The organism is Aequorivita sp. 609 (assembly GCF_014212065.1).
Taxonomy (GTDB): Bacteria; Bacteroidota; Bacteroidia; order Flavobacteriales; family Flavobacteriaceae; genus Aequorivita; species Aequorivita sinensis.
Genome location: NZ_JACJVM010000003.1, coordinates 102,672 through 160,342, shown reverse-complemented (window position 1 = coordinate 160,342; position 57,671 = coordinate 102,672). Strand labels below are relative to the sequence as shown.

Sequence of the window (57,671 nt, the reverse complement as noted above, 5' to 3'; positions counted from 1 at the left end):
AATAAAGCTTTGGTTGTGGTAGATTCATTTCCGTGCATTTGCGACCAAACCAAAACAACTTTTTTTCCAGTTCCAATTTTCACAAGGGGGATATCTTGACCATTTTCTGACTGACCAACAACTGTAATATTGTAATCATTTTTATAAAATTCCAATAATGGATTAATGTGATTTAATGTAATATATCTACCACTTAAAGCACTTTCAAAATTGCGGGTATACCAATCTTTTAATTTCATAATAATTTTTGAAGTTTACAAAGTTAAACATTGCATTGTTTACAAAAGTAAACAAGAGAGTTAGTTACCATCTGCTACATTAGTAAACAAATTCCAGTCTTCTGCCCTCAATTACAGCCCACTGAAAATCAATTTTTTATATATTGAATTTAAAATATTTATAATCAAATAGTTATAGCCTTTTAATTAAACCTTTAATTTAATTAAAAATAAGGTTTATATACACATATTAGTTTAGTTTAAAATAATAGTTTACATTTGTAATAGTTATTTTGATGCGATATTTGTTACAATGGTAAACAGTAAAGATTTTGTAAAACGACTTGAAAAAATTCTGGAATATTACGGTATTTCAGCAACGGCTTTTGCTGAAAAAATGGATTTTAATCGCTCTACAATTTCCCATTTATTATCGGGTAGAAATAAGCCAAGTTTAGATTTTGTCATGAAATTATTGAAGGAATTTCCAGAAATTGAAATGAATTGGTTGCTCTATGGAAAAGGAAGCTTCCCTTCTACTTTAGAAAATTCTAAAGAGAAAGAAGAACAAAAACTTAAACCTTCAAATACGAGTGAGAAAAGTTTAGACCTATTTTCGACAACCACTTCGAATGATGAAAAGAAGAGTGTTTCATCAATAAAAAGTGTTGAGCAAAATCTTGACTCGGGAAAAGAGATTGATAAAATTGTGATATTTTATCGCGATGGAACTTTTAAAGCCTACCAAAACTAATTCATCTCAGTAATTTTTCGGAAATTCGCATAAAAAATTAAAAATGCGTTTTTATCTACTTTTATTACCGCTGTTTTTATTCAGTAGTTGTTATGAAAAAGAGCGTAACTGCTCAAATTTTAAAACAGGAACCTTTGAATTCGAAGCACTTTCAGGAACTGAGGTCTTTAAAACTACCATCACACGTAACGATTCTATAGAAATAGATTATTATGAAGGGAAAGCTGATACCTCCTCTATACGTTGGATAAACGATTGTGAATACGTACTACAAAAAATAAACCCTAAGAATCAAGCTGAAAAGAAAGCGATTCAAATTAAGATTTTAACTACAGATAAGGACACCTACACTTTTGAGTTTAGAGAAGTAGGTAAAACGAGTTCTAGTAAGGCTACGGCACGAAAAGTTAGTCCTTAGCTCCCTTATTCTTAATGTAGCTGTTTTGCTCTTCTAGTAACTTTTCAATATTGGAAAGGAGTTGAATATTTTTAGGAGTTTCTACGGTTTTATCTTTAGGGTTTTCAGATTTCGTTTTAAAACGATTGATAAACTTTATTATCACAAAAATGGTAAAAGAGATTATTAGAAAGTCTATTAGAACCTCCATTAATTCTCCATAACCAATTGCAACTTCATCAGAAGCTTCAGAAGCTTCACGCAATACGTATTCCTTATCTGAAAGCTTTACTCCTTCCGTAAGTAAGGATAACGGAGGCATTACAACCTTTTTAACTATAGTGCTAACTACATTGTTAAAAGCAGTTCCTATAACGATACCAACCGCCATATCAATCATATTACCTTTGATGGCGAAGTTTTTAAATTCTTTTAAAAAACTCATTTTATGTTGTTTTTGGAAAGTGAAATAATAGAAATTTTTTTAAATAGTAGAAAAAGTACGCCGTTGTAATTTAAACACGCCCTGCTATCCTATCCTTAGCTAATTGGAGTACTGTATGAAATTGATCTTCTATATTGATATCAGAGTTATCAATTTCGATGGCATCTGAAGCTTTTTTAAGCGGGGAATCCTTACGAGTAGTATCAATGTTGTCTCTTTCTTCAATGTTCCTTAAAACATCCTTAAATTTAACAGAGTCGCCACGATCTGTAAGTTCTTTATATCTTCTTTCAGCTCTTTTTTCAGCTGAAGCATTCATAAATATCTTTAGTTCGGCATTTGGGAAAACTACGGTACCAATATCTCTACCATCCATTACTACTCCTTTCAACAAACCCATTTCTTGTTGTTGTGCCACTAATTTAGTGCGTACTTCTGGAATTGTTGCAATAGGACTTACAAACTCTGAAACTTCTAAATTTCGAATATCATTTTCCACATCTTTCCCATTTAAAAAAATATGTGCCTTACTCCAATCTGGTTTTTTTTTAAACTCTAATTGAATTGAAGGAAGTAATTTTTTAAGTTTTTCAATATCAAAATTTTCTTTTGATATTATTCCATTTTGCATTGCGAATAAGGTAACTGCTCGATACATCGCACCGCTATCAACATATATGTAGCCTAAGTAATCTGCAAGTTGTTTCGCAACTGTACTTTTACCTGTAGAAGAATAACCGTCAATAGCAATAGTAATTTTTTTCATTATTGAAGATCTAAATTTAATCCAAAGAAACTAGATGTAGCTGCAGCGCTATATTTGGAATATGAATAACTTAAGCGAAATTTATTAAGTTTAATACCAAAACCCGCACTTACTCCTGCAAATGCACGTTTATCTACAATACGAAGCTCTTCACCTCTTCTGAAATTATATCCCAACCTAATGTTAAACCCACTTTCTGGAAAAAGCTCGATTCCCACTATAGTATGTCTAAATGCATTGTCTAGGAAATTAATGTTTTCTTTTTGAACATTACCTTCAAGGTCGGTTTGTTCCCTAGCAGGGTTAGAAAAGGCTACATTCCATTGCTGCATATTTTCTAAAGTAAGATGCCATCGAATGGGAATATGCTCTAGCGTTTGAGATATTCCGAATATTAGCTCAAAAGGTAATGGTTCGTATTCTTCATGATAAGGGGTGATTTGTGTCCCCAAGTTTCTTGCAACTCCAGTAATTTGAAGGTCCCAATCTTCATAAACGTACATAAGTCCAATATCTACAGCAGCTCCAAATGACGAGTATTGCTCTAGTTTTGAAGATATAAGCTTTACATTTAATCCTACGTGAAAGTCGGTATAAGGAATATTTCTTGCGTGACCCAAAGAAAGAGCTACTTCACCACCACTAAAACTATTTGTTGGGGTTCCTGCTTCATCATATCCATCAAATTTCCCGTAATTTACATAGCTAACACCTGCGTGTAATACCTGAGTACGTCTGTCCCAAAGGTAGGCGTAGCTTGCTGTCCCATAATTTACATCACCAATATAGTTTGTGTAGTTTAGCGATAATTGATTGTCCATCTCTACATTAATAGTTGCAGGATTAAACAATGCTTGTGATGGGTCGTAATCGTAATTTGTAACAACTTTACCTCCTAGAGCGGCCATTCTTGGACTATTAACTAGATTCAGGAATTGATAAGTCGCCTTACCTCCCACCTGAGCTTCTAATAGCTGAGAAATTAATACAAAAATTACCAAGAAAACCTTTTGGGTCATAAGTGTGAGTTACCGTAACTAAAGTCTAAACGAATGCAAGTGTAATTTATTTTTGCAAAGAAAAGAAAACAAAGATGATTAATGCACATTTGCATAAAAACAAAAATACATTAATCATCTTTTATTAGGTTACCTTAAAGTGTTTTAGCGTTCTTTACTTTTTCATCTGTAAGTGCCAACTCTAAAACATCGCTCATATCTTTCACATAATGAAAGGTTAAGCCTTTTAAATATTCATCTTTTATTTCTTCAATATCTCGCCTATTGTCTTCACAAAGTAGAATTTCTTTAATTCTAGCGCGTTTGGCAGCAAGGATTTTTTCTTTAATTCCTCCAACAGGTAATACTTTACCTCGAAGCGTAATTTCTCCTGTCATTGCAATAGATTTCTTCACCTTTCTTTGTGTAAATAACGACACTAAAGAAGTAAGCATTGTAATTCCCGCACTTGGGCCATCTTTAGGAGTTGCTCCTTCTGGCACGTGAATATGAACATTGTATTTGTCAAAAATCTCTGGATCTATTCCTAGTTTTTCTGCATTAGACTTAATGTATTCTAATGCAATTGTAGCAGACTCCTTCATTACTTTCCCAAGGTTACCAGTCATATTTAATGCTCCTTTACCTTTTGAAAGTGCCGATTCTATAAATAATATATCACCACCTACACGAGTCCAAGCTAATCCGGTTACTACTCCTGCAACTTCGTTGTTTTCGTATTTGTCACGTTCCATTTTTGGAGCACCTAATACTTCAACAATTATTTCATTGCTTACTTTTACATCGTATTCTTCCTCCATTGCTATTTTCATAGCTGCATAACGCACCATTTTAGCAATTTGTTTCTCAAGACCACGAACCCCACTTTCACGAGTATAGCCTTCCACAATTTTTTCAAGTTGTGGTTTTGCGATTTTTAAAGAATCACTGGTTAATCCATGTTCTTTTAATTGCTTTGGCAATAAGTGTCTTTTAGCAATTTCAACTTTTTCTTCAACAGTATAACCAGTTACATTTATAATCTCCATCCTATCCAATAAAGCTGGCTGAATGGTGCTTAAACTGTTAGACGTAGCGATAAACATAACTTTTGAAAGGTCGTAGCCTAACTCTAAGAAGTTATCGTAAAACGCATTGTTTTGCTCCGGATCAAGCACTTCAAGCATAGCTGATGAAGGATCTCCTTGATTACTTGCAGAAATCTTATCTATTTCGTCCAAAACAAAGACTGGGTTACTTGTTTCTGCCTTTTTTATACTTTGAATAATTCTTCCAGGCATAGCGCCTATGTAAGTTTTTCTATGACCTCGAATTTCTGCCTCATCACGTAGTCCTCCCAAACTCATTCTTACATATTTTCTACCTAGAGCTTCTGCTACCGATTTTCCTAAGGATGTTTTACCAACACCTGGAGGTCCGTAAAGGCAAAGAATTGGCGACTTCATATCGTTTCGAAGTTTCAAAACAGCGAGGTATTCAATAATACGTTTTTTAACATCGTCAAGACCATAGTGATCGCGATCGAGGATTTTTCTAGCTCTTTTTAAATCGAATTTATCTTTACTGTATATATTCCATGGAAGTTCAAGCAATAAGTCTAAGTAGTTACGCTGAATACTGAATTCGGCAACCTGCGGATTCATTCGTTGTAATTTAGAAAGTTCTTTTTGGAAGTGCTTGTTTACTTCTTCACTCCATTTTTTGTCTTTAGAACGTTCGCGAATTTCTTCGATTTCCTGCTCCATAGAAGAACCTCCCAATTCCTCTTGGATGGTTTTCATTTGTTGCTGAAGAAAATACTCGCGTTGTTGCTGATTAATATCACTCTGAACCTTGCTTTGGATATCATTTCGCAACGACAACTTTTGAATTTCCATATTCATATATCGAAGCGTTTCCAAAGCGCGTTCTTTTAGATTGTTAATTTCTAAAAGCGCTTGTTTCTGTTCTACTTCAATATTTAAATTTGATGAAACAAAGTTTATAAGAAAGCTTGGGCTTTCTATGTTTTTAATTGCAAAAGAAGCTTCAGTTGGAATGTTAGGACTTTGCTTAATGATTTGCAAAGCCATTTCTTTAATGCTGTCGATAATAGCACTAAACTCATCGCTATCCTTCTCTGGTCTTGCTTCTGCTACTTCTCTAATTGTAGCCGTCATATAAGGTTCTGTAGTTATAACTTCAGCAACTTCAAAGCGTTTTTTACCTTGAATTATTACTGTAGTATTACCATCAGGCATTTTAAGAACACGAAGTATTTGAGCAACTGTACCAACGGTATTGATATCAGCCACACCTGGTTCTTCCTCATTTTCATCTTTTTGAGAAACTACACCTATTACCTTGTTTCCTTTGTTTGTTTCATTAATTAACTTAATAGATTTATCTCTTCCAGCAGTAATTGGAATTACAACTCCTGGAAACAACACTGTGTTTCTTAAAGGTAGAATAGGAAGTATTTCAGGAAGTTCCTCCTTGTGCATTGCGTCTTCGTCTTCAGCAGACATTAACGGAATGAACTCAGAATCTTCATGTAAATCTTGAAATGACAACTTGTCTATTGATGTGAATTTTGATTTAGCCATATATTGTATTAGGACATTGTGTCACTTTTAAAAGCAAACACAATTCTTATTATTGATTTTTTTTAACTTTTTTGCGCAAGAACCCTGAAAATCAAACTATCTCCAGTCTTCCACCTATAGTAATTCAAGAGTTGTGCCAGTCTATGATATAAGATTAGAAGTTCAAGCACAAAAATCACCAATAAAAAAGTCGTTTTTAAATATTATAAAAACGACTTTTAAAAAATATTATGTAGAAATTACTCTAATTCGAGATAGAAAGAACCCTCAGTAATATTGTAGATTGTAGGATCTACTTCATTTAAGTCCTTGGCTTTAAATGTAAAAATTCCCTGAATTGTATTTTCTTGATAGTTATAATTAGTAATTGTAAGCGTACCTGGATTTGATATAAAATCTATTGATGTACCTACTTCAGGAGTATAAGTCCCAACAATTTCATTTCCTTCAATTACTTCTGTACCCATTGCATAAGTACCCTCTGAAATAGTCGCAGGGAAGGTTAAAACCATACGTTGGCTTTCTATATTTGTAGTAATGGTTATTGTAGGATATTGGTTAACAACATCAGTAGTTACCTCAATATCTAAAGGATTATACGATGCATCTCCTATTTTTGCCTTAAATAAGTTATTACCCCCAGGCACTCCTTCAAAATGAGCAGTTAATCTACCTTCAGTAACTAGCACTTCATCACCAACTTGTCCTAATGGGTCATTTGCTCTAAAGGAGAAGTTAGCCTTTAAAATACCTAACTCTAAATCAAACTCTGTGATTGTTAGTGTTCCCGGGTTTGAAGTTAAAAACTCTGAACCACCACCAGCATTGTAAAGCCCAATTAAGTCTGTACCGTTTGATATATTCACCATATTGTGAGTTCCTATTCCTAAGGACTTTGGTATGTCTATTCGTATAGAAGTTCCTTCATCGTTAAATGCTTCAATCTTAAGCATTCTAGTATTTGCAACAATAGGTTCTGTAACAGAAATGCTATCAGCTATAAACCCAACTTCGTCAACTTTTGCGAAGAATTCATCTAATGGATTTCCGCCGTTTCCACCATTTCCACTTCCGCCGTCAACATAAGGAATGGCATTAAAGGTTCCTTTAGTAATATCAATGCTTTCTAAAACAGGATCTCCATTGCCATCTAAAACTGTTTCGCCATTACTATCCACTTTTACTCTAAACCCAACAAATTTAAAAGTTCCAGATATAGTTAACTCTTGAGTATTTATTTCAGTGATTTCAATTTCTCCAGAACCACCATTTGCTAATGATGAATTAAATGGCCTTTCATTTATAGAAGTATCATAGTAAGACCCTAGATTTTGATTTGCACTTAAATCAAAAACTCCTACAGCAGCATTAAATACCGTAAGTTTAATTTTTTCGCCAGTAACTTTTGTTCCAGTAATTACCAATTCATTTTCTGATGACAATGAAGCGTCTGTAGTGGCTGCTATAAATTGATTGCCATCCACTAAAGCTTTAAATTGGCCTATTTCAGCGTTTGTGTCATCATCTTGTGGAAAATCTCCAGTTAGAGGCTCGTCTTCACAGGCAATAAATTGAAAAGTAAGTAATGCCAAAAGTACAACTTTAAAAAAATTAATTTTCTTCATCCGGTAGGTTGTTTGGAATATAATAGAGACAAACTTAAACAAAAATTGTTTAAAAGTTTTTATTTCTTGGAACTCTTAAGAGTAAAATTACTCCTGTAACAAAAAATAAAACTAAAAATAAAATTGAGTTACGCATACTCCCAGTTATTTGGTCTATAAAACCATATATCATCATTCCTATTACGATACCAACTTTTTCAGCAACATCATAAAAACTAAAGTATGAAGTTGTATCCTTTGTTTCAGGTAAAAACTTTGAATATGTAGAGCGAGATAACGACTGAATTCCTCCCATTACCAAACCTACAACTCCGGCCGTAACATAAAACTGTGTCGGAGATTCTATAAAAAAGGCTACAACACAAATAAAAACCCAGATTATATTAATCGAAATTAACACAAAGATATTTCCATATTTTTCTGAAGCACGTGAGGTTAATGTAGCTCCACCTACTGCTACCAATTGAATTATAAGAATACTTACAATCAACCCCATTGTTTTATTATCATCGCCACCCCAAGCTATTTCCTGTTCTCCAAAATACGTGGCAACCAACATTACTGTTTGAACCGCCATACTATAAACAAAGAAGGCCGCTAAATATCTTTTAAGTTGAATATTTTCTGATAGGGAATTGTAAACACCTTTTAATTCTTTAAATCCATTTAAAAATATTTGGGCACTAACCTTTTTTCCACTTTTGTTACCTTTAGGAAGAAAATAAAAGGAATATTGACTGAAAACAATCCACCAAATCCCCACAGTTACAAAGGACCATTTCATAGCTTTCATACTTGCTTCACCGCCCTCTCCAAATCCAAAAAGCTCAGGTTTCATTACCATTGCCAAATTAAAAAGCAATAAAATAACACTTCCTACATATCCCATTGAATATCCTCTAGCACTAATTCTGTCCTGTTGTTCAGGAAATGCAACGTCTGGCAAATACGAATTGTAGAAAACTAAACTTCCCCAAAAGCCAATTAGTCCGAAGAAATAAAACAGCAGGCTAATGTAAATATTTTCAATACTAAAAAAATAAAGTCCCATGCAAGAAACAGACCCGAGATAACAGAAAAATTTCATAAAGCTCTTCTTATTACCTACATAATCGGCAATTCCTGAAAGTATGGGTGAAATTAAAGCGACAATTAAAAATGCTGCTGCAGTGGTGTAACTAATTAAAGGAGTGCTTCTGATAGCACCTCCTAAAACATTTACAGTCTCTACATTAGCAGATTTAAATAATGCTTGGTAGTATATAGGAAAAATTGCCGAGGCAATTACCAAACTATAAACCGAATTAGCCCAATCATAAAATGCCCAAGCATTCAAAAGTTTTTTACTTCCTTTAGGTAAATATGGCATAAAAAATATTCGGTTAAATTTATAAGTCGCTAAACTAATAAAAAAATCCCGCTACAAACGGGATTTTAATTAAGTTGAAATATTTTAAATACTAATTTTTAAAAGTTGTAACTCCAAATTTTCTGGCTTCTGCTTTTGCACTTGCAGCCCAACCTTTAATATTTTGAATTCTTGTAGTACTAGCAGGGTGAGTGCTTAAAAACTCTGGTGGTGCTCCTTGTGATTGAGCTTGCATACGCTCCCATAGTTGTGCAGCTGCCATAGGCTCGTATCCAGCAATTGCCATTAATATCAACCCAATATGATCTGCTTCTGTTTCGTGACTTCTACTAAAAGGAAGCATTACACCCAAATTACTTCCAAGACCATAAGCGGTATTAAAGATTTGTTGATTTTCAGGGTTATTAGCCAAGGCAACATTTCCTGCTACTGCTCCTAATTGTTGTAATTGTGCAGCACTCATACGCTGTTGTCCGTGGTTTGCCAAGGCATGAGCAACCTCGTGCCCCATTACTGCAGCAAGTCCAGCTTCGGTTTTAGTTACAGGAAGAATACCTGTATAAACTACAATTTTACCACCAGGCATACACCAAGCATTTACGTCTTTACTTTCAATAAGATTGTATTCCCAACGATAATCTGTTAGGTAACCTGCATAGCCATTTGCATTGAGATAACGCTCTGCTGCCGCAGCCATTTTTTGACCAACACTTTTAACCATATTAGCATCTGCCGTACCTTTAACAACTTTATTTTCAGATAAAAACTGATCGTATTGCTGAAAAGCCATTGGTAAAATTTGCGAATTTGGAACCAAAGCCAATGTTTGCTTTCCTGTAAATGGATTGGTGCTACAAGCAACAACCACTACTCCTAATAAGAGTGTTATAAGTGATTTTCTAAGTATCATAAATATAAGTGTTATGTTAAAGAGTTAAATTTAGATATATAAAATTGATTAATATTATAAAAAAATTCTAAAATTCAAATATTGTTCCACAAATGAAAATTTTATTGTTTCTTTAATATATGAAGACGTTTTAAGCCCTTATATTTATAGACTTTATAAAGTTGGAATGACTTTTGTAAACTTTGATATGAAATCTTAAAATATAGCATTATGAAAAATTTACTTCTCTTTTTAGCACTGTCTTCAACCATTTTATTTACTTCTTGTGAAGGCGATCCAGGACCTCCAGGACAAGACGGACAAGACTTTTTAGCTCAAGTTTTTGAAACAACCGTGGATTTCCAATATGAAAATGGAAATAACATATTTAGTTCACCATATATAGGTTTTCCTTTTACAGTTTATGAAAGTGATGTAGTTCTGGTTTATAGATATGAAGGTCAAGCTGGAATTGGTGGCGGTACTATGGCTGATGTTTGGAGCCCTTTACCACAAAACATATTTTATAACAATGGTGATATCATTCAGTATATTTTTACCAATACATTTGTAGATGTTCAAATGATTATTGAGGGTAATTTCGACCTTTCTACATTAAACGATGGGTCTGTATTAGATAATCAAACATTTCGAATTGCTGTTGTACCTGCAGAGTTTGCTAAAACAAATCCATCGATGGAGGATTTATTAGAACTTATGCAAATAGATGATTCTGAAGTTGAAAAAATCGAATTTTAAGATGAAGTTATTAAGTTCAATAATAATATTGACTTCATTACTTATTAGTTGTAATTCTCCTGCTCAAAAAAGTAAGGAGGAGCAACAAATTCCGTTTGAGGTAACAAAAACCGATGCCGAATGGAAAGCTCAACTTTCACCCCTAGCCTATAGTGTTTTGCGACAAGAAGCTACTGAACGTGCATTTTCTAGCGACTTGAACAACAACGATGAAGAAGGTGTTTATGTTTGTGCAGGTTGCGGAACAGCAGTTTTTAAAAGTGAACATAAATTTGATAGTGGTACAGGTTGGCCAAGTTTTGATAGAGAAATAAAAGGTAATGTTGCTTTTTCTACCGACAAAAAACTAGGCTATACACGAGTTGAAGAACATTGTGCTACCTGCGGTGGTCATTTAGGTCATGTGTTTAATGATGGTCCAAAAGAAACCACTGGTAAAAGACATTGAATTAACGGCGTTGCATTAAAATTTATTCCAAAAGATGAGTAATTCAAAAAAATATCCAATTAGTAAATCTGAAGCCGAATGGCGAAAAGAATTAGGTGACAAACGCTATCACATTCTACGCGAAAAAGGGACCGAATTTCCTCGAACTGGGGAATACAATCTGACATTTGAAGACGGAACCTATGTGTGTGGAGCTTGTAACACCCCACTTTTTGAAAGCAACAATAAGTTTGAAAGTAATTGTGGTTGGCCTTCTTTCGACGATTCTATTGAAGGGTCAACAGAATACGTAAAAGATACTACACTCGGAATGATTCGTACGGAAATACTCTGTGCTAGTTGTGGCAGCCATTTAGGACATATTTTTAATGATGGCCCTACTGCAACAGGTCAACGATATTGCGTTAATTCACTTTCATTAGACTTTAAAAAGAAATAAATACAAATAGCTATAAAGTAAAAGCTCCAAGTTTCAAAACAATAAATTTTGAAATTTGGAGCTTTAATATTTTATAATTTAATGAGTGAGAAACTTACTGCTTCATAAATGCTTCCCACGTAATTTTAAGTCCTTCAGAAACTGAATATAAAGGCTTGTAATTCATTAGATTATTTGCTTTTTCAATATTAGCAAGAGAATCTCTTACATCCCCTCTTCTTGGTGGTCCATAAGTTGCTTCAATTTCTTTTTCTGAAATACTTTTCAGCTTATCCCATAATTGATTTAAGCTTGTTCTTTCACCAAATGCAATATTAAAAACCTCGTTTACAGCTTTATCTTCAGCGAAAAATGCTCTAACATTTGCTTGAACAGCATTTTGAACAAATGTAAAGTCACGAGTCTGTTCACCATCGCCGTGCATAGTTGGAGATTTCCCATCTTTTAATGCCTGCATAAACAATGGAATTACCGCTGCATAAGCGCCTGTTGGACTTTGTTTTGGTCCAAAGACATTAAAATATCTCAACCCTATTGTTGGTGTGCCATAGGTTTTATAAAAAACGTCTGCGTATAATTCATTTACCAATTTAGTAACTGCATACGGAGAAAGTGGTTTTCCTATGTTATCTTCAATCTTGGGTAATGATTTACTATCACCATAAGTTGAACTAGAGGCTGCGTAAACTAATCTCTTTACTGTCTTACTTTCGTTCTGAGCAACCAACATATTAAGAAACCCTGAAACATTTACTTCATTGGAAGTAACAGGATCATTGATAGAACGAGGTACAGACCCTAGAGCAGCTTGATGAGAAACGTAATCTATCCCATCCATAGCATCTTTACAGGTTTGTAAATCACGGATATCTCCTTCAAGAAATTCAAAACGAGAGTCATCATTAAACTCTGCAAGATTATCTAAGGAACCTGTAGAAAGGTTGTCTAATACACGTACTTTTTTTGCGTTATTCTCTAACAAATAAGCTACAAGGTTCGAACCTATAAATCCTGCACCACCAGTAACTAAAAAGGAAAAAGAAGATAAGTCGTTATTGTGATATATGTTTTCTTTCATTATAAAGTGCCGTCAACGGTGTTTTTAGGATATAAAGACTTTACGTCAAATACCACACATGGTTCAGACATGTGATTTTTAATTTCAAAACTTCTAAACTCATTATGTGGAACAGCTACAACAACTGCGTTATAATCTTTTTGTAATTTAGAAGCATCAGTTATCATTGAAATTCCAAATTCCTTTTCAACTTCACTTGGATTAGCCCAAGGATCGTAAACATCAATATTTAAGTTATATTTTTCTAATTCAGTAATTACGTCTATAACTTTAGTATTTCTTATATCGGGACAGTTTTCTTTAAACGTTATACCCATAACCAAGATATTTCCGTTTTTAACTTTACATTCTTTACGAATCATAAGCTTTACAACTTCTTGGGCCACATATTGTCCCATTCCGTCATTCATACGACGTCCAGCTAGAATAATTTCAGGGTTATACCCTTCTTCTTGAGCCTTTTGTGCTAGATAATATGGATCTACACCTATACAATGCCCACCAACTAAACCTGGACTATATTTTAAGAAATTCCATTTTGTTCCTGCAGCTTCCAAAACATCGTTTGTATTAATATCTAATAGACGGAATATTTTAGACAACTCATTCACGAATGCTATATTGATATCACGTTGAGAGTTTTCAATAACTTTTGCAGCTTCCGCTACCTTAATAGACGATGCTAGATGTGTTCCAGCCGTGATTACAGAAGCGTATAACTCATCGATATATTTTGCTGATTCTGGTGTAGAACCTGATGTAACTTTCATAATTTTAGTTACAGTATGTTCTTTATCTCCCGGATTAATACGTTCTGGAGAATAACCAGCGTAAAAGTCCTTATTGAACTTCAATCCTGAATGTTCTTCCAAAATAGGAACACAAATATCTTCTGTAACCCCTGGATATACAGTAGACTCGTATATAACCACATCATCTTTTTTCAATATTTTCCCTACTGTTTCACTTGCGCGCTCTAGAGGAATTAAAACAGGTTGATTGTATTTATTTGTTGGAGTTGGTACGGTTACAATATATACAGTTGCACTTTCCATGTCAGCTGGATTATCTGTAACTGTTAACCCAATGCCGTCATTTTTGGATAAAACGTTTTTTAATGCTTCCGAAGAAAGTTCTAATGTAAGGTCTTCTCCGTTTTGTAATTGCGAAATGCGTTCTGCATTAATATCGAAACCTATTACTTTATATTTTTCAGCAAAGGCAGCAGCAAGTGGTAAACCTACATATCCAAGGCCAATAACAGCAATTGTGGGATTTTGAATCATTTACAATGTTTTAGTTATGATAAATTTTTAAGACTGCAAAATTAAAGGAAAAATTTAGATTAAGAGTTACTACCTCTTTAAAGTCTTCTTAATTCTTTCAGAAATTGAAGGCTTTTTGTCGTTTTCATGATATCCATCTACACCATAGCCATATGTATATCCGTAACCATACCCATATCCTTTTCCTGCTTTCTCAACATAGTCATTAAGTACAATACTTATATGTTTAATTTCACCAGACTTATACTTTTCATTTACAAATGTGAGCATGTTTTTATGAGTATAATTAAATCTTACAACATACAAAGTAGCATCCGCATATCTAATAAGCTCTAGGGAATCAGATACTAATCCTAAAGGTGGGGAGTCGATGATAATGTAGTCATACCTTTCTTTTAAAATTTCTATAAGACTCTCTAAAGGCGAATCGATTAACAACTCCGACGGGTTTGGTGGAATTGGACCTGAGGTTATAATATCTAGGTTTTCCAATTCTGTGTTTTGAATTATTTCATCAATTTCAGACTCACCTATAAGATAGTTAACCGCTCCTTTCTCATTATGTAAGTTAAAATCCCCATATATCTTAGGCTTTCTAAGGTCTAGCCCGAGTAAAACAGTTTTTTTGCCGCTTAGTGCAAAAACAGTAGCCATATTTATAGAGCAAAACGTTTTTCCTTCACCACTAATAGAACTTGTTATTAATACTGTTTTTGACCCTTTAATTCCTTGTTTTCTATAGATAAACTGTAAACTCGATCGCAAAGCTCTAAAAGCTTCAGCAATTGAGGATTTTGGTTTTGAAATTACCGCTAAATTCGATTTTATTGGATTGTTTCCAATAACTCCTAATACAGGAATTGGAGTTAATCGTTTTAATTCATCAATGCCATTTACTTTTGTATCTAGGAAAAAACGTGCAAATACTATCAAAAATGGAAATAGCAAGCCCAACAATGCTGCCATCATATAGTTGAGTTGTGTGTTTGGGCCAATTTTCCCACCACCAGTATCCTTGGCCGAATCGATTACCATAACATCACTAACGTTTGCCGCTTTTACCAGTCCTGCTTCACTTCTTTTTGCTAGAAAGAGATTGTAAGTACCTTGACTTAAGTTATAGCGTCTTTCAATTTTAAGTAAATCTTGTTGTTCTTTAGGCAACTTCCGGATTTTGCCTTCATTGCGACCTATTTCACCATTAATATATCTTAACTCCTCCTTTTTTAAACTTTTTGATGAACGAATATTTTCGAGTAAAACTGATTTTACTGCATCAATTTTTCGATCTATATCACTGAATATAGGTGCTCCTTCTTTAAATGAATATTGAAGTTTATTTCGTTCTTCCGCTAAATTTACAATTCTGCTTACACCACTTACAATACTCGCTTCAGAAATTCCTGCAACTGAAGGCGCCGGCACATCTCTATAGTCGGAACGACTAATAAGGTAACTTTCTAAAGTTTCGTAATAATTTAGCTCTCGATTAACTGATTCTTTACGCAAATCTAACTCACTTAATTTAGCAGTAATATCAGACCCTTCAGCTTCAAGATTAAAAATGGCATTTTTATTTTTAAATCTATTTAACTCATCTTCAACATTAGATAATTCTTCCGATTTTTGAGCTAGACTACTGTCAATAAACTTTATAGTTTTCGTTGCAAAAAGGTTCTTTCGTTCTAACATGTTTTCACTTAACACGCTCACAGATGTATTTAAATAATCTACTAAACGCATTTTGTTGTGACCTGTTAGCCTCATTTTCAACACCGAAGAACCTTTGCTTTCTGGTTCTACGCGAATGCCAAGATATCTTCTTACTACAGCATCAAAATCACCAAACGAAATATAGTATTTAACACCAGGGTTCACCCCTACTTCAGGGTTTGGCATAAATGTTCCATTAAAAAACGGAAGTTTAATATGAGTGCCTATTTTAAAGTTTTTCGAGAAACTACCTGGTGTAACTGCTATATTTTGTTTCTCCTTAGTAGTGTAGTCTTGCACTGTAATACTACCACTTTCAGGAAAAGTAGTGCTAAACTCAAAATTTACCGAGTCTTTAAAAATTATTTGAATTTGATGACCTAGCATTTGTGGGCCTACCGTGTCCACACTTACATAAAATGGCGTTTGTTGATAAGCATCTATCTGCTCGTATTTTCCATCTTTAAGATAGTTGGTATAATATTGTAATCGCTCAACTACTTTTTCATTATGAGATCTTGATTTTAAAGTAATTATAGCCGTATTTACCTTATCTGTAGTCCCTCCCCAATTAAAAGTAAGGCTTGTATTAGATGTGAAAAATGGATTCTGATCGTCTTTGATAGAAATTACATTATCTATTAAATAAATTGGCTGTTTCCGGATATTTACAAAATAGGCTATTGTGAATCCAATTGCTAACGAAATTAAAAACAAAGGCCAGTGACGCAATAGTCGTATTAAAAATCCTTTGAAATCAAAAGTAGCGTGAGATTCGTTTATTTCAAATTCGTCGTTCATAACTTATAATCTGGTAAAAAGTAAAATAGTAGTTATCAACGCCGAGGTAATGGATACAATTGTTGTAAATGACTGTAACCCCGTTGTACCTGTTCCAATAGACTTTTGTGGCAGTGGATTAACCAAAATTAAATCGTTGGGTTTAATAAAATAATAATCCGAGCTCATTGCATCAATAGAAGTTAAATCGATATGATGTACTTTTTGTCCTGCGGGATACTGCCTTATTATTACAACATCACTTTTATCGCCAGTCATTAAAATATCACCACTATTTGCGATTGCTTCCATAATACTTACTTGGTCGCGATAAATGATATTTGAACCAGGTCTTCCTATTTCTCCATTAATGGTATAACGAATACCAGCTAATTTTACAGTTACAAAAACATTGGCTTCTGCTTTAAAGTAATCTTTTAACAGTCTATCCTCGAGCTTTTCACGCACTTCTTCGATTGTATAACCTAATACATTTATTTCTCCAAGACTTGGAATTCGAATGTTACCATGGTCGTTTACTACAAAACCATCATAGTACAATTTTTCCTCACCAGTTGCATTGGGATTAGCATCACTTATGGGATTAAATATACCCACTGTTTCTTGATCTAAAGCTTTTACGCGAATACTTAATAGATCATTAATCTGCAGCCTGTAAGGTTCTGGTCTTTTACGTAAAATTGAAAGGGTGTCTGTTTTCGACTGATTTTCCTGTAAATAGGTAAGTTGCTTTGTAGAAATACATGAACTAGTACAGATAACCAAAAATAAAAACAATAATATATATGTAAACTTCATAAAGAGCTTAGAGTGTTGATGAACAAATATAAACTAACACAATTAATAATGAAACATTATTACATTTATAACTAAAATAGGTGTTAATATCGAAACTGAAAGTTAATTACAACAGTATCTCATCAAAACAACCTTAAAAATAAAAAAGAATACTTAATATTCTTTTATTATCTTAGTTTGGCGTTTTATAGACTTGCAAATAATGAAACCCTATCTGCTATTTCATTACATTTGTGAAAAATTAAAATTGTGAATTATCTTTCAGTAGAAAATATATCTAAATCCTTTGGGATGCGGGTATTGTTTGAAAATATTTCCTTCGGAATTAACGAGGGACAAAAAATAGGTTTCGTAGCCAAAAATGGAACAGGAAAAACTTCCCTCCTAAATATTATCGCTGGAAATGACAAAGCCGATACCGGAAATGTTGTTTTTAGAAAAGGACTAAAAATTTCTTATCTCCCTCAAGAACCAGATTTAAATCCTGAGCTTACTGTAGAGCAAACTATTTTTTCTTCAGATAACCCTATTCTTAAAATAATAGAGCGATACGAACACGCAATAGAAAACCCTAACGATTCAGAAGCCTATCAAAAAGCTTTTGACGATATGGAAGCACATCAAGCTTGGGATTTCGAAACACGTTACAAACAAATCCTCTTTAAATTAAAGCTTGAAGATTTACACGCTAAAGTTGGCAAGCTTAGTGGCGGACAGAAAAAACGATTAGCACTGGCAAACGCTCTGCTTACCACACCTGACTTGCTAATAATGGATGAACCTACAAACCATTTGGATCTCGAAATGATTGAATGGTTAGAGAATCTATTTGCAAAGGAAAACTTCACCCTATTTATGGTTACGCACGATAGATATTTCTTGGAGCGCGTATGTAATGAAATAGTAGAACTTGATGAAGGAGTACTTTATAACTACAAAGGAAATTATAGCTACTATCTCGAAAAGCGTGATGCTAGAATAGAAAATGAAGCTACCGAAACTGGAAAAGCAAAACAACTATTCAAAAAAGAATTAGATTGGATGCGTCGTCAACCAAAAGCGCGAACAACTAAAAGCAAAAGTCGAATTGATGACTTTCACGATATAAAGGAACGTGCAAGCAAGCGAAGAAACGACCACCAAGTTCAACTTGAGCTAAATATGGAACGAATGGGAACTAAGGTTGTTGAGTTTCACAGTGTTTCAAAATCTTTTGGTGAAAAGAAAATTTTAGACAAGTTTGAATATAATTTTAACCGTGGTGAACGTGTAGGGATTATTGGAAAAAATGGAACTGGAAAATCTTCGTTCTTAAATATCCTTACAGGTGCCTTAAAACCAGATTCGGGGAAAGTTGTAATAGGAGAAACCGTTAAGTTTGGATATTACACCCAAGCAGGTATCAATATAAAAGAGGGTCAGAAGGTTATAGATGTTATTCGCGAATTCGGGGAGTATATTCCACTTAAAAAAGGAAGACAGATTTCAGCTTCGCAGTTATTAGAACGTTTTCTTTTCGATCCTAAGAAACAATACGATTATGTAGAAAAGCTTAGTGGCGGTGAAAGAAAACGTCTGTATTTATGTACGGTACTAATCAAAAACCCAAACTTTTTAATTCTGGATGAGCCCACAAACGATTTAGACATAGTTACTTTAAATGTTTTAGAAAGTTTTCTGTTAGATTTCCCTGGGTGTTTATTAGTGGTTTCCCACGATAGATACTTTATGGATAAGATTGTAGATCACCTTTTTGTGTTCCGTGGAAACGCAGAAGTCGAAGATTTCCCTGGAAATTATTCCGATTTTAGGACTTATGAAGACAGCAATATTCAAGAGAAGCGTGAGGCTAGTGAAGCAGCTACAAAAGTAAAAAAAGATTGGAAACAATCTTCAAGTCCTGCTAAACTAACGTATAACGAGCAAAAGGAATACAATAAACTTGAAAAGGAAATAGCGAATTTAGAGAACAGACGAGAAACGCTTCAAAATAAATTTGCAACAGAAAATTGGGATGGTGAAGAAATAGATAAGCAGTCTATTAAACTTCAGGAAATTATAGATGAAATAGATAAAAAAACTGAACGTTGGTTCGAGCTTTCCGCTAAACTTGAAAGTTAAAATAAATAATTAGGTGGTTGCTATGAAGAAATAGGTAACCAAATTTACTCTACTTCTTCATAGTCAACATACTCCCCTACTTTATTAGCGGTTCGAGAGTTTCGTGAGGGCATTTTATCGATACTTATATCTCCTTCACGTTGTTGATGAGAAGCTGCAGTTGAATTTGTATTAAAAAACTCTTCAAACTTTTGATTAGCTTTTTTAGAAATGTAACGCATTAAATAAGGAGTAGCGAGCCTAAATAAAAATTTAAGTCCGAAATATATCAATAGAACGATTAAAATCGTTTTAAGAAATGAAATCATAATAATCTAAATTGTCTCCAAAAATAAGGATTGGGGTGCAAAAAGACGAATATAGATTATTAAATAAATGGTAAAATCTTCTATCTTTGAATTTAAACCTGACTCACTATGCAAATAAAGCTTTTATTTACATTATTTATCACGATAATTATTAGTCAATATTCATTTGGCCAGTACACCGAAATGATAAATACCAATCGTCCAGGTGTATCACAAGGTGCTTTTGCTGTGGGTAAAAATGTACTTCAGTTTGAAGCAGGTATGAGCCTTGGAAAAGAAAAACACTCTCTTCTAAATACCGAAACTAATGGATTAAATATTGATTATTCTATCAGATATGGGTTTTGGAAAGAACGATTAGAAGTGAGCTTTATAGGAGATTTTCAGTCAAATAATATCACTTATACCAATTTTACACCCGAAGAAAAAAGAAGTGTCGCAAATTTTAAGAGTAATACGTTAGGCTTAAAATACCTTATTTACGACCCTTATCGTAAAAAAGTACTAGAAGGTCCAAATCTTTATAGCTGGAAAAAGAATAATAGATTTCAAGTAGAAGATTTAATTCCTGCTGTGGCACTCTATGTAGGTGCAAACTTTGATTATATAGATGAAGATGTTGTTAATCCTTTTGTACCCCCACGCGATAACACTATAAGCCCTAAGTTTGTATTATCCACCCAAAATAACTGGATTGGAGGTTGGGTATTTGTAACAAACTTAATTGTAGATCGTGTTACTACAGATTATCCTACCTACGGATATATCGTTACCCTTACACACGCTACCAACCGATATTTCTCTATCTTTCTAGAAAACCAAGGATTTAAAAGTGATTTCTACTCAGATCAACTAATACGTGGCGGAGCAGCAGTTTTAGTTAATAAAGATTTTCACGTAGACCTTTCGCTTACTTATAGCTTAAAAGACACTCCTTCTATGTTTTATGGTCGTGTTGGTGCAGCATATAGATTTGATATGCATAAACAAGATGAGTATTTGGAAGATGAAGCCAAAGACAAATTGAAATCTAAAAAGGATAAAAAGAAAGAGAAAAAAGAAAAGCGTTTAGACGACTTCACTCCTGATAATAACGGCTAAAAAATAGCATTAATCAATATGATTACTACTCAATTAATTTCCTCAAAAAGTGATCTTAAAAAATTTGTCACTTTTCCATTTAAACTATATAAAGACTGTAAGCATTGGGTTCCTCCTCTTATTAAAGATGAAATGGAAACGCTAGATAAGGCTAAAAATCCTGTTTTTAAAAATGCAGAATCTTGGTATTACCTTGCTTATAAGAACAACAAAGTTGTTGGACGTATAGCCGTAATTTTAAACCATCTTGAAGTTAACGAACAAGGAAAAAAGAAAATCCGATTCGGTTGGCTTGATATGGTAGACGATATTGAAGTTACCAAAGCGCTATTGGAAAGAGTTTATGAAAAAGGCAGAGAGCACAACTTAGAATACACCGAGGGGCCAGTTGGTTTCAGCAATATGGAAAAAGCTGGAATACTAACAATGGGGTTTGATGAAATGAACACCATGATTACTTGGTATCACTACCCCTATTATGCCGAACATTTTGAAAAACTAGGCTTTGAAAAACAAGCGACTTGGGTAGAATATAGGTTAAGAATCCCAGAAACAATTTTTGAAAAAGTTGCTAAGTTTTCGAAAATTGTACGTGATCGATATAAGCTTTCGGTAATTCGTTTTAAGGATAAAAAAGAAATTTTACCTTATGTAGATGAGATGTTTGGATTATTGAATAAAACCTATAATACGCTTCAAACATTTGTACCCATTCAACAATATCAAATAGATTATTACAAAAAAAAGTATTTCAACTTTATTCATCCAGATTACATTTGTTGTATTAAGGATGAAACTGGAAAACTAATTGCCTTTTCAATAGTAATGCCTTCATTTTCTAAAGCCTTGAAAAAAGCCAATGGAAAGCTTTTTCCATTTGGTTGGACTCATATATTGAAAGCTCAGAAAAAGAATGATACCGCTGCATTTTACTTAATTGGAATTGATCCAGAATACCAAGGTAAGGGGGTTACAGCCATTATTTTCGAAGAAATGCAAAATTTATTTAATTCAAAAGGAATTCATACCGTTGAAACAAATCCTGAATTAAAAGAAAATACTGCTGTACAATTACTTTGGAAAGACTATTCACCAGAGCAGCATAAGGAACGAAGTACTTTTAAGAAAAACCTATAACCTTCTTCTAAAAAATTAAGTCAGTAAATAATCGATGATTCAATTATTTTCTGACTTTTTTATTTTTACAAAGGGAGTTTTAGACCTTGTGAATGACGTTACTAAAACTCTTCTTTTTTATGCTTATTAAATATTTTACTAGTAAATCGTGGTAATGTAACAGTTGTCTTTGCCGTATTTATAAAATAAACTCCGGTTAATAACACTGCAGCTGCGATTAAAGACTGCGAGGTTATTTCTTCATCTAAAAAATACCATCCTAAAAATAAAGCTATAAGAGGATTCACATAGGTAGATGTAGCAACTTTATCTGGGGAAACAGATTTTAATAAATAATTGAAAGATGTAAAAGCTACAATACTTCCAAAAATTATTAATAATACCATACTCCATTGTACTTGCATACTCCATTCGTTTGGTGCGAGCCAAGCTTCTCCAAAAGCCAAACTGGCTATTGCAAGTGTAATTCCACCCGTAAACATCTGATACCCTGTATTTACAAAGAAGTTTTTAGGAAACTCTGCTTTTCCCACAAATAAGCTACCAAATGCCCAACTAAGCATACAGGCAAAAATCATTATCATTCCAACTATTGAACCTTCTTGAGTTACTATCTGTTGTTGAGTAACCAATAGTGTTATCCCTAGTATACCAAGCCCCACCCCAATAAGAGACATGAGTTTAATCTTTTTTCCTTGTAAAATTCTCATTAAAAAAAGGACAACCAAGGGCTGAGCAGAAATTTCCAATGCAGCAAAACCACTATCTACGTATTTTAATGCCCAAACAATTACTCCATTTCCAAAGGAAAGAAAAAGAAATCCAACGATAATGGTATTTAATAGTTGTTTACGCGTTATAGCAAGACTTTTACCCATTGCCTTAGCAATTATGAAGATAAGTACACCTGCAGTTGTAAAGCGAATGGAAGCTAAAAAAAACGGAGATAGCTCAGTAACAGCTACTTTATTAAGCATATACGTAGAACCCCAAATAACATATATGGAGAAAAACGCTAAAATTATTAAAATCGGATTACGGGATTCTGAGTTCAAGTTAATCGAGGATTCGTAATTAGTATTCTGTTATCAGTTAAAATTAATTATGGGTGAGTTGGATTTTTCCTTTTAGAATTTACTCAAAACTTACTATTTCGATAAATAGTTATAGCTTATTTACGTTTATTCCTCTTGTTATAATTTTTATCACCTCTAGTTTTAGGTTTTTTATATTTCTGCTTAATTATTCGTTTGTACGAACCTCCTAAGTTTTCTTTTCTGTTTTTCTCCTTTTTTTCGTGAAATGCAGGTCCAACCTCTTCTATATTATTGGGGTTGTTTATTTCTAAAACCTTAGGTTGCTCCTCGTAGGTTAACTGCTTTGATATTTCAACTTCTTCAGGAAAATTTAATTCAGTAATCTTCAAATCCATCAAATTCTCAATGGCTTGTTTCGCTTCATTTTCATCTTCCGTATAAAGCAATATTGACGTTCCCTTCTGCTCCGCTCGACCAGTTCTTCCTATACGGTGCATATAGTTTTCTGGATACAATGGTGTGTCGAAATTTATAACGTGTGAAACCTTATCTAAATCAAGCCCACGCGCCATAACATCTGTAGTCACAAGAATACGCGTCTTTTCGTCATTAAAGTTTTCTATAGAACGCAGCCTGTAATTCTGTGTTTTATTTGAATGGATTACGGCTACTTCACTTCCAAAAAATTCATCTAAAATATCGAAAAGTAAATCGGCACTCTTCTTATTAGGAACAAAAACAAGTACTTTCTTAAAATCTTTTTCATCCTGAAGGATGTGCTTTAGCAAATTCGCTTTGGTGTAAAAGTTCTTAACTTTATATGCGTATTGTGAAATATTATCTAAAGGAGTTCCACTTACCGAAACCGAAACAGTAGTTGGCGCAATAAAGAAATCGTGAATAAATACATTCACATCATCTGTCATTGTTGCAGAAAACATAATATTTTGACGCTTGTTTGGAAGCAGTTCCAAAATATTGGTAAGCTGAAAACGGAAACCTAAATCAAGCATAACATCTACTTCATCTATCACCATTTTTTTAACCGATTTAAGCTGTAATGCTCGGCTAATCACTAAATCGTACAATCGTCCTGGAGTAGCAACTATTATATCTGCACCTTCGGCAACAGCTTCTTTTTGTCTGTTTATGTTTGTACCGCCATAAACTCCAATCACACGTACAGAAGAGTATTTACCAAACTTTTCAATTTCTTCAACAACCTGTATTACTAGTTCACGCGTGGGAACCATTACTAAAACACGTGGATGTATATCCTTCGAGAATTTCAATTCTTGAAGAATAGGCAGCATATACGCAAAAGTCTTTCCAGTACCTGTTTGAGCAATACCCACCATGTCTGTACCAGACAAAATAACCGAATACGATTGTGCCTGAATAGGTGTAGGTTTTTCAAAGCCTAAATCGTCTATTGCGAATTGTAGTTGTTTATTTAGGTTAAAGTCGTTAAAAGATTCCATTTTAATAGTTTGGCGCAAAGGTAGTGCTTAAGAGCGTCCTATAACCACAGTTATTTTATTTATTATTCATTTTTTTACAAACTAAGTAAATTTTCTTTTCCTTATTTTTGAAAAGTTGAATTCTAAAATTACTTAATAATCGGAACTTCAAAAAATCACAGCACTAAAGAGAATCTTCAAGTTGTATATGAAGACAATCACCTAATAGTTATAAACAAACGTCCTGGCGATATCGTTCAAGGAGATAAAACCGGAGATATGCCTCTTTCCGAAGTGGTAAAAGAATATATCGCAGAAAAGTATAATAAACCTGGAGCGGTATATTTGGGTGTTGTTCATCGATTAGACAGACCTACAAGCGGAATTGTTTTATTTGCTAAAACATCAAAAGCACTAACCCGCTTAAATAAACTGTTTGCCAAAAGAGAAACTCAAAAAATATACTGGGCACTTGTGAAAAACGCTCCACCAAAAACGGAAGATACTTTAATTCATTTTTTGAAGCGAAATCCTAAACAAAACAAGTCTTATGCTCACATAAAAGAAGTTCCAGAAAGTAAAAAAGCTATTCTTCATTATAAATTAATTCAGAAGCTAGACAATTATTACTTATTAGAAATTGAGTTAGAAACTGGTAGACATCATCAAATTCGTTCACAACTTTCTTCTATTGGTTGCCCGATAAAAGGGGATTTAAAATACGGTTTCGACAGAAGTAATCCCGATGGAAGCATTCATCTACACGCAAGAAAACTAACTTTAGTTCATCCCGTACAAAAAGAAGAATTCACATTTGAAGCCCCTACTCCCACTGATGTGCTTTGGGATGTTTGTAAATAGTTTAGAGCTCCAAAATATTTGAACTCAGAATTATTCTTACTATTTATGAAGCGTATTTAAAGCAAGAATAGCAAAGCTTCCTAACCAATGTCCACCTTCGTAACTATCCCCCACCAAATTAGGATAAGAATAGGCTAAGTGCTCATTAGCTACATTTTTAAGGTGTTTGTATTTTGGATAATCCCGAGCTAAGGCATAGAAAACCCACGCTCTACTGAAGTTTAAGCCGTCTAGATGAACTAATTTTCCATCAGTTCTATCACTTACTTCTCCTACTTTTAATTGATAATTTTCATTAGCCAATTCTGGCAAAAATGCATCTATCCAATTCAAAAACTCATCTTTAGAAAGTACGCGTTGCATAATATCTATCTCTTCTAAGCAAGGAGACAAAAAATCAAAGCCGCTAGGCTCCCAAGTAATAGGACAATCTATATCATTTAAATAAAAGTCTTTAGCTCGTTTTTCTATAAGTTGTTTCAACTCATCATCCCCTATTGTTTTAGCATAATCGTAAGCAAAGGTTAACCCAAAAGCGGTATTCGAGTGTTCTCCTACTCTAATTGGGTAATTTAATTTCGGCAGAAACTCTTTATACCTAGTAATAATAATATCAGCTAGTGGTTTTAAGTTTTCTTCAAGTTGTCGAGCCGTAGGATCATCCCAGTTATGTAATTCTTCCGCAAGTTTTAATAACCAAGCCCAGCCATAGGTTCTTTCGAAGGAACTGTTGATAGGCTTTTTAAAATACTCAACCTCTGTAGCTACATTTTCTGCAGTAATCTTCTCTTGTAGAATATTCTTTACCTCTTCGGCTTTGTCCATATCTGGAAATTGCTTTAAAAGTGTAACCATCGACCAATAACCATGTACAGCACTATGCCAATCAAAGCAGCCATAAAAAATTGGATGTACCTTAATAGGTTCTACTAAATCTGCTTCACTTTCTAAAACTTCACCAGGCTTATAAGGATATTCTGTAGCAACACAATGTAAAGGAAGTTCAATTAATTTGTTCGCTTCAGCTAGTGTAAATGATGGATCTTCAAATTTTTCCATTGATATAACTTCTGTTTTAGAAATTTCAGAATTTTTATTTGAGGGGTTATTACAACTAATTACTATTGAAGCTGAAAAAATATATAGCAAGTGATTTTTCATAAATAAGAAAGTTTAGTGCAAGATAAATAGATTATACCTAGCATATAAACATTTCCATCAATTAGCTGAAAATTACTTTAAAATAAAATCACCTAATCAATTGATTTAATCCCTATTACTACGTACTACTAAAACCTTATGTTCAAGAAACGAACCAACAATCAAAATCTAGACTTTAGTAAAATTAAATAAAAAAAATAGCATAATCACTCAGTCATCTTTTACCCAAACCAACCATCTCTATCCAAACTTCTATACTGAATTGCCTCAGAAATATGGTTGCCGTTTATTCTTTCAGAAGCTTCTAAATCGGCAATAGTTCTTGCTACTTTTAAAATTCGATCGTAAGCTCGAGCGGATAGATTTAATTTTTCCATTGCTGTTTTTAACAGCCCTAAAGAATCTTCATCTAGTTTACAAAACTGACGTATTTGCTTTACTCCCATTTGCGCATTGTAGTGGATATTATCGAAATCAGAAAAGCGTTGAGACTGAATTTTCCTGGCATTAGTAACTCTCTCTCGAATAACCACACTTGCTTCACCACGGCGTTCTTCGCTAAGTTTTTCAAATGGAACTGGAGTAACCTCAATATGTATATCGATTCTATCTAATAACGGACCTGAAATCTTACTCAAATAACGCTGCATTTCGGCTGGTGAGGACATCACAGGGGCATCAGGATCATTAAAATACCCGCCTGGACTAGGATTCATACTAGCTACCAACATAAAGCTTGAGGGGTAGGTAACTGTAAATTTTGCTCGAGAGATAGTCACTTCTCGATCTTCTAAAGGTTGCCGCATTACTTCGAGAACTCCACGTTTAAACTCAGGAAGTTCATCTAAAAATAACACTCCATTATGAGCAAGACTTATTTCTCCAGGTTGTGGATATTGCCCACCTCCTACAAGGGCTACATCCGAAATAGTATGATGAGGACTGCGAAAAGGTCTAGAAGTCATAATCCCACCTTTTTCCATAGTTCGCCCAGCTACACTGTGTATTTTAGTGGTTTCGAGACTTTCTTGAAGTGTCATAGGAGGCAATACACTTGGCAATCGTTTGGCTAGCATAGTTTTTCCAGAACCTGGTGGGCCTATTAAAATAATGTTATGTCCTCCAGCAGCAGCGATTTCCATACAGCGTTTAATAGATTCTTGACCTTTTACATCAGCAAAGTCGTATTCTGGGTGTTCTAGATGATTATAGAACTCAGCTTCCATATCCACTATAGTTTTTTCTAATGGAATATCTTCATTGAAATAATCGATTACTTCTTTAATGTTATCGATTCCATAGACGTTCAAACCTTCAACAATAGCTGCTTCTTTTGCGTTTTGATTTGGTAAAATAATCCCTTTAAAACCTTCTTCTTTTGCTTTAATAGCTATTGGTAGTGCTCCTCGAATTGGTTGTAAATTGCCATCCAAGGACAACTCTCCCATTATTATAAAATCTGAAAGTGCATTCCGTTCTTGTATCTGTTCTGTAGCGATAAGTATTCCCATAGCCAAAGTTAGGTCGTAAGCCGAACCTTCTTTTCTTAAATCTGCTGGCGACATATTGAGAATTAACTTCTTTCCTGGAATTTTATATCCATTATTTTGAAGCGCTGCTGCAATTCTATAATTACTTTCACGAATAGCGTTGTCTGGTAGTCCAACTAAATGGTAACCAACTCCTTTATCTACATTAACTTCAACAGTTATTGTAGTAGCTTCTACACCAAAAACGGCACTTCCGTAAACTTTTGTGAGCATATGCTTAAGGTTTTAAAATAGATTTTTAAGTAAGATAATAAAAATCTTTAAAACCCTCACAATTAAAAACTTACAACCATAAAAAGTGTGTGAGTTTGGAAATAGAATCCTTTATTTTTTTTTAAATTAAGAGTCTAATAATTTTTTAATCAAATTTTGAGTGGATGGATTTTTAACTTCAGTAGCATTTTTATTCTCTATAGAACTTAGAGTTCCCTTAGCAACAGTTTTGCCTAATTCAACGCCCCATTGATCGTAACTGAAGATATTCCAAATAATCCCCTGAACAAAAAGCTTGTGCTCATACATCGCAATAAGTTTTCCCAGACTGTTTGGAGTAAGTTTCTTGATTAAAATTGAATTTGTAGGTTTATTTCCTTCGAAAAATTTAAAAGGCTTTTCAACCTCTTTATTATATGTACCCTCCCACAATGCCTCAGTTTGAGCAAGATAATTAGCCATTAAAATATTGTGGTTTTTAAAATTACCAAGTAAAGGCTTTGAAAATCCAATAAAATCGGTAGGAATAAGTTTGGTACCTTGGTGTAAAAGTTGGAAGTATGCGTGTTGTGAGTTACTACCTACATTCCCCCAAACTATTGTTCCAGTTTGGTAGTTAATCTTGTCCCCGTTTCTGTCAATATTCTTCCCATTGCTTTCCATTATAGCCTGTTGAAGGTAAGGAACAAGTTTATTTAGATATTGAGAATATGCTACAACTGCTTCACTTTCTACTTTAAAAAAGTTATTGTACCATATTGACAATAAAGCAAGTACTACAGGAATGTTTTTGTCGAATTCTTCATTTTTAAAATGGTCATCCATTTCTGAAGCCCCCTTTAAAATAGCCTCAAAATTATGATAACCAACAGCGCAACAAATAGAAAGTCCTACGGAACTCCATAGAGAAAAACGACCTCCTACCCAATCCCACATTGGAAAAATATTATCTTCTGAAATTCCAAAATCTATTGCACCTTTTATATTAGCAGAAACCGCTACAAAGTGACTTTGAATATTTTCTTCAACGGCACTTCTTAAAAACCAATCTCGGACAACTGTAGCGTTTACGATAGTTTCTTGAGTTGTGAAACTTTTAGAAACAACTATAAATAATGTGGTTTCAGGATTTAGTTTTTTTAAGACTTCCTCTACATCATCCCCATCGATATTCGCAATAAAGTGAATATTTAAGTGATTTCTATAAAATTGAAGTGCTTCAATAACCATTTCCGGGCCCAAATGACTGCCTCCAATTCCAATATTTACAACATCTGTTATCGGTTTTCCTGAAAATCCTTTATGCTTTCCACTTATTATTTCTTCTGAAAAATCCTTCATTTTTTGAAGTGTACTAGCCACTTCAGGTTTAAGATTATTTAAATCTCTAAGCGCTGTGTGAAGAACTGCTCTACCTTCTGTTTGGTTTATAGGTTTTCCGGAAAATTGTTGGATTATAGCTTCTTTTAAACCTACCTCTTCTGCTAGGTTAAGTAAAAGTGAAATTGTTTTGTCTGTAACCCTATTTTTAGAGTAGTCTACATAAAAGTCCTTCCATTCTATTTTAAAACGGCCTGCACGAGTAGTTTCTTTAAAAAAAACATCCTGCATTTGCTTATTTTTTATTTCTTGAATATGGGTTTCAAGGGCTTTCCAAGCATTTGTTTTTGTAGGATTTATCGCAGGTAAGGGCATTTTATAGGTGATTGGTGTTTTTACTTAATTCTATTTTTATAATACGCTATTAATCCATCGATTGGTCGTTGTACGATATTTCCCAATTCAAGATTGTATTCGTCAAAACATTCTTTAATTATTTGTTCTGAAAAATGTGCTATTGAACCAACAAAATGTATTGGCACTTCTCTTGCATTTTCAAAACTTAGAATACGACATTCTATAAAATTTGAAATTCCTTCTTTTATAAGAGCGTAAAAATATGAGTTTATTTTGTCCTTACCTAAATCATTTCCCTCTATGTTATTGTTTTGAGAAGAAGAACTAAAAATGAATTGGGCAAATGAAGCCAAATATGTGTTCGGATTTGCTTTTTTATATAAATTCATCTTGATGTCGTCCGCATTCAAATTGAAGTTTTTTTCAAATTCTGATGCAATTTCGACAGGCATTCTATTGTAATAGTAGTCTCTAATCAATCTTTTCCCAAAATAATTACCACTAGCTTCATCCATTAAAATATAGCCTAAAGCAGGAATATGTGAGTGGATTACTTTTCCGTCGAAGTAACAGCTATTACTGCCAGTACCTAGAATACATACAATTCCAGGTACTGAAGTAGCAGAATAAACCGCAGCAGTTAAATCTTCTGAAACACTTACAGTTGCATTTACAAAAAGCTCTTCTAAAACTTCCTTTAAAATACTTCTAGGAGTTATGGTACCACAACCTGCTCCATAGAAGTGAAGTGTTTCCACTTGGGAAAATACATTTTTTAAGGCTTCGTTAGAAGAAATTCGAAACAGAAGTTCTTCTTTAGGCACAACCGTTGGATTTAAACCTAAAGTTGTAGTTTTAAAGAGTACATTTCCTGAATTATCTAGCAGGACCCAATCGCATTTTGTCGAGCCACCATCAGTTATGAGGGTCATAGTTTATAGCGTTGCAATATGAACTGTCAAATCTACTAATTTTGACGAATACCCATATTCATTATCGTACCAAGCTACTAATTTGAAAAAATTGTCGTTTAACGCAATCCCAGCATTAGCATCAAAAGTGCAAATATATGGGTCTGAAACAAAATCCTGAGACACCACTTCGTCTTCGGTGTAGTTTACAAGTCCTTTGTATTCATTCTCTGAAGCATTTTTGAAAAGTTGTTTTATGGCTTCGTAGTTTGTAGATTTTTTGGTGCGAAAAGTTAAATCTACCACAGAAACATCAGTAGTTGGAACGCGAAAAGCCATCCCTGTTAATTTCCCTTCAAGTTCTGGGATTACTTTAGTAACAGCTATTGCAGCACCTGTAGTTGTTGGAATAATATTGTTTAAGGCATTTCTTCCAATACGATAGTTTTTCTTTGAGGCACTATCTACCGTTGATTGTGAAGTAGTTACTGCGTGTACAGTAGTCATAAGGGCTTCTTCAATTCCGTATTCGTCATTGATGATTTTCGCTAATGGCGCCAAGCAATTTGTTGTACAAGATGCATTTGAAATGATTGTATCTGTAGCTTTTACACTTTTGTGATTCACTCCCATCACAAACATAGGTGCAGTTTTGGAAGGTGCAGAAATAACCACTTTTTTTGCTCCAGCTTTAATATGAGCAGAAGCTGAATCTACTTCTTTAAAAATCCCAGTACAATCCATAATAATTTCGGCTCCTACCTCATTCCATTTTAAATTTTCAGGATTCTTTTCAGCAGTAACTCGAATCTTTTTGCCATTTATAACTAGGTAATTGTTATCTACGGTTATAGTTCCCGGAAATTTTCCATGTACTGAATCGTATTTTAATAAATAAGCCAAATGCTCTATATCTAGTAAATCATTAACAGCAACTACCTCGATATCATTTCTTTTTGATGCTGCTCTTAAAACCAAACGACCGATACGGCCTAATCCATTTATTCCTGTTTTTATCATAGTTTTTTTATTTAATATAAAATTAATTTAGCGAATTTGTTTAGTTTTTAAAAATAGAATGCGAGAAAGTAATACTTATATAGAGATAACATCTGCCACACGTACAAGACTTACGTCAAATTGATTACTAGATTTAATTGCTTCAGCAAAAGGAATTAATTTTACTTTATTATGAACAATCCCTACCATTACATTAGATTCACCATTTAAAAGTGCGTCTACAGCTCCCACTCCTAATCTACTTGCCAAAACACGATCGTAACAACTTGGCGCTCCACCACGTTGAATATGCCCTAAGACAGAAACTCTTACTTCGTAATCCTTCAAGTTTTTCTCGATATTTTCTGCTAATTCAAATATATTTTTCCCTATTTGATCCCCTTCAGAAACTACCACAATACTAGATGTTTTACCAGATTTTTTACTTCTATCTAACGATTCTAACAAACGTTCTAATCCCATATCTTGTTCAGGAATCAATATTTCTTCAGCACCGGCGCCGATTCCCGCGTTAAGAGCAATATCTCCCGCATCACGTCCCATAACTTCCACCAAAAAAAGTCGATTATGAGAATTAGCGGTATCTCGAATTTTATCAATAGCCTCTACAACTGTATTTAAAGCTGTATCGTAACCAATTGTATAATCTGTTCCATTAATATCGTTATCTATAGTTCCAGGGATACCAACAATTGGAAAGTCAAATTCTTTTTGAAATGCTGTAGCACCTTTAAATGTTCCATCGCCTCCTATAACTACTAGAGCATTAATATTTTCATTTGTGAGATTATCGTAGGCTTTTTTTCTACCTTCAGAATTTTTAAACTCATTACATCGTGCAGATTTTAAAAAAGTTCCACCACGATTAATAATGTTTTTAACCGATCTTGCATTTAACTCCTTAAAATCTGCTTCTATCAATCCTTGAAATCCACGGTAAATACCTACACATTTAACACCTTGATATTCGCAAGCACGGACAACTGCTCTAATTGCAGCATTCATCCCTGGAGAATCTCCACCACTTGTTAACACTCCTATTTTCATCGAATTTTTCATAATTGGAAAGTTACAATTTATGTTTACAATATGTAATGATTAATGTCAGAAACAAAAATACGTGTTAGTACGTATATAAAATTACAATAACGTGCTGTATATTTGAATCATAGAATTAGTGGATAATGCACATTGATTATATTTTTTGTGGGGATAGAAAATATTCAAAGTGCAAATAAAGTTTACTAAAGTTAGGTTTGTTAGAAAATCTCGACCACAAGTCGAGATTTTCGCTTTTTAGGCACTTAGGTAACGTAAGTAATTTTAATAATTTTCTCTGTTTTTTGAGTTACTTTATAGGTGTCATCCATTCTTTTTCCTACAACCCAAACTACTTCATTTTTATCTACAAGAACCCAAATTTTCTCCTTTTCGGTTGCTGAAAGCTTTTCATCTTTAAAAAATTTACTCAATTTCTTAGATCCACCCATTCCAAAAGGCTTGAAACTATCTCCTTTCCTCCATTTTCTTAAATTCAATGGAAAGTTCAATTTTTCGGCATCTAAATAAATAGTATTCTTTTCTGTTTCACCAATAGCCATAGATTGCTCAATTTCTAACTTAATTGGTGCGCTTATTCCCTCTTCAGTAACTAAGTATTCCTCATCGATGGGATTTATAACAACTTCAGTAAGAATCAATTCATCGCGATTTTTTAAAAGTCTATGAGTTTTAGATAGAACTTGTTTGCCTGTTTGAGCATCTAACAAGTTGGAAACATCATTCCATTCGGTAAAACCAAAATCCTTAAGCAATTCGTATAATAACTCTTCAGTATGGGGTAACTCCCGGAGTTTTTGGATATTTAAATGGTATGAATCAGATTTTTTGGAAATAACAAGTTTGTACACCAATGACATATAATCGTCTATCAAGTTTTGAGATGCGATTAGGTTGTCTTGTGTCTTTTTAAAGTTTTTAAGGAGGTTTTCATTCGTTTCTTTAAATTGAGGAATAACTTCGAGCCTCAATTTATTTCTAAGATAATCCGTTTTTTGATTGGTACTATCTTCTCGCCATTTAAGCTTATTTGCTTCAGCGTAATCCACTATTTCTTCTCTTGAAAAATTCAATAATGGCCTTACTACTTTCTGATTCTTTTTTGGAATTCCTGTAAGTCCGTTTAGGCCTGTTCCTCTAGAAAGATTTATAAAAAAAGTTTCTAAATCGTCATCTAGATGATGAGCTGTTAGTAGATAATCGTAACTAAAATTGGATAAAATCTCTTCAAACCAATTATATCGCAAAGTTCTGGCTGCCATTTGGGTTGAAACCTTTTGTTCATCCGCATACTTATGAGTGTCAAATGTTTCAGAAAAAATAGGTACATCTAAATTTTCAGCTAGTGCGACTACAAATTGCTCATCGCCATCACTTTCTTCTCCTCTGAGTGAAAAATTACAGTGCGCAAGAGCGATTTCAAGATTTAGATTTTTGATTAAGTGCGTTAAAACCACACTATCTACTCCTCCACTACAAGCAATAAGACTTTTTTTCCCTTTTAAGAATGAAAAGTTTTCCTCGATATGTTTTTTGAAGTTAGTTAGCACTTAAATGAATAAAAATAGATTAATAATTATACCTGCTATTACTGCTATTCCAAAGCTCAACATAGTACCAATAAGCACATATTCTGTTTTTAACGTTTCATCATTTCTATAGCGTAGAATTGATTTTGCAGCAATCAAAAACCCTACTGCCGAATATTGTGAAACGATGATAAATGTTAGCGTCAAAATTCTTTCTAACACCCCAATTACTTTTCCTGCATTGGGCATTTCATTATCGCTAGAGACCTGTATATCTGTTACTTTAAACACTTCTCTAATAAATATATTCGCAGGTTTTAAACACACCAAGTATCCTGCTATTATTAATAGGTATTTAAAATCTATAAAGGTGTTTACAAAGGGATCTATTCCTTGCCATTTATCAAACAAAAGAACTACTACTGTTAAAATTATTAAGTGTAAAGCCTGATCTATGAAAAAAGCGTATCTACCTAAATATTTACTGTTATTAAGATGGTGTTTAAATCCATCAATTAAGAAATGAGTTACTGTTATTATTGCTGCAGCCCAAACAAACTCAACTTGTAATGAAAATAGCCATGATAATACAAAGCACACTAAAGCGTGCCAATACAAAAACGAACTTTTAAAGCCTATTGTGTTTTTTTGTTTAGCTAATTTATTAGTTTGAAAAAAGTAATCCAAACACAAATGCGCTATAAATTGGAGGAGCAATAATTCCTTTATTCCCATAGTGTTTTAGTTTGTAACTATCATTTTATAGTAATTTACAGCTTCTTCAATTGCATTCCAACCTACACTGGTCGAGTGTTGATTTACTGCAGACTGCCCAATACCTAAACGTTTTGCAATATCATCTTCCTGATTATTCATCAGCTTTAAATATAAAACCTCACATTGTCTAGATGTTGCTTTACTTATTAACACGTCTAAAAGTGCTAGTAAAGGTTGGAAATTTTTATTTAAAGACTCGTCTTTTGAGGCAAAAAACAAGGTGTTTTTTATAACGATTCGCTCCTTATTATAGGTCGTTTCTCCACTTATTTCGCGTCCTGATAAGTAAATAGCATCACCATCAATAATTCCATTTTTAGGACTATATCTACTCAATTCACCATAACCTATAGCAAGGCGAATTCCGTGTATCTTAAATTGTTTTACTCTACTGTCGGATGTTTTGTAGGTTTTAACTTCAATTGGAATTGCTTTCACAAAACTCTTTATAGCTAAAGCCACTTGTAATCCTTCCGATGCATTTGGCACTACACATTCTATATAGTCGCCTTTAATAATACGACCATATACATTAAATTCTTTCTTTAAATCTTTTAGAAGATTCTTTAATTTTTCCTCTACAAGTTTGCGATCTTCCCCTGTTAAACTAGTAGAAGATATGATGTCGCCAGATATAACCGAATATTTCATTCATTATAAATTTATTCAAATATACAAATTTATTAGCTATAATACTAATAAGTATATTTTATAAGCTAAAACACTAATAAATAAAACTTATCAGTTAAAAAGCTAATAAACTAAGATTATAAGCGAGGGTTAAGAACTAAGCGCATTGCTTTTGCTTTCAGCAGACACTCTTCGTATTCATTTTCTGGGATAGAATTTATTGTAATCGCACTTCCTACCGAAAAGCTAACGTACTTTTCAATAGAATTATATAAAATACTACGAATAACAACGTTAAAATCGAAATCGCCTGAAGGTGTAAAATAGCCTATGGCACCACTATATAATCCACGTTTAGCATCTTCTGTACTTTCAATAATTTGCATGGCAGAAATTTTTGGTGCGCCTGTCATGCTTCCCATTGGGAATGTATTTTTTAAAATATCTACACTAGCCGTTTCTGAACTCACTTGACAGGAAATTGTAGAAATCATTTGATGCACTTGTTCAAATGTATAAATAGCGCATAACTCTTCTACCTTTACACTACCCTTCTGAGCTATTCGAGATAAATCATTACGCACAAGGTCTGTAATCATTATATTTTCACTGCGTTCTTTAGGATCATTTTGAAGTTGTTTTATCATATTCAAATCATTAACTTCATTGTCTAGACGCTTAGCCGTTCCTTTAATAGGTTGTGAGACTATAGTATTTCCGCTTCTTTTGATATATCGTTCTGGAGAAGCTGAAAGTGCATGTAATTCATTCAGTTTCAAAAAGACGGAAAATGGTGGTTTTGAAATTTTATTGAGTTCAATAAAGGTATTTAAGGGGTCTATTTCAGTATTTTCAGAATAAAACTCTTTACATAGGTTTGCTTCATAAATATCTCCTCTTTTTATGTGCTCTAAAAATTTATCTACCTTTTCGATATAATTAGCTTTAGTTGTACGAGCTTTAATATCCAAAGCCTTATGAGGATTAGTGTTTTTGGATGAATGTAGAAATTCTGAAATTTCCTTCCAATCAGATTCTAATTCATCATCGACCATATTTAAATAATGAACCTCAACATTTTCTTCAGTAAAAAGAAAAAGCTTTTTAGGTTGAAAAAAATATAGGTCAGGAAAATGTAAGCCATCAAAGTTATTGGATTGAAGCGGCTCTACATCATTTTTAAGGTCGTAAGAAAGGTAACCAAAAATCCAATCGAGAGTTGTGGTTTGATACTCTTTTAGTTTATCAAATGCATTATAAGCATCGGTTTTTATCGCCGTAAATGCGTCAACTGCAAGTATAGCTTGATAGCTTTCGTGAGCTTGTTTATAGCTGTTTGAGTCTAACCATACAACCTCATCATATTGCTGCGCCCATTGAAGGAAGCTTTGTTTAGATGCTTCGGTTAAAGAAAAAGAAAGTTTCTTAACAGTCCGCATTAAATTTCAATTTGATGTACAAAGTTTTGAATAACGTCTATAAAACCTAAAAGTAAAATTTCATTGGTAATGGTGTTTTCCTGTTCTGAAAAATTTTCAGAATAAGATGGGAAACTAAAGCTCTCAACTACATTTGCCCCAAAGCGAGGAAGTGTATTTTTTGTGTAATCCAAAGCTGAAGCTGCTCCGCGTTTGCCATTAGAAGTACTCATTAACAATACTTTTTTTCCTTCTAGAAACTTTCTATCTAAACGGGATAACCAATCTAACGTATTTTTAAAATAAGCCGAAATATTTCCGTTATGTTCATTTACTGATATTACGAGAGCATCAGACTCTTGTATCTTGTTGTTAAGCATTTTTAAATTAACAGGATAACCTTTTTCGCGTTCAAGGTCTACGCCAAACATTGGCAGATCATAATCTGTTAATTTAATAATTTCAGTATTGTGATTTGGGATGTGAGTTGCAGCAAAGCTTACAAGTTTATGGTTAATAGATGTACTGCTATTACTACCTGCTAGGAAAAGAATTTTACTCATTCTATAAGTTTATTTGGGCGACAAAGTTATTGAAAAAAACCCGCGTCAAACAAGTTTGACACGGGTTCTTAACTATTGAAATTATAAATTTTTATTGCTTCACTATTCGTTTAACAATACTTGTGTTTTGGGTGTTAATTTTCATAAAGTACATTCCTGCAGCTAGATTCTCCATTGAAATAGAAGTTTCTGCACCAGACTTACTTAAATCGATGTTTTTAACAACACTTCCTTTAACATCAGTTATCACAGCATTAACAAGCTGCTCAGATGTTTTATTAGCCAATGTAATATAACCAAAAGTAGGGTTTGGATAAAGTGCAATATTATTAAAGAACTCATTTTCATCTACACCTAAAGTATCTTCTACTGTAACTGTAAAAGTACAAGTGCTTTCATTTCCTGAAGCATCTGTAGCAGTTAACGTAATAGTTGTAACCCCAGCATCTACCATAGTTCCTACAGCAGGATTTTGTGTAATAGTAGGAGTTAAACTACAGTTATCTGTTACTACTGCGTCGGCTGTATAATCAGGTAATGTAAACTGAGTACCTGGGTGTACCTCAACTTCCACATCGGCAGGGCAAGTAATAACTGGCGCTTCAGTTTCTGCAGTAATTTCAGTTAAAGTTCTTAATGCTTGGCATCCTGTTGGGCCAATATTAATATCAGAATTAGGAACTCCAAAATCTGAAGGCTCGCATATTCCAGACCAATCAGCTGCTGAATCTGTATCTCCGTGTCTTCTAAACGAATCAGAACCACAATCATTGATAAAGCCAGCACCTGCACCACTCCAATCTAAATCGGAAGCAGTAATGTTAAAACCAGCAATTGTTAAGTTGAGGTTTGAAATTTGAGAAGCACTAAAGCCCCAAAAAACAGAATCTACAACGTTTCCGTCGGGATCAATAATTATAATCCATCCAGTACCAGAATTACCCCACCAAATATTATTACCCCAATAATCAGATCCACTTTCATCACTAAATACTCTTACAGAATTTTCATCCATGTGGAATAGTGGTCTTACAATTGAATTAACTGTGTTTATGTTTGTATATGGTTGATCACTAACTGCAACTTTATATCCTACATAATCTGTAGCTACTCCAATATTTTGAATTTCAAATCTATCTGGAGTCTCAACGCTTATTTCAGAAATAACCAATTTAGATAATAATCCTGGTTCACTTTCTTGTGCATATACATTGCTATCGTCTGTTGGTGTGAATGTATAAGTTGTTCCTTCGTGTAAAAAGTTTCCTCCTGTTGGAGCGTCAAACCATCTAATGATGTTTGAAGAATCATTAGGAGTTGCAGTTACAGTAACTTCTTCACCAATACAAACGTTTGTTGCTCCTACAGTAGTTGGTCCATCAGGAACTGAAAGAACTTCAATAGTATCAGTGTCAGACGATGCGACTGTACAATTACTAGCTTGAACAGTATAAGTAACTGTATGAACTCCAACACCAGCTGCAATAGGATCGAAGCTGAATGTTGAACCATCGCCGTTATCTGTTACACCTGGTCCGCTATAGACACCACCTCTTGGGGCACCACCAGTTAAATCAGTCATCACATTTGAAGAAACACATACTTCTTCTAAAACGCTTAATGAAGCACTTGAAGGAGGTGTATCAAAAGCTTGAGTTCCATCACTTCTACTTCCTGAAGATCCTTGGTCTGCACTATAACCTAAACCTCTTTTTGCGAAAGCTTCCCATAACAAGCACTCATTTGCACCGCCATATATAGCTTGATCTGCTGCAATAATAGCATCACGACCGTCAACAAACCCTGGGCTACAAGGTTGTAACTTCAATCCTTCTGTTACAATAGCCATAGCCATAATATTTCCTGCGTCTTGGTTTACGTCACCAGTAAAATTGTATGGATTCGGATCGTAACCATGTTCATCGATTAATGCCCAAGTTACTTCCCATAACATTTGTGCCCATACAGAACCTACTCCGTGTGGTACAGCCGCTGTTTTAATAAAATCATAAGTTTGAGGATTCACACTCATATCAGTACTATAAGGATAATCTCTAATACCTCCCCCGTTTGGTCCTTGACCAAATAAGTATGTTCCTACAGCTCTAGGGTCTGTACTTACATCACCTGGAGAAATTGTTAGTAAAGCTCCAAAAAAGTCACTCCAACCTTCTCCCATTTGTTCTGAATTCTGCAAACACCCTGCAGCAGATGGACCACCAGTTAATCTATTTGAAATACCATGTCCGTATTCGTGTATTACAACTAATGAATCGTAATCGCCATCTTTATCACCACAAATGTACATTTGCATTGTTGGGTTACCTCCATCTGGTGGAGTTCCGAAGTTTGCATTACAAGTACCTGAACCATCTTGTGCTTCAGCATTTACTGAGTCGCCACCAATACCGCCATTACCGTAGTTATTTTCTTGAAAGTTTCCACTTTCTTCATCAAAACCGTACATATACATTACGTCGTGAATGATGTTGTTTAAATAAAACAAATTAGTAATTGCAGCATCTTCATATTGGTTAGAGCTTGAATAAGTTTGACTAAAAGGATATCCTGTAAAATCTAAATTTGGCCCACCGTTTGGCTGATATCCTGGGTTATTGCCGTCTTCGTAAGCATTTGCATTATTACCGCGTGTAACTGTATATTCTGCTCCAGGAACTCCATCAGTATCGTGCCATCCGTAAGGAGAAGCAACAGGATGTGCTGGTTGAACTTCTATTGATCTGTTTCCAAAATATGGACTCTCAATAGGTAAAGCGAATGCCTCATAACATTCAGTACAGTTAGTATTAGTAGATTTCGCTACTAATTCTGAATAGTTAGGCACGTCAAATAAATTGGTGTTAAAGTTCACTTCTTTCACGTCATTACTATGGTCGTGATCAAAATTACAACTAACCATCCAATCTGTTTTATCTAAAACTTTACCAGTAGTAGCATCAACTCTTAAACTCCACCAGTTTTGTTGGCTTTTCTCTTGAATTGAAATATCCCAAGATAATACCAAATGATTGTCATCGGTAATAGCATACACGAGTTTTGCAGGGATAGGACTTAAAGAAATACCTCCATCACTTAATAGTGTTTCTTTAGAAGCACCTTTAGCTTTATCTAATACGGTTAAAGACTCATTAAGCGTAAAACCTAATTGCATTGCTGCAGCCTGAACTGCTTGTGAAGCTGTTAATCCTGGTTGTGTATTTCCAAATAATTTTTCGGAAGTACTTTTAATAAATTTACTGTCTTGTGAAATAACAGCACCATTTGGTAAAGTATGAATTCCAGAATCGGTACCGTAAATCTCGATATCGTTTAATAATTGTCTGAAATAAACGTGTTGAATTCCACTTGTACGACTTTTAGATTCGTCTGTAACTTGCCATTGAAGATCTTCAGGTAGTAATTCTCCTTTCTCAACAAATTGATTCAGTTGGTCGGAAATAGTCTTTGAAAAATCCTGAGCAATCATACTGCCTGAAAACAAACAGACGGCTGCCAGAAATAAATTTCTTGTAACTTTTTTCATGTTTTTTTGGGGGTTGATTTTAATTAATATGTATAAATTGTACTATTTGTGCTTGTAAAGCTATTAAAAAATAGTTCTATTACAACCTTTACATTAGCATCCCTATTTATTTAACATTTTTAAACAAGAGTTTTTATACTTAATTATGTTTCGACAATATGAGTACTTTTACAGAAATTAAATTATCATCTAAATGAACGAGAATACAGCTTCTGATATCAAAAAATCAAAACCACGCAATCTACCGGCTATTTTAGGATGGGCTGCTGCTATATTTTTTATGGGAGGAATTTTGTGGATGCTTAAACAAAATAACGATTTGAATAAAGCTCTACAAACTGCTACTGTTCAGAATACAGTTTTAAAAACCAAAAATTCTGAAACAGAAAATCAATTAAAAGAAAGTAATAAGGTTCTTGAAATTTTTAGTGCTAAAGATGTTCAAACTTATACATTAGCAGGTAACCAAGCTGTAGCACCTACCGCTTTTGCTAAGGTATATCTAAACCAAAAAGAAGGAAATGCTTATGTAGATATTAAAAACCTACCTACACCTCCTAATGGGAAGGCTTATCAAGTTTGGACACTCAAAATGGAACCCTTTTCCGCAACAAGCATTGGTTTAATCAACCTTCAAAACAACGTTGCTGATGGAATATATAAATTTTCAGATCTTTCTTTATCTGAAGCTATTGGTATAACTTTAGAAGAAGAAGGCGGTAGTGAAACACCTAATCTTTCGCAATTGTACACATTAGGAACTATAGCTAAGTAATAACATTTCTATTTTATAAAACAAAAAAAGAGAACTACTTGAGTTCTCTTTTTTTGTTTTACAATAGTTCTATTAAAATGGCGGAGCCAAATAAGGAAAGCTATTGGAGAATTGGGCATCATTGGAAGGTACTCCATCATCAGTTAATCCTGGATTCTCTGTACCATCGGCACCTCCATAAATTAATTGAAGTGTTGTATTCATCACATCTTCCCCTAAGGCTCTTCCTGTTAAAATATCAACACCGTTTGAATAAGTATTTTCTCCTGTTTCAGCTAACCATAATACATCGTTTGACAACAAAGTAGAAAAAGCAGTTGCGTCTAATCCCCATACGTTTGTTGTATAATTTGGGTTTAATAACAACAATTTACTTTCCATCATACTCTGAAATTCAACTTGCATTTTTGAAGGTACCGTTACATTGTAAGTATCTCTATAACCTAATGTTCCAAACATTGTATTTATAGATGGCCTTCCCATTTGGTCTTCCTGAATGTAAACACCACTAAAGTCTAAACCACTTTCATCACAAGGGTCACACATACTTCCACCGCAGTCTATTCCAGTTTCATCCCCATTCTTTATACCATCGGAACAAGTAGCATTAATAATAATATTATCGTCGTCGTCTTTACATTGGGTGAATAATAATAAGGAACCTAATGCAGCAAAGAGCGTTATATATTTTAAAGTTTTCATGTTTATTGTTTTGTTGATTAACACGTTTTAAATCTTTCTTTTAGACTCTACCCAAACATTATACATTGGAGTATCAGGTGAAAATTGATTTACCCCTACTGTACCACCTGGAAGCATTGATTTTGGAAGTTCAATTACTACACTTAAAACATTTTTTCCTGCGTAATAATCTGTTCCTTGAGAACTGAATTCTGTTGCATCGCCTGCTAGAATACTGTTGTACTTATTTAGATCAAAAAAGAAAGGATCTTCACGAGGTCCTGCAAATAGTTTTATTCCATCTATTTCAGCAACTTCAATATCATCTATAGTAGAAATTTTTACGCTTCTTCTTGTGCTTGAGGTTAAAATAGTACTTCTTAATCCTTCATCCCCCGTATACTCAGGAACTGCTGGACCAAAGAAATGCATAGAATCTCCACGCTTAATAGCTTGAATAACTAAATCTTCTTTAAGGTCGTTATCCTTGTCTATATTAAACTCTATTAGCACAGATTCGTCAAAAACAGCTTGCTCGGTAGCCTGTCCCGCTGGCAGTAATCCTTGAATATTAGCTACAAAAACAAAGTTATTATTGTTTTCACCTTGAAAGGCGTAAAAATCTGCTATATCTGCAGAAGATCCTTTTACCGATGGAGCATCCATGTGATCTGCCGACATCAAAAAAGCAGATAATGCAACCATTCCAAGGCCACCTATAACTGCAAAAAGTTTTGATTTTTTCATCTTTTTAGTAAGTTTTTATTAATTAATTTTACTTGTTCATTTTAACTTAGGTCTAAATGTACAATCTTGATTTTCAAAAATGCGATATTTTTTGGGAAACAAGAAAAAATCAAGGCTTGAACAGTCAAAAATAACTATAATTAATTCGATGAACCCTTCAGCACCCGATTGGATACTAAAATTCTTAAATCTATTTGAAAAGGAGGAGCTTGTTGATGCTTTTAAGAACAACCATCAATTTTATGAAGCTTTAAAGCAAACAGGGTTTATTTATGGTGTTACTGTTTCTGTTATTCCGAAAAAATCTCTTGGACATTTAAAATACACTAAAGAAGAGCTTACTAAAATTAATCTCTTCCATACTTTACTTTTTCAATATTTTCAAAACAACGAAAATGGCAATTACGACGATGCCATAAAAAGTATTCTAACGTTTTATAATCATTTAGAAAAAGGGAAAACAGGATTTTTTCAAATGTTTTCTATAGCACAAAGTCCGTCAAATACTTTAGAACATATACTAACAGCGCGATTACAGTCGGTTAATACTATTTTAAAGAAGAATACAATTTCTTTACTCACCCACGCCCTACTCTACCTTGATGTTCTTGCATTTAAACATTGGCAAAAAGATCCTAGTTCAGTGAAATCTTATTATCGTGAATTAGAATCCACTACCTTAACTGCTTGTTTTTACACCTTAGTTTCTAAAAAAGAAAAAACAAAATACGATAAGTTATTAGTAGAGTTTTTTGAATCATCATCAGATTATATAATAGATTATAGTGAAGGTGGCGCGGCTACTTTTTTAGAGAGTTTAAACTACCTCAACAGTGATAAAAACTCATTAGAAAAACAGTTTATCTTAGACTTATGTTGCCTTACTGTTTGGGAAGATCTTACAATGGATATCTCTGAACATCAGTTTTTACAACAATTATTAGTCACCTTGAATTTTTCTGAAAACGATTTAGAAGGAAGTCTTTTATCTCTTAAAAATTTTGCAGAAAAATACACGGAAAAAATTCTACTTTTTGAATATTCACACCCTGTAAAGCAATTCTACAAACAATCCTCTGCAACGGTTAAATTACTAATTCTTAGAAATAAAGATAGACTTGCTAGAGAACTTGAGGAAAGTGGTGAATTAGTTGTTTTACTTGGACATTCAACAATTCGTGATCTAACAGCAGAAGAAAAGTATAAAGTGAAAGAGCAGTTATTAGACATTTGTAAGTCTATACCTTCACTCACTATTTTTCTCTTACCGGGAGGAAGCTTGCTATTACCGCTATTAGTTAAATTTATTCCGAAGCTATTACCGTCTTCTTTTCAGGAGAATAGAATTAAATAAGTTTTGGATTTTACTCCAACCAAAGTTTAAAGTCTTTCACCCGCTCACGTGCCACAACAACTTCTTGTTCTTTATAGCTATTTAACTTCAATTGAAGTCTAGAGTTTGTATAAGATATTATATCCTTGATTGAGTTTATATTTATTATATATTTTCGGCTAATTCTGAAAAAAAGTTCTGGCGAAAGTTCTTGTTCAAGCTGTTCTAAAGTTGTTTCTAAAAGATAATCTCGCCCATCTACAGTGTGTGCATAAGTTCCTTTATTTTCAGAATAAAAACACTCTATCTCATCTACCAAAATCATTTTGATATGCTGCCCTATTTTGGTTGTAAAACGTTTTTTATACTCGCGTTCAACTGGATTGACAAGAAGCTTTTTAATATCCTCAAAATTGATTTGTAGATTTTTATTTGAAGGTTTTAAAAACATGTATTTTTTAACGGCAGCTTGTAACTCTTCTTCATCTATAGGTTTTAGTAAATAATCTATGCTATTAAGCTTAAAAGCCTGCAAAGCATATTCATCAAAAGCTGTGGTGAAAATTATCGCACTGTTAACCTCAACAATGTCAAATATTTCAAAAGAAAGTCCATCACTTAATTGAATGTCTAAAAAAATTAAATCTGGATGTTTGTTAGTCTTAAACCATTCTACTGCTTCTTCAACACTGTGTAGCATTTCACTTACATTTACATCTTGTTTCGCTAACATACGTTGAAGATAACGAGCAGACGGTTTTTCATCTTCAATAATTATTACATTCATATAGTTTCGTAAAATTGTGTGGATAATTGTAGCGTTTTCATTTACGTGTTTTCACTCTAAAATTACTTAGCCACCTTTGAAAATTAGTTTTATTTATTATTTTAATTTTGATTGATGCTAATTGAAAATTAACTTGCTATTGCTCTTCTAAAAACTGTTTAATTTTCTTTTCTTCCCATCGTTTCAATAACACGTTATTAAATTTAAATTCAAAGAATACATAAATTGCATGTGATACTAGACCTATACCCCAGAAAAAAGCAATTGCGTAATTACTCCAATGTTTGAAATCTAATGGTTTGCTGTTAAATACATTAGCAGAAAAGAGAAGGATTATGATATTAACCATTACAAAAACTAAAAGGTGACTATAGAATCCTTTTAAAGTTTCAACTTTTTTCTTTGCTCGTAAATAGGATAAACTTTTCTTGACCTCCATTTTTAATATGATTAAAACTCGCTTTTATTTTCTCGTCTTTTCTCTTCTTCCATATACTGCTTAATCTTACGATTCTCCCAGTCTTTACCCATAAATGGTGCCCATTTAAATACTTTTATAGCTTGGAAAAAAATTCCGATTCCCCATCCAAAAGCAGCCCATAAAAACCAAGGATTTTTAAATTCGTTTACATAATAATTTAGTCCCGCTAAGGCACAAATGAAAATAACATACATCGCAACATTAGTGTAAAACTTTTTCATTTCCTCTACACGACGTTTTGCCTTGATATATTTATAATCTTCTTTATTTATTTCCATAACTGTAATTTTAAACCTTATCTTAAAAGTACCGAATATTGAGCTCGCTATAAAGAGAAAAACACCGAAGCGTCAATATTAGGCGACGAATTGTATTTTATTCATCTTTACTCATTAGTTCACGAATTTTTCTTTCTTCCCAAGACTTGCTAAAAAACGGATTGTATTTAAATGTTTCTGATGCGTGACCTATTACTCCAAATCCCCATCCAAAAATTGGAAATAACGCCCAAGGAAATCCTGCATGTGAAATTATATTTAAGTAAATAAGTACTGGAATAAAAAACACGAAAATAGCTAAATGCACATAAAACCATTTTAGCTTCTCCACTCGCTTTTGAGCTTGTTTAAATTTCTTTTCTGAAATATATATTTTTGATGAATTCATAACTTCAAAGTTTTCTGTTAATATTGGTATTGCAACACTAAACTCCTCTTGATTTTTACTAATAGTAACGGGTTGCTTAGTAAGAAGCGCATACCTTTCTCGAATGTTTCGCAGCCCCAAACCTGTGCTTTGTTTTAAAACTTGCTTAGGCTGAATGTTATTGGTTATCATTAAAACCCCATCTTTTTCTGTTATAGTAATATGAAGTTTTTTCGATGGCATAACTTGATTGTGTTTTACAGCATTTTCCAACAGTAATTGCAGCGATAATGGCACCACCTTCGCTTGCGAATTTTTTAAATGTTGTGGTGTATTAAAAATGATGCTATCCTCAAATCTCACTGCTAAAAGAGACATGTAGAGTTCGGCAAACTTTAGTTCTTCTTCTAGGGTAACCAGCTCTTTATTCTTTTGTTCTAGAACATAGCGATATACTTTTGAAAGCGAAGTTGTAAAACGAGTAGCTGCTTCTGGATTTTCTTCAATTAAACTAGTAAGTACGTTCAGGCTATTAAAGAGAAAATGAGGATCTAATTGATTTTTTAGAGCATCGAACTTTGCTGATGCTGTTCCAGCAATTAATTTTTGTTCGGTTACAATGGATTGCTGTTTATTTCGATAGTAATAAAAAGAATAAAATATTGCAGTAATTACTACAGAAATAATGAATGAGAGATAATAGTAATCAATCTTTTCAGAAGAAATAAATACTGAAAAATCTTTTCCTTCTATTCCTACTTGTGTTATTATTCGAATAACAAATAGCGCTACTAATGTAACTAAAACACCTCCTAAAAGCCCTTTTAAAAGGTTTTTAGTTTTAAAGACTTGATTGGGAAATGTCTTGAGTAAAAACCCAAAATAGTATGCATTAGCCAAATATAGAATTACAGAATATAATTGGTTGTACGAAAAAGCAATTAGCAGCTGACGACCATTTTTAAAGAAATGTCCATTTATATGTTGAATTATCACAAGAATGATAAACACAATAGTCCCTACAAAAAATGCTTTCCCTATGTCTTTAAAAATGCGCATTGAATGATTATTTTAAAAATTATACACAAGAATATCAGTTAATTAATAATCTTGAAATTAGGAAAAGTTTTACTTACAGCTTTCTGCAACAATTTGCTTTGCTCTTTCTTCACCATAGGTTGGGTAGAACTCTCCTTCGGGTTTAAAAGTAGCAAAAAGTTCTATCGCTCGCTGAAGGTCTTTGCAGTAAGTATCTATTGTTTGATTAAAATATTTCGCACTTCCTATATCCCACTCAGCTTTAGCCAAGATCATTCTTGGATTTTCTGGAGCGATAGCTAAAGCCTGATTGTAAAGCGCCGCCGCTTTTGGAGAATAAGTCATTCCGTATTGCTGCCCATCAAAAACTATCCAGGCGGTATACAACTGTGCTTGCAGCACTAATAATTCAGGATTACCTTTTGATATAGCTGTAGCATCATTTATAAAATTCTGTGCTTTGTCTAGTTGTGCTTTCAACTTCGCTGCGTCTTTTTCTGTGAAACTATTTATAACATTTATTTGAGCTACATAATAAGGCGGCAGCCATTTGTCTGTTTCTGCTGTTGCAATTCTTTCAAACATATTGGCTGCTTCCCAAGATTTATCTTCCTGCCAAATCTTAAATGCTTTTTGCATACCTTGTTGGTATTTGGTTGGTTCCGAAACTTCTGATGAAGTTGTTTGAGCCTCTACCTGCATAAAAAAAGCAGTTAAGACTATACTTAAGTAAGTGAGTACGTTTTGCATAATTGATATTTTAGTTTTGGTTTAAAGTTTGATTATTATTCAAATTTCATTTAATACTTCTATTATTTAAAAATGAAACAACCGAAATGTAGATTACATTGACTGAATTGTAATATTAAACTCCTACAGATTATCTAGTTGATTATTTTTCCCGTCTTCACTAATAGTCCAAAAGAAACCAACAAAAAAGAATTGATCTGCTGCTGGAAGTAATTTCCTTCTAGCAAAATTCCCATTGGCATCAGGAGTATTTGCGTACTGATATCCATTCACATTTTTAAAAGCGAAAGCATTGTTTATGGAGAAATAAAGTATCTTTTGTTGCGATAATAAATACGCCCAGTTTAAACTTACACTGTTATAATCTCTTGTTTTTTTCTGAAGAAAGCCAGGCGAATTTAAATCGGTGTAAGTTCTACCACTGCCGTATTGATAGCTAAATCCTATCTGACTTTTCCAATCGTCAATCCAATATTTTGCAACAACCGAAAGATTATGTGTATTTGCAAAGTTTGGTGTGGCCTTAATTGGGTAGTATTTATATTTTCTTTCGGTATCCAAATATGAATAGCTTACCCAATAATCTACATTCTTTATACTTTCGTTATCACGCCAGAAAACATCCAATCCTTGGGCATAGCCATTTCCTGTATTATCAAATAAACTATTTACATCGGGAATGGTTTCGTTGTATGTTACAAGCTTATTGTATTGCTTTCTGTACAACTCAGCACGAAATATTCTATTGTTTGCAGCATATTGATAATTCAGTATGTAGTGTTGGGTGTGTTGAGCTTCTACGTCTGTAGTAAACTTTAAAATTTCATTATCTGGTTGTTGAAAGAAATCTCCATAAGCTAATGAAAGCTGACTATTTTTACCTGTTTTAAAAGCAAATGATACTCTAGGTGAAACTGTAACTTCCTTAAACAATTCACTATACTCCCCACGAGCACCTAGTTTTAATGCAAGTTTTCGTGAGAAAATGATATCTGCTTCGGTGAAAAAGGCAGACACATTATTTTTAAACCCAATATTTGCTGAAAAATCAGACGCATTATATTTTTCATCAAAATCGGTAAGAAACTGTTCCACACCAAAATTCAGTTTGAAATAATTACTAAAACGTTTGTTGAGTTTTAATTTTAAATGTGCCGAATTTTCAACATCCTTTATATGTGCTTTATCGATGTTTACCTTTGTATTTGCGTATGTATAACTCCCACCTCCAAAAATTGACCAACCTTTATTAAGTTTTTCAGAGTAACTAGCATTAGTATAGAAGTTCTTATTATTCAACTTAAAATACAAGCCTTCTGCTAGATTAATATCTTCTTGTGTTAGTTCAAAATTTGAAGAGTCGAAAGCGCCATAAACCTTTAATAATCCGTCTCCAATTTTTTGTCTAAAAACAGCCTCTCCAGAAGCTGTTTCAAAGGGTTTTTCCCAAGTGTTTCTATCAGGAAGCACAGCAATGTAAGGAGCAAGATTTATATAAGATGTATTCAGACTCAATGATGAATTATTCCACTTCTCGGTGTGTCCTACCCCTCCACCAACACTCATAATAGCAATATTTGTCTTTTCCTGTACAGGTTCGTCTATGGTATTCAATAGTAAGACTGAGGATAACGCTTGTCCGTATTCTGCAGAATAACCTCCAGTAGAAAATGTTATGCCATCAAACAAAAAGGGACTGTATCTTCCGCGAGTTGGGATGTTATTGGTTGTAGGGCTATAGGGTGTAAAAACTCGAATACCATCAATAAAGATTTGCGTTTCACCTGCATCTCCACCACGGACAAAAAGGCGTCCATCCTCAGCAACGGTTGTAGTTCCTGGAAGCGTTTGTAATGCTCCTACAAAATCACCAACCGCACTTGCGGTTGTTACTATATCCATCGGCTTTAAAACAGAAATTTTACTATTATCACCCGCTGAAAAGGAGCCTGCAGAAATTGTTACTGTTTCTAAAGAATTTACATCGTCACGCAGAACAACTTTAAGATTTTTTAGTTTCGAAACGTCATCAATCATTGTAAATGTTTCAAATGAAACATAGGATACAGTTAAGGTTTGTACTCCAGTTTCGGTAGTTTCAAATGTGAAATTTCCATTTTGATCTGATGTAGTACCATCATAAGTTCCGGTTAAATAAACATTTGCCCCAAATATTGGAACACCTTTTTTATCGGTTACTATTCCCGAAATTTTACTCTGTGCAAAAAAGGAAAATGGAAAGAGAATTATTAGAAAAAAAACTACTGAAACTTTCATCTAATGGTGGATTTTGATTTACGGTTCAAAGATGAATTTTCCACACGGCATTTCTGAATAAAACAATCTGAACTGTAAAAAAACATAGCTCAATTGTAATTCAAATTTCTTTTTAGATTTTAAAAATTCACATTAAATTGATAATCAACACACAAGCTACGAATTATCCTTAAAACGTTTATAATTAATACTTTATTCTATTTTGTAAAATTCAAATTTCTGATATGGTTGTTTTGCTTCTATCATCCATAGTCCGAACAAAAAAAGAATTATTGTATCTTCGGTTTAAATCAATCTTAAAATGACAGATTCAGAAAAAGTAGATATTTTCATCCATAAACAGACAAAGTGGAAAGATAAGCTTCAACTTCTACGCAGTGTTATTCAACAAACCGAATTGAAGGAAGAAGTGAAATGGGGCAAACCAACTTACACCCTTAATGGAAAATTAGTAGTTGCTATGGCTGATTTCAAAAATCATTTAGCACTTTGGTTTCATCAAGGTGTGTTTTTAAAGGATGAAGCTAAAACCCTTATTAATGCCCAAGAAGGAGTAACTAAAGCCTTAAGGCAATGGCGTTTTAAACAAGATGATGAAATTAATCCCAAACTCATTTTACAATATGTAGAAGAAGCAATTGAAAACGCTAAGGCCGGTAAAGAAATAAAGCCTGTTAAGAAAAAAAATGTTTCAATACCTCTTTTACTTAAAAGCGCATTGGCAACTGACAAAGTCTTAAAAGAAAGCTTTAACAAACTAACCCCTGGTAGGCAAAGAGAATATGCTGAATATATCGGTGAAGCTAAACGAGAAGCAACCCAACTGAAACGCCTAGATAAGTCTAGTGAATTAATTAAAAAAGGCGTTGGATTACACGATAAATATAAAAATTGCTAAGAAAATAACTCCTAATCTAATTAATTATGAAAACAGATACTTACACCAAGACTATTTTAACAATCATCGCAATTTGTTTAACTTTTAACGTAGTGAAAGATTTGAATCTAATTCCTTCTGCTTATGCTAACAAAAGCAAAGAAATTGAACCTATAAATAATGTAATGGATGTACGTTTAGTGGACATTAATACTTACGACCAACTTAATGTCAATCTAAAGAGCATTGACACTTACGATGAAATGAAAGTAAATATAAAAAAGGTTGAAACCTCAAATGCATTAGATGTGAATATAAAAGAAGTTGGAGGGAGATGGATAACAAGTGGAAGCCCGATTCCTGTAAAAGTTAAGTAATTCTTTAAAGTTATTTTATTTTTTGAAAGGCCTAATAATTAATCTGGCAGCTTTATCGTAATTGATATAACTGTAGGTCCAATTAAAAAAAGTTACCACTCTATTTCTAAAGCCAACTAAAAACCACAAGTGAACAAACATCCATAAAAACCAGGCTATTGCACCTCCAAAGTGTAATTTCCCTATATCTACAACTGCCTTGTTTCTTCCAACGGTAGCCATAGTCCCTTTGTCGTTATATTTAAAAGGTTTCATATTTTTGCCATTCAGCATTTTTTTAAAATTATCTCCCAAGTTCTTTCCTTGTTGGATTGCGGGTTGGGCTACTTGGGGATGACCTTTAGGAAAGTCTTTGGTCTCCATTAATGCTATATCTCCTAAGGCATAAATGTTTTCAAAACCTTCAACCTTATTAAATTCGTCTACCTTATACCTATTTGCTTTTTCAATTAAAGCTTTTCCATCAATACCTTTTATTAATGCTCCAGTTACCCCTGCAGCCCATATAAATGTTGCAGTTTCAAAGGTTTTTCCATCTTTTGTAGTTACCGTTTTCCCATCATAACTACTAATAAAAGTTTCTAAATGAAGTTCAACACCAAGTTTTTCTAAAAATTTTTGTGCTTTCTTTGAAACCTGTTTACTCATTGGTGGCAATACCCTATCCTGCCCTTCAATAAGGTGAACATTCATTTCTTTTTCGTCTATATCGGGATAATCGAACTCCAAAATACCTTTTCTAAATTCGGCTAAAGCTCCTGCTAACTCAACACCCGTAGGACCAGCACCAGCAATCACAAAATTTAGCAGCCGTTTTCTTTCTTTTTCATCCGTAGTAATATCGGCTTTCTCAATATTTTGTAGCATCAAACTTCGGATATTTAAAGCTTGAGGAACTGCCTTCATCGGCATACTGTTTTCAGCTATACTATCATTCCCAAAATAATTTGTGCGCGTACCAGTCGCAATTATTAAGTAATCATAAGTTAGACTACCTATAGAGGTGTAGATAGTATTTTCTTCAGTATTAATACGTTCGACCTCAGCCAATCTAAAGTGAAAATCAAGATTTTTCCTAAAAATTTTCCGAAGTGGATATGCTATAGAGTCTGGTTCAAGACCAGCTGTAGAAACTTGATACAACAATGGCTGAAAAGTATGGTAGTTATGTCTGTCAAAAAGTACAATTTGTAGATTTTCATTCCTAAGCTTTTTTATAAAGGAAACTCCAGCAAATCCGCCTCCTATCACAATTATACGCTGCTTTTTGGTTTTAGGAATATTCATAGTTTTAATTTTTATTAAAGTTACAAATTGTTAGGATGCTTCATTTAATTTTTATGACTTTTGTAACAAAGCTAAACTAGCATATACTAACCTATTACCAACAAAATAACTTTGAACAAAGAGCTGGAACATAGTTTTGTCACTCAAATCGAGGAAAATCAAAACATTGTACATAAAATTTGCAGGTTATACACCAACGACAGTGAAGCGCACAACGATCTGTTTCAGGAAATAACCATTCAATTATGGCGTGCATATCCAAAGTTTAGAGGAGATAGTAAGTTTAGCACTTGGATGTACAGAGTTGCTCTAAATACAGCAATTACACTTTATAGAAAATCGAAAAGAACCATAAAAACACAAGATTTTGAAGGAGTTAGTTTTAAAATTTCTTCCGAACCTTATGACGATACTACCGAACAACAACTAAAATTAATGTATCGTGCTGTTAAAGATTTAAACGATATAGACAAAGCGCTTGTCTTTCTTTACTTAGAAGACAAGAATTACAAAGAAATTTCCGAAACACTAGGTATTAGTGAGGTAAATGCAAGAGTGAAGATGAACAGAATAAAAGGAAAATTAAAAAACATTTTAAATCCGTAGATTATAATGGATGAATTAGAACTTTTAAAAAAACAATGGCAAAGCCGCGAGCAGGATTTGCCACATTTGAGTTTTAACGATATTTATAAAATGTTGTTGAAAAGGTCATCTTCCATTGTGAAGTGGATTTTCTATATCAGTATCGCTGAAATTATTTTTTGGACAATTTTATCATTCTTAGTACCAGAATCGAACACTAAGTTTAATAATGATATTGGGATTAACAATACCCTTATTGTTGTAAACATCCTCAACTATTCAGTATTTGGAGTATTTATCTATTTGTTTTATAAAAATTATCGAAAAATATCGATAACCGACTCTGTTAAGGAGCTGATGCAGAATATTTTACGCGCACGTAAAACTGTGAAGTACTTTGTAATTTACAATGTAACTGCTACAGCATTATTACTTATCTGTGTTAATTTTTATTACTACCTAAACCAAGATATAGTTTTCAAATATATGGTTGAAGATTTTGGTTTAAGTAATGTTACTCAAGAAAAGTTTATGAGTATGTTTTTTTTAAGCCAAATATTAATTGGAACCGTACTGATAGTACTAATACTATTATTCTACAGAATTATTTATGGTATCTTAATGAAAAGATTATACAAGAATTATAAAGAGTTAGAAAAAATAGAATTATAAAAATATCTACCTAAAACTTCTCTTAATAGCGCCACTGTCTTTCCTTGTTAAGTTCTTCTTCACTCTGAATTTCTTCAGAAGGAATCACTTTAAGAAATGAAGGATGTTGCTCTATAGCGTACTCTAATTTCTCTACTATTTCTTGAATGGTATCGTTTTCATAATCGAATTCTAAAGGTTTTTTAATATCCATACTTTGAAGGATACCACGCTTTTTAATCCGAAGTCCTTTTTTATCAAAAGACCTTCTAAAACCATCAATTACAATAGGAACTACTACTGGTTTGTTCTTTTTTATAATGTGTGCTGTACCGCGACGAATAGGCTTCCAAGGCTTTGTTGTTCCCTGTGGAAAAGTAATAACCCAACCATCATTTAGCGCTTTTGTGATGTTGCTAACATCACTCATTTTTACTTGTTTATTTACTTCCTTTCCTTTTTCACGCCAAGTTCTTTCAATACTAATCGATCCGGCATAAGCAAGAATCTTAGGCAGTAATCCAGCCTTCATCGTTTCTTTTGCTGCAACAAAATAAATATTGAGTTTAGGACGCCATAAATAACCAACGTTTTTAATACTATCCTCTCTTCCGCTTAAACTAGCATTAAAGACGTGAAGCATGGCTGCAACATCGGCAAAATATGTTTGGTGATTACTTACAAAGAGGACATTAGTATCTGGAAGATCTTTTATAATCTCACTTCCATGAATTTTTAGCTCATTAAACCCTTTAAAACGTCTATGAGTTAAAACTCCAGCTATGCGTATAAGCCAAAGTTTAAAAAAAATTATATGCCCGAATGGGTTCTTTTTAAAAAGACTCATTTATCAGTTCAGTTTCGTTAAATGCAAACAATGAATAATTGCAGAAAACAGTTGATAGACTGTTTACTTTTATACTGCAATACACTTATTAACAATCAAGTTGATTAAACGCAAATATACTAAAATATGCTTTTATAGAGCTTTTTTAAGCATTTCTCGCACCTCATTGAGCATCATTGCAGTAGCACCCCATACTATATAACCATTTAGATTAAAAGCTGGCACACTTATGCTTGTAGCGTAAGAAGTGGATAGTGTTTGAGTAATTATATTTTCATCATTCATAAAATCGTGTAAAGTTACTTCAATCAAAGCTTCAACCTCTTTTTCTTCAGCTACAAATTTTGGAGGCTCCGTTGTAATTCCTAAGAATGGTTGCACAAAAAAATTACTCGGAGGAATATAAATTTCTGTAAGTTCTTTTAATACCGAAATAGTATTTCTAGAAACTCCAACCTCCTCTTCTGTTTCGCGAAGTGCAGCATCTTGCAACGAATTGTCTACAGCTTCAAGCTTTCCACCAGGAAAACCTACTTGTGCAGAATGCACCCCCTTATAAGTCTTCCGAAGTATTAGTATTAAACGTGTTTCTAACGTTTCTGTAGGATAAAACAACGACATTACTCCGGCTTTTTTTGCAGTATTTTTAAGTCTAGCGGTTTCTTTTAGCTCCTTTAATCGCTCTTCAGGCGCCATTTTAAACTGCACTGCTTCACCTGGAAGTTCCATTTTTCTTACTTTTACAATTCGTTTTTCAAACTCACGGAAATTCATTTATAAAATACCTATTAATTATTAAACTACGAAGATGAATAATTTGAACATTACATCTTCAATTTTATCAAATATTTAATTAAATGAAAAAGAAATTTATTGTCTACTTCGCCTATCTAGCTATTGGCTGTGTAATATTTGCAAGTTGTGAAGATAAGAAAAAGACAACTGAAACTGTAGTTGAAACTAAAACCAAAAAAGAGGTTGAAGTTGAAGATGAAACTAAAGTTGAAAATGATAAAAAGAATGATTATCCAAAAATAACAAATGAAAACGTAGTTGAGTTTTTAACCGAATACGGAAAAACCAATCCTGAAACGAAGGTTTTAATCACAAGTAGATATGGTGACATTGTAATTGAGCTGTATAAAGACACTCCCTTACATCGAGCAAATTTCATTTATTTAGTAAAGCAAAAGTATTTTGATGAAACCTTTTTTCATCGTGTGGTTCCTAATTTTATAATTCAGGCTGGAAATAGTGATTTAGTTTCTACACCTCGTAAACGAGCTGCCATAGGCAACGAGTATTTACTACCCGCAGAAATTATTCCTGGTAGAATTCACCAATATGGAACTGTTTCTGGAGCTAAAGAATACCGTGAAAATCCTGACCACAGAACAGCGCCTTATGAGTTTTTTATATTCCACGGCCCTAAGTCTTCAACCTCACATTTAAATGGAAAGTACACCGTTTTTGGAAACGTTATTAAAGGGATGGATGTAGTGGAAAAAATTTCAAATGTAAAAGCAGACGATGGCGATTGGCCATTAGAAAACATTTATATTTCTGCGAAGGTTGTTGAATAATCGTCAAAGATTTATTTAATTATAATATATAGCAAGATTGTGAATATAAGACCCCAACGGGGTCGAAAGCTAAACAAAACATATACTCTATAAACATATGAACCTTACGGGTTCTTTTTAATAATTAATAATCATTAGTGCCAGATTCTCTAAAAAAACAAAGGAAATCAGTTTAAATCCCGAAGGGATTACATATTTATAACAATAGGTTTCAAAAAAACACTCGACCCAAACGGCGTCGAGAGCTAAACAAAACATATATTTTATAAACATTTGAACCTTACGGGCTCTTTATAATAATTAATAATCCTTGGTTCCAAATTCTTTAAAAAACAAAGGTAATCAGTTTAAATCCCGAAGGGATTACATATTTATAACAATAGGTTTCAAAAAAACACTCGACCCTAACGGGGTCGAATACACCCGCCTTACATATTTATAGAAATTTAAACTATAAGGTATCTGAATTTTAGGCAAGAGTTTC

Annotated in this window: 54 protein-coding genes (1 of these 54 only partly in view); 16 read left to right on the top strand and 38 right to left on the bottom strand. The window is 33.5% G+C overall.

Features of this window, described 5'->3' with window-relative positions:
• Positions 1 to 239, bottom strand: partial view of a M14 family zinc carboxypeptidase gene (locus tag H4O20_RS01795; RefSeq protein WP_185098101.1) — the 5' end (the start) only. Its footprint begins 919 nt before the window's first position; only the first 239 of its 1,158 coding nucleotides appear in the window; it begins with the start codon at positions 237 to 239; the stop codon falls past the left edge of the window.
• Between the two features lie 292 nt (positions 240 to 531).
• Between H4O20_RS01795 and H4O20_RS01790 the strand changes: the two genes are divergently transcribed.
• Both H4O20_RS01790 and H4O20_RS01785 read left to right on the top strand, forming a co-directional pair.
• Complete coding sequence (locus H4O20_RS01790) at positions 532 to 972, top strand: helix-turn-helix transcriptional regulator (protein ID WP_139854520.1); 441 nt, start codon at positions 532 to 534, stop codon at positions 970 to 972.
• A 43-nt stretch (positions 973 to 1,015) separates the two neighbouring features.
• Positions 1,016 to 1,390 carry a DNA topoisomerase IV gene (locus H4O20_RS01785; RefSeq protein ID WP_139854519.1) on the top strand — a complete coding sequence of 125 codons (375 nt, stop codon included), beginning with the start codon at positions 1,016 to 1,018 and terminating at the stop codon, positions 1,388 to 1,390.
• On the opposite strand, the gene mscL is transcribed toward H4O20_RS01785, so the two are convergent.
• From mscL to H4O20_RS01750, 7 genes are all read right to left on the bottom strand, one after another.
• Positions 1,380 to 1,814 carry a large-conductance mechanosensitive channel protein MscL gene (mscL, locus tag H4O20_RS01780; protein WP_139854518.1) on the bottom strand — a complete coding sequence of 145 codons (435 nt, stop codon included), beginning with the start codon at positions 1,812 to 1,814 and terminating at the stop codon, positions 1,380 to 1,382. The genes H4O20_RS01785 and mscL overlap by 11 nt on opposite strands.
• Before the next feature lie 70 nt (positions 1,815 to 1,884).
• On the bottom strand, positions 1,885 to 2,580 hold the full coding sequence (gene cmk, locus H4O20_RS01775) for a (d)CMP kinase (protein ID WP_185098100.1): 696 nt from the start codon (positions 2,578 to 2,580) through the stop codon (positions 1,885 to 1,887).
• Entirely contained in the window at positions 2,580 to 3,599 is a 1,020-nt protein-coding gene (gene porQ / locus H4O20_RS01770; protein WP_185098099.1) for a type IX secretion system protein PorQ, read from the bottom strand. Before porQ ends, cmk begins: the two co-directional genes overlap by 1 nt.
• Positions 3,600 to 3,733: 134 nt before the next feature.
• Positions 3,734 to 6,184 carry an endopeptidase La gene (lon, locus tag H4O20_RS01765; protein WP_185098098.1) on the bottom strand — a complete coding sequence of 817 codons (2,451 nt, stop codon included), beginning with the start codon at positions 6,182 to 6,184 and terminating at the stop codon, positions 3,734 to 3,736.
• Between the two features lie 239 nt (positions 6,185 to 6,423).
• Positions 6,424 to 7,809, bottom strand: a complete 1,386-nt coding sequence (locus H4O20_RS01760) for a DUF6252 family protein (RefSeq protein ID WP_185098097.1) — start codon at positions 7,807 to 7,809, stop codon at positions 6,424 to 6,426.
• 49 nt (positions 7,810 to 7,858) lie between these two features.
• Positions 7,859 to 9,178 carry an MFS transporter gene (locus tag H4O20_RS01755; protein WP_139854513.1) on the bottom strand — a complete coding sequence of 440 codons (1,320 nt, stop codon included), beginning with the start codon at positions 9,176 to 9,178 and terminating at the stop codon, positions 7,859 to 7,861.
• Between the two features lie 91 nt (positions 9,179 to 9,269).
• On the bottom strand, positions 9,270 to 10,088 hold the full coding sequence (locus tag H4O20_RS01750) for a M48 family metallopeptidase (protein ID WP_139854512.1): 819 nt from the start codon (positions 10,086 to 10,088) through the stop codon (positions 9,270 to 9,272).
• Positions 10,089 to 10,298: 210 nt separating this feature from the next.
• Between H4O20_RS01750 and H4O20_RS01745 the strand changes: the two genes are divergently transcribed.
• The 3 genes from H4O20_RS01745 to msrB (H4O20_RS01735) are packed head-to-tail and all read left to right on the top strand — an operon-like array spanning position 10,299 to position 11,713.
• On the top strand, positions 10,299 to 10,826 hold the full coding sequence (locus H4O20_RS01745) for a collagen-like protein (protein WP_139854511.1): 528 nt from the start codon (positions 10,299 to 10,301) through the stop codon (positions 10,824 to 10,826).
• Position 10,827: 1 nt separating this feature from the next.
• Positions 10,828 to 11,274, top strand: coding sequence for a peptide-methionine (R)-S-oxide reductase MsrB (gene msrB / locus H4O20_RS01740; protein ID WP_185098096.1), 447 nt, complete (start codon positions 10,828 to 10,830; stop codon positions 11,272 to 11,274).
• A 34-nt stretch (positions 11,275 to 11,308) separates the two neighbouring features.
• Positions 11,309 to 11,713: a peptide-methionine (R)-S-oxide reductase MsrB gene (gene msrB / locus H4O20_RS01735; RefSeq protein WP_185098095.1), complete on the top strand. Its 405-nt coding sequence runs from the start codon at positions 11,309 to 11,311 to the stop codon at positions 11,711 to 11,713.
• Positions 11,714 to 11,807: 94 nt separating this feature from the next.
• On the opposite strand, the gene H4O20_RS01730 is transcribed toward msrB (H4O20_RS01735), so the two are convergent.
• The 4 genes from H4O20_RS01730 to H4O20_RS01715 all read right to left on the bottom strand — a co-directional run bounded on the left by H4O20_RS01730 (position 11,808) and on the right by H4O20_RS01715 (position 17,389).
• Positions 11,808 to 12,791, bottom strand: coding sequence for an SDR family oxidoreductase (locus H4O20_RS01730; protein ID WP_185098094.1), 984 nt, complete (start codon positions 12,789 to 12,791; stop codon positions 11,808 to 11,810).
• Entirely contained in the window at positions 12,791 to 14,077 is a 1,287-nt protein-coding gene (locus tag H4O20_RS01725) for a nucleotide sugar dehydrogenase (protein WP_139854507.1), read from the bottom strand. The genes H4O20_RS01730 and H4O20_RS01725 overlap by 1 nt, the downstream gene beginning before the upstream one ends.
• Positions 14,078 to 14,146: 69 nt before the next feature.
• The gene (locus H4O20_RS01720) at positions 14,147 to 16,591 is read right to left on the bottom strand and encodes a tyrosine-protein kinase family protein (RefSeq protein WP_185098093.1); all 2,445 of its coding nucleotides are present in this window, start codon (positions 16,589 to 16,591) and stop codon (positions 14,147 to 14,149) included.
• 3 nt (positions 16,592 to 16,594) lie between these two features.
• Positions 16,595 to 17,389: a polysaccharide biosynthesis/export family protein gene (locus H4O20_RS01715; protein ID WP_185098092.1), complete on the bottom strand. Its 795-nt coding sequence runs from the start codon at positions 17,387 to 17,389 to the stop codon at positions 16,595 to 16,597.
• A gap of 249 nt (positions 17,390 to 17,638) precedes the next feature.
• Here H4O20_RS01715 and H4O20_RS01710 point away from each other — a divergent pair, with 249 nt between their 5' ends.
• Positions 17,639 to 19,510 (top strand): ABC-F family ATP-binding cassette domain-containing protein, encoded by a 1,872-nt coding sequence (locus H4O20_RS01710; protein WP_165150006.1) that lies wholly within the window; start codon positions 17,639 to 17,641, stop codon positions 19,508 to 19,510.
• A gap of 44 nt (positions 19,511 to 19,554) precedes the next feature.
• On the opposite strand, the gene H4O20_RS01705 is transcribed toward H4O20_RS01710, so the two are convergent.
• On the bottom strand, positions 19,555 to 19,818 hold the full coding sequence (locus H4O20_RS01705; protein ID WP_221442672.1) for a DUF4834 family protein: 264 nt from the start codon (positions 19,816 to 19,818) through the stop codon (positions 19,555 to 19,557).
• A 108-nt stretch (positions 19,819 to 19,926) separates the two neighbouring features.
• Here H4O20_RS01705 and H4O20_RS01700 point away from each other — a divergent pair, with 108 nt between their 5' ends.
• Positions 19,927 to 20,919 (top strand): transporter, encoded by a 993-nt coding sequence (locus H4O20_RS01700; protein WP_185098091.1) that lies wholly within the window; start codon positions 19,927 to 19,929, stop codon positions 20,917 to 20,919.
• 18 nt (positions 20,920 to 20,937) lie between these two features.
• A complete protein-coding gene (locus tag H4O20_RS01695) occupies positions 20,938 to 22,056 on the top strand; it encodes a GNAT family N-acetyltransferase (protein WP_139854502.1) in 1,119 nt (372 codons plus the stop codon).
• Between the two features lie 101 nt (positions 22,057 to 22,157).
• Here the strand turns inward: H4O20_RS01695 and H4O20_RS01690 are convergent, their stop codons facing one another.
• A complete protein-coding gene (locus H4O20_RS01690; RefSeq protein ID WP_139854501.1) occupies positions 22,158 to 23,111 on the bottom strand; it encodes an EamA family transporter in 954 nt (317 codons plus the stop codon).
• Between the two features lie 116 nt (positions 23,112 to 23,227).
• A complete protein-coding gene (locus tag H4O20_RS01685; RefSeq protein ID WP_139854500.1) occupies positions 23,228 to 24,574 on the bottom strand; it encodes a DEAD/DEAH box helicase in 1,347 nt (448 codons plus the stop codon).
• A 138-nt stretch (positions 24,575 to 24,712) separates the two neighbouring features.
• Here H4O20_RS01685 and H4O20_RS01680 point away from each other — a divergent pair, with 138 nt between their 5' ends.
• Positions 24,713 to 25,414, top strand: a complete 702-nt coding sequence (locus H4O20_RS01680; RefSeq protein WP_185098139.1) for an RluA family pseudouridine synthase — start codon at positions 24,713 to 24,715, stop codon at positions 25,412 to 25,414.
• Between the two features lie 39 nt (positions 25,415 to 25,453).
• Here H4O20_RS01680 and H4O20_RS01675 read toward each other — a convergent pair whose 3' ends face one another.
• The 12 genes from H4O20_RS01675 to H4O20_RS01620 form a co-directional block, all read right to left on the bottom strand.
• Positions 25,454 to 26,575 carry a DUF2891 domain-containing protein gene (locus tag H4O20_RS01675; protein ID WP_185098090.1) on the bottom strand — a complete coding sequence of 374 codons (1,122 nt, stop codon included), beginning with the start codon at positions 26,573 to 26,575 and terminating at the stop codon, positions 25,454 to 25,456.
• Positions 26,576 to 26,796: 221 nt separating this feature from the next.
• Positions 26,797 to 28,338 carry a YifB family Mg chelatase-like AAA ATPase gene (locus tag H4O20_RS01670; RefSeq protein WP_139854497.1) on the bottom strand — a complete coding sequence of 514 codons (1,542 nt, stop codon included), beginning with the start codon at positions 28,336 to 28,338 and terminating at the stop codon, positions 26,797 to 26,799.
• Positions 28,339 to 28,464: 126 nt separating this feature from the next.
• On the bottom strand, positions 28,465 to 30,033 hold the full coding sequence (gene pgi / locus H4O20_RS01665; protein ID WP_185098089.1) for a glucose-6-phosphate isomerase: 1,569 nt from the start codon (positions 30,031 to 30,033) through the stop codon (positions 28,465 to 28,467).
• A gap of 20 nt (positions 30,034 to 30,053) precedes the next feature.
• Positions 30,054 to 30,947, bottom strand: coding sequence for an N-acetylglucosamine kinase (locus H4O20_RS01660; protein WP_139854495.1), 894 nt, complete (start codon positions 30,945 to 30,947; stop codon positions 30,054 to 30,056).
• Positions 30,948 to 30,950: 3 nt separating this feature from the next.
• Positions 30,951 to 31,946 (bottom strand): type I glyceraldehyde-3-phosphate dehydrogenase, encoded by a 996-nt coding sequence (gap, locus tag H4O20_RS01655; RefSeq protein WP_185098088.1) that lies wholly within the window; start codon positions 31,944 to 31,946, stop codon positions 30,951 to 30,953.
• Positions 31,947 to 32,021: 75 nt separating this feature from the next.
• On the bottom strand, positions 32,022 to 33,005 hold the full coding sequence (pfkA, locus tag H4O20_RS01650) for a 6-phosphofructokinase (RefSeq protein WP_185098087.1): 984 nt from the start codon (positions 33,003 to 33,005) through the stop codon (positions 32,022 to 32,024).
• 245 nt (positions 33,006 to 33,250) lie between these two features.
• Positions 33,251 to 34,555 carry a tRNA lysidine(34) synthetase TilS gene (gene tilS / locus H4O20_RS15295; protein WP_185098086.1) on the bottom strand — a complete coding sequence of 435 codons (1,305 nt, stop codon included), beginning with the start codon at positions 34,553 to 34,555 and terminating at the stop codon, positions 33,251 to 33,253.
• On the bottom strand, positions 34,556 to 35,269 hold the full coding sequence (locus H4O20_RS01640; RefSeq protein WP_185098085.1) for a DUF3307 domain-containing protein: 714 nt from the start codon (positions 35,267 to 35,269) through the stop codon (positions 34,556 to 34,558).
• 6 nt (positions 35,270 to 35,275) lie between these two features.
• On the bottom strand, positions 35,276 to 35,962 hold the full coding sequence (locus H4O20_RS01635; protein ID WP_185098084.1) for a fumarate hydratase: 687 nt from the start codon (positions 35,960 to 35,962) through the stop codon (positions 35,276 to 35,278).
• Positions 35,963 to 36,078: 116 nt separating this feature from the next.
• Positions 36,079 to 37,380, bottom strand: coding sequence for an aminodeoxychorismate synthase component I (gene pabB, locus H4O20_RS01630; protein WP_185098083.1), 1,302 nt, complete (start codon positions 37,378 to 37,380; stop codon positions 36,079 to 36,081).
• Positions 37,380 to 37,922: an NADPH-dependent FMN reductase gene (locus tag H4O20_RS01625; protein WP_185098082.1), complete on the bottom strand. Its 543-nt coding sequence runs from the start codon at positions 37,920 to 37,922 to the stop codon at positions 37,380 to 37,382. Before H4O20_RS01625 ends, pabB begins: the two co-directional genes overlap by 1 nt.
• Positions 37,923 to 38,013: 91 nt before the next feature.
• The gene (locus H4O20_RS01620) at positions 38,014 to 41,466 is read right to left on the bottom strand and encodes a M36 family metallopeptidase (protein ID WP_185098081.1); all 3,453 of its coding nucleotides are present in this window, start codon (positions 41,464 to 41,466) and stop codon (positions 38,014 to 38,016) included.
• A 193-nt stretch (positions 41,467 to 41,659) separates the two neighbouring features.
• Here H4O20_RS01620 and H4O20_RS01615 point away from each other — a divergent pair, with 193 nt between their 5' ends.
• Positions 41,660 to 42,241 carry an anti-sigma factor gene (locus H4O20_RS01615; protein WP_185098080.1) on the top strand — a complete coding sequence of 194 codons (582 nt, stop codon included), beginning with the start codon at positions 41,660 to 41,662 and terminating at the stop codon, positions 42,239 to 42,241.
• 72 nt (positions 42,242 to 42,313) lie between these two features.
• On the opposite strand, the gene H4O20_RS01610 is transcribed toward H4O20_RS01615, so the two are convergent.
• Positions 42,314 to 42,943: a DUF4331 family protein gene (locus H4O20_RS01610; protein ID WP_185098079.1), complete on the bottom strand. Its 630-nt coding sequence runs from the start codon at positions 42,941 to 42,943 to the stop codon at positions 42,314 to 42,316.
• A 27-nt stretch (positions 42,944 to 42,970) separates the two neighbouring features.
• Entirely contained in the window at positions 42,971 to 43,669 is a 699-nt protein-coding gene (locus tag H4O20_RS01605) for a DUF4331 family protein (protein WP_185098078.1), read from the bottom strand.
• A gap of 148 nt (positions 43,670 to 43,817) precedes the next feature.
• Here H4O20_RS01605 and H4O20_RS01600 point away from each other — a divergent pair, with 148 nt between their 5' ends.
• Positions 43,818 to 45,023: an LETM1-related biofilm-associated protein gene (locus H4O20_RS01600; RefSeq protein ID WP_185098077.1), complete on the top strand. Its 1,206-nt coding sequence runs from the start codon at positions 43,818 to 43,820 to the stop codon at positions 45,021 to 45,023.
• 10 nt (positions 45,024 to 45,033) lie between these two features.
• Here H4O20_RS01600 and H4O20_RS01595 read toward each other — a convergent pair whose 3' ends face one another.
• The 6 genes from H4O20_RS01595 to H4O20_RS01570 all read right to left on the bottom strand — a co-directional run bounded on the left by H4O20_RS01595 (position 45,034) and on the right by H4O20_RS01570 (position 50,980).
• A complete protein-coding gene (locus tag H4O20_RS01595) occupies positions 45,034 to 45,789 on the bottom strand; it encodes a LytTR family DNA-binding domain-containing protein (protein ID WP_185098076.1) in 756 nt (251 codons plus the stop codon).
• 136 nt (positions 45,790 to 45,925) lie between these two features.
• A complete protein-coding gene (locus H4O20_RS01590) occupies positions 45,926 to 46,228 on the bottom strand; it encodes a 2TM domain-containing protein (RefSeq protein ID WP_185098075.1) in 303 nt (100 codons plus the stop codon).
• Positions 46,229 to 46,239: 11 nt separating this feature from the next.
• Positions 46,240 to 46,548 (bottom strand): 2TM domain-containing protein, encoded by a 309-nt coding sequence (locus H4O20_RS01585; RefSeq protein ID WP_139854469.1) that lies wholly within the window; start codon positions 46,546 to 46,548, stop codon positions 46,240 to 46,242.
• Positions 46,549 to 46,645: 97 nt separating this feature from the next.
• Positions 46,646 to 47,974, bottom strand: a complete 1,329-nt coding sequence (locus H4O20_RS01580; protein ID WP_185098074.1) for a 2TM domain-containing protein — start codon at positions 47,972 to 47,974, stop codon at positions 46,646 to 46,648.
• Positions 47,975 to 48,043: 69 nt separating this feature from the next.
• Positions 48,044 to 48,703, bottom strand: a complete 660-nt coding sequence (locus H4O20_RS01575; RefSeq protein ID WP_185098073.1) for a hypothetical protein — start codon at positions 48,701 to 48,703, stop codon at positions 48,044 to 48,046.
• Between the two features lie 123 nt (positions 48,704 to 48,826).
• Complete coding sequence (locus H4O20_RS01570; protein ID WP_185098072.1) at positions 48,827 to 50,980, bottom strand: TonB-dependent receptor; 2,154 nt, start codon at positions 50,978 to 50,980, stop codon at positions 48,827 to 48,829.
• Positions 50,981 to 51,281: 301 nt separating this feature from the next.
• Between H4O20_RS01570 and H4O20_RS01565 the strand changes: the two genes are divergently transcribed.
• On the top strand, positions 51,282 to 51,878 hold the full coding sequence (locus H4O20_RS01565) for a YdeI family protein (RefSeq protein WP_185098071.1): 597 nt from the start codon (positions 51,282 to 51,284) through the stop codon (positions 51,876 to 51,878).
• Positions 51,879 to 51,904: 26 nt separating this feature from the next.
• Positions 51,905 to 52,234, top strand: a complete 330-nt coding sequence (locus H4O20_RS01560; RefSeq protein ID WP_139854458.1) for a hypothetical protein — start codon at positions 51,905 to 51,907, stop codon at positions 52,232 to 52,234.
• A gap of 15 nt (positions 52,235 to 52,249) precedes the next feature.
• Here the strand turns inward: H4O20_RS01560 and H4O20_RS01555 are convergent, their stop codons facing one another.
• Positions 52,250 to 53,521 carry an NAD(P)/FAD-dependent oxidoreductase gene (locus H4O20_RS01555; protein ID WP_185098070.1) on the bottom strand — a complete coding sequence of 424 codons (1,272 nt, stop codon included), beginning with the start codon at positions 53,519 to 53,521 and terminating at the stop codon, positions 52,250 to 52,252.
• Between the two features lie 111 nt (positions 53,522 to 53,632).
• On the opposite strand from H4O20_RS01555, the gene H4O20_RS01550 reads away from it, so the two are divergent.
• Together H4O20_RS01550 and H4O20_RS01545 are read left to right on the top strand one after the other, a co-directional pair.
• Complete coding sequence (locus H4O20_RS01550) at positions 53,633 to 54,127, top strand: RNA polymerase sigma factor (protein WP_185098069.1); 495 nt, start codon at positions 53,633 to 53,635, stop codon at positions 54,125 to 54,127.
• A 6-nt stretch (positions 54,128 to 54,133) separates the two neighbouring features.
• Positions 54,134 to 54,778, top strand: coding sequence for a hypothetical protein (locus H4O20_RS01545; RefSeq protein ID WP_185098068.1), 645 nt, complete (start codon positions 54,134 to 54,136; stop codon positions 54,776 to 54,778).
• Positions 54,779 to 54,800: 22 nt separating this feature from the next.
• Here H4O20_RS01545 and H4O20_RS01540 read toward each other — a convergent pair whose 3' ends face one another.
• Both H4O20_RS01540 and H4O20_RS01535 read right to left on the bottom strand, forming a co-directional pair.
• A complete protein-coding gene (locus H4O20_RS01540) occupies positions 54,801 to 55,604 on the bottom strand; it encodes a 1-acyl-sn-glycerol-3-phosphate acyltransferase (RefSeq protein ID WP_139854450.1) in 804 nt (267 codons plus the stop codon).
• A gap of 132 nt (positions 55,605 to 55,736) precedes the next feature.
• A complete protein-coding gene (locus tag H4O20_RS01535; RefSeq protein WP_185098067.1) occupies positions 55,737 to 56,378 on the bottom strand; it encodes a CoA pyrophosphatase in 642 nt (213 codons plus the stop codon).
• A gap of 83 nt (positions 56,379 to 56,461) precedes the next feature.
• On the opposite strand from H4O20_RS01535, the gene H4O20_RS01530 reads away from it, so the two are divergent.
• Positions 56,462 to 57,187, top strand: a complete 726-nt coding sequence (locus H4O20_RS01530) for a peptidylprolyl isomerase (protein ID WP_185098066.1) — start codon at positions 56,462 to 56,464, stop codon at positions 57,185 to 57,187.
• The last annotated feature ends 484 nt before the right edge of the window (positions 57,188 to 57,671 follow it).

Bases quoted from the DNA above. Each gene is read 5' to 3' on its own strand.
- H4O20_RS01625 (WP_185098082.1), bottom strand. From the start codon at position 37,922: ATGAGTAAAATTCTTTTCCTAGCAGGTAGTAATAGCAGTACATCTATT.
- H4O20_RS01610 (WP_185098079.1), bottom strand. From the start codon at position 42,943: ATGAAAACTTTAAAATATATAACGCTCTTTGCTGCATTAGGTTCCTTA.
- H4O20_RS01790 (WP_139854520.1), top strand. From the start codon at position 532: ATGGTAAACAGTAAAGATTTTGTAAAACGACTTGAAAAAATTCTGGAA.
- mscL (WP_139854518.1), bottom strand. From the start codon at position 1,814: ATGAGTTTTTTAAAAGAATTTAAAAACTTCGCCATCAAAGGTAATATG.
- H4O20_RS01705 (WP_221442672.1), bottom strand. From the start codon at position 19,818: ATGATTTCATTTCTTAAAACGATTTTAATCGTTCTATTGATATATTTC.
- H4O20_RS01670 (WP_139854497.1), bottom strand. From the start codon at position 28,338: ATGCTCACAAAAGTTTACGGAAGTGCCGTTTTTGGTGTAGAAGCTACT.
- H4O20_RS01585 (WP_139854469.1), bottom strand. From the start codon at position 46,548: ATGGAAATAAATAAAGAAGATTATAAATATATCAAGGCAAAACGTCGT.
- H4O20_RS01685 (WP_139854500.1), bottom strand. From the start codon at position 24,574: ATGGAATCTTTTAACGACTTTAACCTAAATAAACAACTACAATTCGCA.
- H4O20_RS01620 (WP_185098081.1), bottom strand. From the start codon at position 41,466: ATGAAAAAAGTTACAAGAAATTTATTTCTGGCAGCCGTCTGTTTGTTT.
- H4O20_RS01785 (WP_139854519.1), top strand. From the start codon at position 1,016: ATGCGTTTTTATCTACTTTTATTACCGCTGTTTTTATTCAGTAGTTGT.
- H4O20_RS01730 (WP_185098094.1), bottom strand. From the start codon at position 12,791: ATGAAAGAAAACATATATCACAATAACGACTTATCTTCTTTTTCCTTT.
- msrB (WP_185098096.1), top strand. From the start codon at position 10,828: ATGAAGTTATTAAGTTCAATAATAATATTGACTTCATTACTTATTAGT.
- H4O20_RS01755 (WP_139854513.1), bottom strand. From the start codon at position 9,178: ATGCCATATTTACCTAAAGGAAGTAAAAAACTTTTGAATGCTTGGGCA.
- gap (WP_185098088.1), bottom strand. From the start codon at position 31,946: ATGATAAAAACAGGAATAAATGGATTAGGCCGTATCGGTCGTTTGGTT.
- H4O20_RS01615 (WP_185098080.1), top strand. From the start codon at position 41,660: ATGAACGAGAATACAGCTTCTGATATCAAAAAATCAAAACCACGCAAT.
- H4O20_RS01545 (WP_185098068.1), top strand. From the start codon at position 54,134: ATGGATGAATTAGAACTTTTAAAAAAACAATGGCAAAGCCGCGAGCAG.
- H4O20_RS01750 (WP_139854512.1), bottom strand. From the start codon at position 10,088: ATGATACTTAGAAAATCACTTATAACACTCTTATTAGGAGTAGTGGTT.
- lon (WP_185098098.1), bottom strand. From the start codon at position 6,184: ATGGCTAAATCAAAATTCACATCAATAGACAAGTTGTCATTTCAAGAT.
- H4O20_RS01535 (WP_185098067.1), bottom strand. From the start codon at position 56,378: ATGAATTTCCGTGAGTTTGAAAAACGAATTGTAAAAGTAAGAAAAATG.
- msrB (WP_185098095.1), top strand. From the start codon at position 11,309: ATGAGTAATTCAAAAAAATATCCAATTAGTAAATCTGAAGCCGAATGG.
- H4O20_RS01725 (WP_139854507.1), bottom strand. From the start codon at position 14,077: ATGATTCAAAATCCCACAATTGCTGTTATTGGCCTTGGATATGTAGGT.
- H4O20_RS01540 (WP_139854450.1), bottom strand. From the start codon at position 55,604: ATGAGTCTTTTTAAAAAGAACCCATTCGGGCATATAATTTTTTTTAAA.
- cmk (WP_185098100.1), bottom strand. From the start codon at position 2,580: ATGAAAAAAATTACTATTGCTATTGACGGTTATTCTTCTACAGGTAAA.
- H4O20_RS01675 (WP_185098090.1), bottom strand. From the start codon at position 26,575: ATGAAAAATCACTTGCTATATATTTTTTCAGCTTCAATAGTAATTAGT.
- H4O20_RS01605 (WP_185098078.1), bottom strand. From the start codon at position 43,669: ATGAAAAAATCAAAACTTTTTGCAGTTATAGGTGGCCTTGGAATGGTT.
- H4O20_RS01560 (WP_139854458.1), top strand. From the start codon at position 51,905: ATGAAAACAGATACTTACACCAAGACTATTTTAACAATCATCGCAATT.
- H4O20_RS01570 (WP_185098072.1), bottom strand. From the start codon at position 50,980: ATGAAAGTTTCAGTAGTTTTTTTTCTAATAATTCTCTTTCCATTTTCC.
- H4O20_RS01660 (WP_139854495.1), bottom strand. From the start codon at position 30,947: ATGACCCTCATAACTGATGGTGGCTCGACAAAATGCGATTGGGTCCTG.
- H4O20_RS01580 (WP_185098074.1), bottom strand. From the start codon at position 47,974: ATGCGCATTTTTAAAGACATAGGGAAAGCATTTTTTGTAGGGACTATT.
- H4O20_RS01635 (WP_185098084.1), bottom strand. From the start codon at position 35,962: ATGAAATATTCGGTTATATCTGGCGACATCATATCTTCTACTAGTTTA.
- H4O20_RS01555 (WP_185098070.1), bottom strand. From the start codon at position 53,521: ATGAATATTCCTAAAACCAAAAAGCAGCGTATAATTGTGATAGGAGGC.
- H4O20_RS01715 (WP_185098092.1), bottom strand. From the start codon at position 17,389: ATGAAGTTTACATATATATTATTGTTTTTATTTTTGGTTATCTGTACT.
- H4O20_RS01695 (WP_139854502.1), top strand. From the start codon at position 20,938: ATGATTACTACTCAATTAATTTCCTCAAAAAGTGATCTTAAAAAATTT.
- H4O20_RS01700 (WP_185098091.1), top strand. From the start codon at position 19,927: ATGCAAATAAAGCTTTTATTTACATTATTTATCACGATAATTATTAGT.
- H4O20_RS01720 (WP_185098093.1), bottom strand. From the start codon at position 16,591: ATGAACGACGAATTTGAAATAAACGAATCTCACGCTACTTTTGATTTC.
- pfkA (WP_185098087.1), bottom strand. From the start codon at position 33,005: ATGAAAAATTCGATGAAAATAGGAGTGTTAACAAGTGGTGGAGATTCT.
- H4O20_RS01590 (WP_185098075.1), bottom strand. From the start codon at position 46,228: ATGGAGGTCAAGAAAAGTTTATCCTATTTACGAGCAAAGAAAAAAGTT.
- H4O20_RS01760 (WP_185098097.1), bottom strand. From the start codon at position 7,809: ATGAAGAAAATTAATTTTTTTAAAGTTGTACTTTTGGCATTACTTACT.
- porQ (WP_185098099.1), bottom strand. From the start codon at position 3,599: ATGACCCAAAAGGTTTTCTTGGTAATTTTTGTATTAATTTCTCAGCTA.
- H4O20_RS01640 (WP_185098085.1), bottom strand. From the start codon at position 35,269: ATGGGAATAAAGGAATTATTGCTCCTCCAATTTATAGCGCATTTGTGT.
- H4O20_RS01745 (WP_139854511.1), top strand. From the start codon at position 10,299: ATGAAAAATTTACTTCTCTTTTTAGCACTGTCTTCAACCATTTTATTT.
- H4O20_RS01530 (WP_185098066.1), top strand. From the start codon at position 56,462: ATGAAAAAGAAATTTATTGTCTACTTCGCCTATCTAGCTATTGGCTGT.
- H4O20_RS01595 (WP_185098076.1), bottom strand. From the start codon at position 45,789: ATGAATGTAATAATTATTGAAGATGAAAAACCGTCTGCTCGTTATCTT.
- pgi (WP_185098089.1), bottom strand. From the start codon at position 30,033: ATGCCCTTACCTGCGATAAATCCTACAAAAACAAATGCTTGGAAAGCC.
- H4O20_RS01565 (WP_185098071.1), top strand. From the start codon at position 51,282: ATGACAGATTCAGAAAAAGTAGATATTTTCATCCATAAACAGACAAAG.
- pabB (WP_185098083.1), bottom strand. From the start codon at position 37,380: ATGCGGACTGTTAAGAAACTTTCTTTTTCTTTAACCGAAGCATCTAAA.
- H4O20_RS01575 (WP_185098073.1), bottom strand. From the start codon at position 48,703: ATGCAAAACGTACTCACTTACTTAAGTATAGTCTTAACTGCTTTTTTT.
- H4O20_RS01600 (WP_185098077.1), top strand. From the start codon at position 43,818: ATGAACCCTTCAGCACCCGATTGGATACTAAAATTCTTAAATCTATTT.